The organism is uncultured Kushneria sp. (genome assembly GCF_947497025.1).
Lineage (GTDB): Bacteria > Pseudomonadota > Gammaproteobacteria > Pseudomonadales > Halomonadaceae > Kushneria.
This window is the reverse complement of record NZ_CANMFC010000003.1, coordinates 1-57550: the sequence shown is the minus strand read 5'-3', so window position 1 is coordinate 57550 and position 57550 is coordinate 1. Positions and strand designations below refer to the sequence as shown.

General features: G+C 58.8%; 50 protein-coding genes and 1 pseudogene (1 of these 51 cut by a window edge). 23 read left to right on the top strand and 28 right to left on the bottom strand.

Features of this window, described 5'->3' with window-relative positions:
* Both Q0931_RS06045 and Q0931_RS06040 read right to left on the bottom strand, forming a co-directional pair.
* Positions 1–537 carry the 5' portion of an SDR family oxidoreductase gene (locus Q0931_RS06045; RefSeq protein WP_299258290.1) on the bottom strand. Its footprint begins 267 nt before the window's first position, so the window shows 537 of its 804 coding nt (coding positions 1–537); it begins with the start codon at positions 535–537; the stop codon falls past the left edge of the window.
* Between the two features lie 135 nt (positions 538–672).
* Positions 673–1992, bottom strand: coding sequence for an MFS transporter (locus Q0931_RS06040; RefSeq protein WP_299258288.1), 1320 nt, complete (start codon positions 1990–1992; stop codon positions 673–675).
* 279 nt (positions 1993–2271) lie between these two features.
* On the opposite strand from Q0931_RS06040, the gene argE reads away from it, so the two are divergent.
* From argE to Q0931_RS06025, 3 genes are all read left to right on the top strand, one after another.
* Entirely contained in the window at positions 2272–3447 is a 1176-nt protein-coding gene (gene argE / locus Q0931_RS06035; RefSeq protein WP_299258286.1) for an acetylornithine deacetylase, read from the top strand.
* A gap of 259 nt (positions 3448–3706) precedes the next feature.
* Positions 3707–3961, top strand: coding sequence for a hypothetical protein (locus Q0931_RS06030; protein WP_299258284.1), 255 nt, complete (start codon positions 3707–3709; stop codon positions 3959–3961).
* A 180-nt stretch (positions 3962–4141) separates the two neighbouring features.
* The gene (locus Q0931_RS06025) at positions 4142–4567 is read left to right on the top strand and encodes an RcnB family protein (protein ID WP_299258282.1); all 426 of its coding nucleotides are present in this window, start codon (positions 4142–4144) and stop codon (positions 4565–4567) included.
* Between the two features lie 79 nt (positions 4568–4646).
* Here Q0931_RS06025 and Q0931_RS06020 read toward each other — a convergent pair whose 3' ends face one another.
* From Q0931_RS06020 to Q0931_RS06005, 4 genes are all read right to left on the bottom strand, one after another.
* A complete protein-coding gene (locus Q0931_RS06020; protein ID WP_299258281.1) occupies positions 4647–5078 on the bottom strand; it encodes an OsmC family protein in 432 nt (143 codons plus the stop codon).
* Between the two features lie 111 nt (positions 5079–5189).
* Positions 5190–5690 (bottom strand): thiol peroxidase, encoded by a 501-nt coding sequence (tpx, locus tag Q0931_RS06015; RefSeq protein ID WP_299258280.1) that lies wholly within the window; start codon positions 5688–5690, stop codon positions 5190–5192.
* Between the two features lie 80 nt (positions 5691–5770).
* Positions 5771–6322, bottom strand: a complete 552-nt coding sequence (locus tag Q0931_RS06010; RefSeq protein ID WP_299258279.1) for a histidine phosphatase family protein — start codon at positions 6320–6322, stop codon at positions 5771–5773.
* 139 nt (positions 6323–6461) lie between these two features.
* Positions 6462–8138 (bottom strand): glucan biosynthesis protein, encoded by a 1677-nt coding sequence (locus tag Q0931_RS06005; protein ID WP_299258278.1) that lies wholly within the window; start codon positions 8136–8138, stop codon positions 6462–6464.
* A gap of 453 nt (positions 8139–8591) precedes the next feature.
* On the opposite strand from Q0931_RS06005, the gene Q0931_RS06000 reads away from it, so the two are divergent.
* Positions 8592–9890 carry an exonuclease SbcCD subunit D C-terminal domain-containing protein gene (locus tag Q0931_RS06000; RefSeq protein WP_299258277.1) on the top strand — a complete coding sequence of 433 codons (1299 nt, stop codon included), beginning with the start codon at positions 8592–8594 and terminating at the stop codon, positions 9888–9890.
* A complete protein-coding gene (locus tag Q0931_RS05995) occupies positions 9887–13195 on the top strand; it encodes an AAA family ATPase (RefSeq protein WP_299258276.1) in 3309 nt (1102 codons plus the stop codon). Before Q0931_RS06000 ends, Q0931_RS05995 begins: the two co-directional genes overlap by 4 nt.
* Positions 13196–13253: 58 nt before the next feature.
* On the opposite strand, the gene Q0931_RS05990 is transcribed toward Q0931_RS05995, so the two are convergent.
* Both Q0931_RS05990 and Q0931_RS05985 read right to left on the bottom strand, forming a co-directional pair.
* Positions 13254–13703, bottom strand: a complete 450-nt coding sequence (locus Q0931_RS05990; protein ID WP_299258275.1) for a FlxA-like family protein — start codon at positions 13701–13703, stop codon at positions 13254–13256.
* Between the two features lie 198 nt (positions 13704–13901).
* On the bottom strand, positions 13902–14480 hold the full coding sequence (locus tag Q0931_RS05985) for a hypothetical protein (protein WP_299258274.1): 579 nt from the start codon (positions 14478–14480) through the stop codon (positions 13902–13904).
* Between the two features lie 326 nt (positions 14481–14806).
* Between Q0931_RS05985 and Q0931_RS05980 the strand changes: the two genes are divergently transcribed.
* Positions 14807–15826, top strand: coding sequence for an alpha/beta hydrolase (locus Q0931_RS05980; protein ID WP_299258273.1), 1020 nt, complete (start codon positions 14807–14809; stop codon positions 15824–15826).
* Positions 15827–15853: 27 nt separating this feature from the next.
* Here the strand turns inward: Q0931_RS05980 and nfi are convergent, their stop codons facing one another.
* From nfi to Q0931_RS05960, 4 genes are all read right to left on the bottom strand, one after another.
* Positions 15854–16582, bottom strand: coding sequence for a deoxyribonuclease V (gene nfi / locus Q0931_RS05975; RefSeq protein WP_299258272.1), 729 nt, complete (start codon positions 16580–16582; stop codon positions 15854–15856).
* A gap of 199 nt (positions 16583–16781) precedes the next feature.
* Positions 16782–18506, bottom strand: coding sequence for a DEAD/DEAH box helicase (locus Q0931_RS05970; RefSeq protein WP_299258271.1), 1725 nt, complete (start codon positions 18504–18506; stop codon positions 16782–16784).
* Between the two features lie 481 nt (positions 18507–18987).
* On the bottom strand, positions 18988–19998 hold the full coding sequence (locus Q0931_RS05965) for a glutathione S-transferase family protein (protein ID WP_299258270.1): 1011 nt from the start codon (positions 19996–19998) through the stop codon (positions 18988–18990).
* Between the two features lie 120 nt (positions 19999–20118).
* Entirely contained in the window at positions 20119–21000 is an 882-nt protein-coding gene (locus Q0931_RS05960; protein ID WP_299258269.1) for a LysR family transcriptional regulator, read from the bottom strand.
* A 760-nt stretch (positions 21001–21760) separates the two neighbouring features.
* Between Q0931_RS05960 and Q0931_RS05955 the strand changes: the two genes are divergently transcribed.
* Positions 21761–23377 carry a peptidoglycan DD-metalloendopeptidase family protein gene (locus Q0931_RS05955; protein WP_299258268.1) on the top strand — a complete coding sequence of 539 codons (1617 nt, stop codon included), beginning with the start codon at positions 21761–21763 and terminating at the stop codon, positions 23375–23377.
* A gap of 87 nt (positions 23378–23464) precedes the next feature.
* Here the strand turns inward: Q0931_RS05955 and Q0931_RS05950 are convergent, their stop codons facing one another.
* The gene (locus Q0931_RS05950; RefSeq protein WP_299258266.1) at positions 23465–25003 is read right to left on the bottom strand and encodes an efflux transporter outer membrane subunit; all 1539 of its coding nucleotides are present in this window, start codon (positions 25001–25003) and stop codon (positions 23465–23467) included.
* Positions 25004–25029: 26 nt separating this feature from the next.
* Positions 25030–26829: a DUF748 domain-containing protein gene (locus tag Q0931_RS05945; protein WP_299258264.1), complete on the bottom strand. Its 1800-nt coding sequence runs from the start codon at positions 26827–26829 to the stop codon at positions 25030–25032.
* 455 nt (positions 26830–27284) lie between these two features.
* Between Q0931_RS05945 and Q0931_RS05940 the strand changes: the two genes are divergently transcribed.
* Both Q0931_RS05940 and Q0931_RS05935 read left to right on the top strand, forming a co-directional pair.
* On the top strand, positions 27285–27653 hold the full coding sequence (locus tag Q0931_RS05940) for a hypothetical protein (protein ID WP_299258262.1): 369 nt from the start codon (positions 27285–27287) through the stop codon (positions 27651–27653).
* A gap of 13 nt (positions 27654–27666) precedes the next feature.
* A pseudogene (locus Q0931_RS05935) lies at positions 27667–29514 on the top strand (ABC transporter ATP-binding protein).
* A gap of 67 nt (positions 29515–29581) precedes the next feature.
* On the opposite strand, the gene Q0931_RS05930 reads toward Q0931_RS05935, so the two are convergent.
* Positions 29582–32314: a nitrate reductase gene (locus tag Q0931_RS05930; RefSeq protein WP_299258260.1), complete on the bottom strand. Its 2733-nt coding sequence runs from the start codon at positions 32312–32314 to the stop codon at positions 29582–29584.
* 515 nt (positions 32315–32829) lie between these two features.
* Between Q0931_RS05930 and Q0931_RS05925 the strand changes: the two genes are divergently transcribed.
* From Q0931_RS05925 to Q0931_RS05905, 5 genes are all read left to right on the top strand, one after another.
* Positions 32830–34092 carry an FAD-dependent oxidoreductase gene (locus tag Q0931_RS05925; RefSeq protein ID WP_299258258.1) on the top strand — a complete coding sequence of 421 codons (1263 nt, stop codon included), beginning with the start codon at positions 32830–32832 and terminating at the stop codon, positions 34090–34092.
* A gap of 2 nt (positions 34093–34094) precedes the next feature.
* Positions 34095–36677 (top strand): nitrite reductase large subunit NirB, encoded by a 2583-nt coding sequence (gene nirB / locus Q0931_RS05920; protein WP_299258256.1) that lies wholly within the window; start codon positions 34095–34097, stop codon positions 36675–36677.
* Complete coding sequence (gene nirD / locus Q0931_RS05915; protein ID WP_299258254.1) at positions 36677–37039, top strand: nitrite reductase small subunit NirD; 363 nt, start codon at positions 36677–36679, stop codon at positions 37037–37039. The genes nirB and nirD overlap by 1 nt, the downstream gene beginning before the upstream one ends.
* A gap of 66 nt (positions 37040–37105) precedes the next feature.
* On the top strand, positions 37106–37999 hold the full coding sequence (locus Q0931_RS05910) for a formate/nitrite transporter family protein (protein WP_299258252.1): 894 nt from the start codon (positions 37106–37108) through the stop codon (positions 37997–37999).
* Positions 38000–38175: 176 nt separating this feature from the next.
* Positions 38176–39063 carry an isocitrate lyase/PEP mutase family protein gene (locus Q0931_RS05905; RefSeq protein ID WP_299258250.1) on the top strand — a complete coding sequence of 296 codons (888 nt, stop codon included), beginning with the start codon at positions 38176–38178 and terminating at the stop codon, positions 39061–39063.
* A gap of 9 nt (positions 39064–39072) precedes the next feature.
* On the opposite strand, the gene otnI is transcribed toward Q0931_RS05905, so the two are convergent.
* From otnI to Q0931_RS05880, 5 genes are all read right to left on the bottom strand, one after another.
* The gene (otnI, locus tag Q0931_RS05900; protein WP_299258248.1) at positions 39073–39852 is read right to left on the bottom strand and encodes a 2-oxo-tetronate isomerase; all 780 of its coding nucleotides are present in this window, start codon (positions 39850–39852) and stop codon (positions 39073–39075) included.
* Between the two features lie 71 nt (positions 39853–39923).
* Complete coding sequence (otnC, locus tag Q0931_RS05895; protein ID WP_299258246.1) at positions 39924–40583, bottom strand: 3-oxo-tetronate 4-phosphate decarboxylase; 660 nt, start codon at positions 40581–40583, stop codon at positions 39924–39926.
* Entirely contained in the window at positions 40580–41851 is a 1272-nt protein-coding gene (gene otnK, locus Q0931_RS05890) for a 3-oxo-tetronate kinase (RefSeq protein ID WP_299258245.1), read from the bottom strand. Before otnK ends, otnC begins: the two co-directional genes overlap by 4 nt.
* 30 nt (positions 41852–41881) lie before the next feature.
* Positions 41882–42787 carry an L-threonate dehydrogenase gene (ltnD, locus tag Q0931_RS05885; protein ID WP_299258244.1) on the bottom strand — a complete coding sequence of 302 codons (906 nt, stop codon included), beginning with the start codon at positions 42785–42787 and terminating at the stop codon, positions 41882–41884.
* Positions 42788–42824: 37 nt separating this feature from the next.
* Positions 42825–43604 (bottom strand): FadR/GntR family transcriptional regulator, encoded by a 780-nt coding sequence (locus Q0931_RS05880; protein WP_299258243.1) that lies wholly within the window; start codon positions 43602–43604, stop codon positions 42825–42827.
* Positions 43605–43847: 243 nt separating this feature from the next.
* Between Q0931_RS05880 and denD the strand changes: the two genes are divergently transcribed.
* From denD to Q0931_RS16730, 3 genes are all read left to right on the top strand, one after another.
* The gene (gene denD, locus Q0931_RS05875; RefSeq protein WP_299258242.1) at positions 43848–44810 is read left to right on the top strand and encodes a D-erythronate dehydrogenase; all 963 of its coding nucleotides are present in this window, start codon (positions 43848–43850) and stop codon (positions 44808–44810) included.
* Positions 44811–44873: 63 nt separating this feature from the next.
* On the top strand, positions 44874–46274 hold the full coding sequence (locus Q0931_RS05870) for a gluconate:H+ symporter (RefSeq protein WP_299258241.1): 1401 nt from the start codon (positions 44874–44876) through the stop codon (positions 46272–46274).
* 33 nt (positions 46275–46307) lie between these two features.
* The gene (locus Q0931_RS16730) at positions 46308–46541 is read left to right on the top strand and encodes a hypothetical protein (protein WP_366941583.1); all 234 of its coding nucleotides are present in this window, start codon (positions 46308–46310) and stop codon (positions 46539–46541) included.
* 101 nt (positions 46542–46642) lie between these two features.
* Here the strand turns inward: Q0931_RS16730 and Q0931_RS05865 are convergent, their stop codons facing one another.
* Together Q0931_RS05865 and Q0931_RS05860 are read right to left on the bottom strand one after the other, a co-directional pair.
* A complete protein-coding gene (locus tag Q0931_RS05865; protein WP_299258240.1) occupies positions 46643–46882 on the bottom strand; it encodes a hypothetical protein in 240 nt (79 codons plus the stop codon).
* Between the two features lie 89 nt (positions 46883–46971).
* A complete protein-coding gene (locus Q0931_RS05860) occupies positions 46972–47409 on the bottom strand; it encodes a copper resistance protein NlpE N-terminal domain-containing protein (protein ID WP_299258239.1) in 438 nt (145 codons plus the stop codon).
* A 212-nt stretch (positions 47410–47621) separates the two neighbouring features.
* Here Q0931_RS05860 and Q0931_RS05855 point away from each other — a divergent pair, with 212 nt between their 5' ends.
* From Q0931_RS05855 to Q0931_RS05845, 3 genes are all read left to right on the top strand, one after another.
* The gene (locus Q0931_RS05855) at positions 47622–47981 is read left to right on the top strand and encodes a hypothetical protein (protein ID WP_299258237.1); all 360 of its coding nucleotides are present in this window, start codon (positions 47622–47624) and stop codon (positions 47979–47981) included.
* Between the two features lie 555 nt (positions 47982–48536).
* Positions 48537–48932 (top strand): VOC family protein, encoded by a 396-nt coding sequence (locus tag Q0931_RS05850; RefSeq protein ID WP_299258235.1) that lies wholly within the window; start codon positions 48537–48539, stop codon positions 48930–48932.
* Between the two features lie 220 nt (positions 48933–49152).
* Positions 49153–51684, top strand: coding sequence for a bifunctional diguanylate cyclase/phosphodiesterase (locus Q0931_RS05845; protein WP_299258233.1), 2532 nt, complete (start codon positions 49153–49155; stop codon positions 51682–51684).
* A 7-nt stretch (positions 51685–51691) separates the two neighbouring features.
* On the opposite strand, the gene Q0931_RS05840 is transcribed toward Q0931_RS05845, so the two are convergent.
* Both Q0931_RS05840 and Q0931_RS05835 read right to left on the bottom strand, forming a co-directional pair.
* Complete coding sequence (locus Q0931_RS05840; RefSeq protein ID WP_299258231.1) at positions 51692–52135, bottom strand: VOC family protein; 444 nt, start codon at positions 52133–52135, stop codon at positions 51692–51694.
* 66 nt (positions 52136–52201) lie between these two features.
* On the bottom strand, positions 52202–52942 hold the full coding sequence (locus tag Q0931_RS05835; protein ID WP_299258229.1) for an SDR family oxidoreductase: 741 nt from the start codon (positions 52940–52942) through the stop codon (positions 52202–52204).
* A gap of 176 nt (positions 52943–53118) precedes the next feature.
* On the opposite strand from Q0931_RS05835, the gene Q0931_RS05830 reads away from it, so the two are divergent.
* Positions 53119–53721, top strand: a complete 603-nt coding sequence (locus Q0931_RS05830; RefSeq protein WP_299258227.1) for a TetR/AcrR family transcriptional regulator — start codon at positions 53119–53121, stop codon at positions 53719–53721.
* Positions 53722–53785: 64 nt separating this feature from the next.
* Here the strand turns inward: Q0931_RS05830 and Q0931_RS05825 are convergent, their stop codons facing one another.
* Entirely contained in the window at positions 53786–54787 is a 1002-nt protein-coding gene (locus tag Q0931_RS05825) for a saccharopine dehydrogenase NADP-binding domain-containing protein (protein WP_299258225.1), read from the bottom strand.
* Entirely contained in the window at positions 54784–55185 is a 402-nt protein-coding gene (locus Q0931_RS05820; protein ID WP_299258223.1) for a VOC family protein, read from the bottom strand. The genes Q0931_RS05825 and Q0931_RS05820 overlap by 4 nt, the downstream gene beginning before the upstream one ends.
* A 186-nt stretch (positions 55186–55371) precedes the next feature.
* On the opposite strand from Q0931_RS05820, the gene Q0931_RS05815 reads away from it, so the two are divergent.
* A complete protein-coding gene (locus Q0931_RS05815; RefSeq protein WP_299258221.1) occupies positions 55372–56268 on the top strand; it encodes an AraC family transcriptional regulator in 897 nt (298 codons plus the stop codon).
* Between the two features lie 76 nt (positions 56269–56344).
* Here the strand turns inward: Q0931_RS05815 and Q0931_RS05810 are convergent, their stop codons facing one another.
* Positions 56345–56479: a hypothetical protein gene (locus Q0931_RS05810; protein WP_299258219.1), complete on the bottom strand. Its 135-nt coding sequence runs from the start codon at positions 56477–56479 to the stop codon at positions 56345–56347.
* A 39-nt stretch (positions 56480–56518) separates the two neighbouring features.
* Here Q0931_RS05810 and Q0931_RS05805 point away from each other — a divergent pair, with 39 nt between their 5' ends.
* Positions 56519–57061 (top strand): hypothetical protein, encoded by a 543-nt coding sequence (locus Q0931_RS05805; RefSeq protein ID WP_299258216.1) that lies wholly within the window; start codon positions 56519–56521, stop codon positions 57059–57061.
* Here the strand turns inward: Q0931_RS05805 and Q0931_RS05800 are convergent.
* A partial coding sequence (locus Q0931_RS05800; RefSeq protein ID WP_299258214.1) for a hypothetical protein occupies positions 57004–57550 on the bottom strand: 547 nt, incomplete at its 5' end. The genes Q0931_RS05805 and Q0931_RS05800 overlap by 58 nt on opposite strands.

The window sequence follows — 57550 nt, the reverse complement described above, 5'->3', positions numbered from 1 at the left end:
CTCGCCCCACTCCACGGCGGCAGCACGTGTCAGGGTCTTGAGACCGGCCTTGGCCACGCTGTAGTGCGCCACGCCCTTTCTGACCACTTCATCATGAATGGACTGGACATTGATGATGACACCGCCCTGCCCGGCCGTTTTCATGCGTCGTGCCGCGTGCTGCGAGCAATAGAACGGCGCATTGAGATTGACGTTCATCAGGGCCTGCCAGTCCTCGCGCGGCATGTCTTCCAGCGCGTGGGCGTTTTCAAAGCCGGCGTTGTTGATCAGGATATCGATCCGGTCGAACTGGCCATCAAACTGCTCGAACATGTCATCGATGGCCTGCGGGTCGCCCAGATCGGCGACCACCACGCCGGTTTTGACGCCGCACTCACTGGCCAGACGCTTGGCAGTGTCATTGACCTCGTCACGAGGCTTGCGCGTATGAAAGGCCACGTTGGCACCGGCACGGGCGAGCGCCTCGGCCATATGTGCGCCAATCCCGCGGTTGGCGCCGGTCACCAGTGCCGTTTTGCCCTTGAGGCTGATCTCCATCGGTTTCTCCCTGAAAGAATGGTCCATGACACCCTGTTTATAACACCATGGCCCGGAGCAGATGCCCCTGAACGGCCATAAAAAAGCCAGGCTCCCATGAGCCTGGCTGATAAGCGTCTGACAGGAAAGGCCGTCTCAGTGCGCCGGCTGGGCGCGGTAGTGATAATGACGTCTGGCCAGCATGATCCCCATGACCACGCCCACGCTCATGACACCGGCGACATACCAGGCCGGCGACATCGGCAGGGTTTTAATCGACGTGGTCACGATCATCGGCGTCAGGCCACCGGCAATGGCATAGGCCACGTTGTAGGAAAACGAAAGTCCCGTAAAACGAATGGCCGCCGGAAACGACTTGACCGCAATGGCCGGCACGATCCCGGTCAGCCCGCCGAAAAAGCCCACCAGCGCGTAGAGCGGAAACAGCAGGCTCACGTCGTGGTGCATCAGCCAGAAGAAATAGAAGTACGTGATGCCGAGTCCGGCGCAGGAGATCGCCAGCACGATACCATCGCCAATGCGGTCCGCCAGCGCACCGGCGCTCAGACAACCGATGATCAAACAGACGATTGCCACGCAGTTGGCCTGCAGCGTCAGGCCGCGATCGATGCCGGCAAAGCTTTGCAGAAGCGTTGGCGTCATCAGAATCGTGACCACCACCGCTGCCGTCAGAAGCCAGGTGGCAATCATGGAGATGGCCACACCCGGCAGGTAGTCACGCAGCAGGGTACGCATGGGCAGCTCCTCGGAGAGGGTCTTGTTCTCCTGCATCTCGGTAAACACCGGTGTCTCATGCAGATAGCGACGCAGATAAAGCGTCACGAAGCCCAGCACGCCGCCGACCAGAAAGGGCACTCGCCAGCCCCAGTTGTACAGGGTTTCCTCGCTCATGACGTAGTTCAGCCCGGTGGCCATCAGCGAACCCAGCAAAATGCCGGCGACCAGCCCCGCCGACAGGGTGCTGGTCGCAAAGGCCGTGTGGCGGGCCGGCACATGCTCGGTCACGAACACCCAGGCGCCGGGCGCCTCGCCGCCGATGGCCGCGCCCTGCAGCATGCGCATGGCCAGCAGCAGAATCGGCGCCAGATAGCCGATCGTGGCATAAGTAGGCAAAAGGCCCATGAGCAGGGTCGGCAGGGCCATGAGCATGATGGAAAGCATGAACATCTTCTTGCGGCCCAGCCGGTCACCGAAGTGCGCCATGATGACGCCACCAATGGGACGAGCGATATAGCCGGCGGCGAAGATGCCGAAGGTCTGTACCAGACGCAGCCATTCAGGCATGTCGGGCGGAAAGAAGAGCTGACCGACCACGCTTGCAAAGAAAACAAAGATCACGAAATCGTAGAACTCAAGCGCACCACCCAGTGCGGAAAGCCCCAATGTCTTGATATCGCGGGCGCCCAACGGACGCGTCACGGACGTCGATGGTCCGTTTGAATTGGCATTGTTCATGGGAAAGGTCGCTATCGAAAAAGCAGTTGACGTGGCACATACAGAGTCAATCTGATCGCGGATCACGCGACCTGAACACCGGCATTCGCGGATCACGCAAAATGAGGGCCGGCTGAAGCGGGTTTGATCATATCAGAAAAATCACGCACAAAAGTCGACAGAAGTTCCCCGCACAAGGTGAACTTTCATGTCGCCAGGGCTGCGTTACACTTCCTGTCATGACCTGCCTCCCTGATGTCCGGCAGGTACCCCTTTTTTGTACAAGATGCCGAGAACGCCATGACAACCACACCTGCTTCACTGCCCACCACTGCCCGGGACATTCTGGCCACGCTCGTTGGCTTCAACGTGCTGTCCCGACAGTCCAATCTGGCCCTGATCGAGTGGGTCGAACAGTATCTCGATGCTTATGGCGTCAGTCATGAGCGTATTCCCAGCGATGACGGCGAGCGCTTCAACCTGCTGGCCCGTATCGGTCCTGATGTCGCCGGTGGCGTCGTATTGTCCGGCCATACCGATGTTGTCCCTGTCGAGGGCCAGAACTGGCAGAGCGACCCCTTCACCCTGATCGAGCGGGACGGGCACCTCTATGGCCGGGGCAGCTGTGACATGAAAGGCTTTCTGGCCTGTGCACTGTCAGGCGTGCCGGACTGGTCCCGGCGCGACCTGAAACGCCCCATCTGGCTGGCATTTTCCTACGACGAGGAGATTGGCTGTCTGGGTGCCCCCCGCATGATCGAGCATCTGGTCAGGCACCACCCCTCCCCCTCCGCCGTCATTGTGGGCGAGCCCACCCTGATGGCACCGGTCATTCTACAAAAGGGCATCACGACGCTCAAAACGGTGGTCCATGGCGTCCCGTCTCATTCCAGTCAGGTCAACCAGGGCATCTCGGCCATTCATGTGGCGGCACGTCTTGTCAGCCGCATCGAGGACATCATGAGCGAGCTTGCCGAAGACGAGCATCTCAATGACGCCTTTAATGTGCCCCACTCAAGCCTTCATGTCGGCACCATTCACGGCGGCAACGCCATCAACATCATGGCGCAGCACTGCGAGTTTGACTGGGAAATTCGCCACTTGCCCGAGGAGGGGTTCGAGGCTGTCTACGCTCGCTTTCGCGAATACAGCGACGAACTTGAAAGGACGCTCAAGGCCATCAATGCCGACTTTGCCATCGAGACCACCACGCTGACCCGGACCGTGCCCGGCCTTGAAAACCGTGATAACGATCAGCCCATGGCACTGCTCAAGCGCCTTGGCGTGTGCGAAGAGGGTCAGGCCGTTGCTTATGCCACTGAAGCCGGACAGTTCCAGCAGGCCGGCCTGCAGGCCGTCATCTGTGGCCCCGGCAGCATTGAGCAGGCCCATCGGGCCGATGAATTCATCTCGCTTGAGCAGCTCACCAGAGGTCAACGTTTCATGCAGACCCTGGGAGAAACAATGACAGAGTAGAGTCGTCAAGGCGTTTGAGGCTTGAGACTTCGGGCTCGGCTCAAGGCCGTGATGACAGTAGAATCCAGCAGACAGGCAGGTGAGCATCAGTGCTCATGGAGAGTCCGGTCAGAAGGGTTGATGCAAAAGCGTGAATTTTGCTGATTCAACCATCTATACTGTCACATAACGTAACGGCACAGCCAGGGATCAGGCCGATATCGATACTGTGCAGATGAAAAAAGAAACACTGCTGTTACAGTTCAAGGGAGGGAGCCTCATGAAATTTTTCAAACGTGGTTCGACATCTGCCGATACGTCGCAAAGCAGCCATGCAGAACTTGCCTCGTCTCCGGAGCGGGCTTCCGTCGTGATGATCGATGACAGCGAATATGATCGTCAGGAAGGATTTGTTCAACTCAAACATCGCCTTCAGCGTGCAGAATGGCGGCAGCGACAGGCATACTACGAAAAGTATGGCGCCGCGCCGGCGCCAAGCATTATTCGGCCAGAACAGGATTGGCTGGTGCATTGAATGGCTGTTGCACCCTCGTTACCGTCTCGTTCGTCCGGCGGGGCCGCTTCCAGGAAAGCGGCCCCTTGTGTATGCCACAATAAAAAGCATCCCTTAACAACTCTCATGAGGATTATGCCGACGACACGTTCGTTGTCCCGGGGTAATCCGGCTTCAATATTTTGCTGGAAGGAAACTGGAATGCGTATGTGTCCAGCGTTTGTGAAAGTATCCCTGAGCCTGATGCTTGTACTGCTTCAAAGCCACGTACAGGCAGCGCCCCAGACTCAGCAGGGGTATCAGGTCTCGCCGGGCGCGAGTGCCACTCGTGAATCCCAGAGCGGCCCGAAGGTAGATCGTCGTCTGGTTCTGAGAACCCTTGCCGCCCATCGGGAAGACTTCAAGCGTCAGACCTTTGACGCGGTTGTCCCGCCGCTGGAAATGGGTGACCGGTTACCGGAGAACGCCGAAAGTGAGCGGCTACCTGACACGGTCAAACAGGCCCTGCCACGTTATGAGGGGTATGCCTGGCGTCGAATCGGCAACGATATTGTCCTGATCGGCATTGCCTCCGATACCTTTTACGATATTTTCCCGGGCGTGCTGAAGGATCCCGATACGCCATAAAAGCGTCGACCGGATCAAAAAAAGGCCCCGCCAGAAGCGGGGCCTTTTTTGATCACCACAAAATTACCCGGCCGAGATGTCAGCCTTCAAGAGTTGCCTCAAGCGTGATGTCGGCATTGAACAGGCGTGAAATCGGGCAACCTTCCTTCGCCGCGTTGGCGGCCTTTTCAAAGGCCTGCTGATCGGCACCCGGGATGCGGGCAACCGTTTTTAAAGCTACCTTGCTGATATAGAAGCCGCTATCGTCCTGATCCAGTGTCACCGTCGCTTCTGTCTGAATGCTTTCGGGCTCCAGATCCGATTGCCCCAGAATCATGGACAGTGCCATGGAATAACAGCTGGCATGGGCCGCCCCGATCAGCTCTTCCGGGTTGGTGCCCGGCTGGCCTTCAAAGCGGGTATTGAAACCGTAGGGATTTTCCTTGAGCGCGCCGCTTTCAGTGGAGACGACGCCCTTTCCCCGCTTCAGGCTTCCCTTCCATTCGGCAGAACCTTGCTTCTGAATGGCCATTACATGCCTCCCTGGTGCAGATAGTCTTTGAAAGTTCCTGTATCCGGCTGGACACTTTTCACAGGATAGTCAGTCCTGCCACGCTGACAACTTCCTCAAGGACAGGTATTTCTACAGGACCGATAGTGCCGCCTCATAATCAGGCTCATTCTTGATCTGATCAACCAGTTCGCTGTGCAGCACCTGATTGTGTTCGTCCAGCACGATCACGGCGCGCGCGCAGAGCCCTCGTGGACGGCCACTCTGAATATCCACGCCCCAGGCCTGAGCAAATTCCGCATGATGACGAAACGTTGAGAGCATCAGCACGTTATCCAGCCCTTCCGCGCCGCAAAAGCGACCGGCCGCAAAGGGCAGATCCGCCGAAATCACCAGGACCACCGTATTCTCAAGCGTTGACGCCTGCTCGTTGAACTTGCGCGTGGAGGTGGCACAGGTGCCGGTATCAATGCTGGGCACGATCGAGAGCACCTTGCGCTGCCCGGCAAAATCTTCAAGAGAGATGTCGTTCATCTCCCGGCCCGTCAGAAAAAACGGCGGCGCCTTGTCACCCGGCTCGGGGAAGCGGCCGCCCACCTCAACGTGGTCATCGCCATAGCCTACTGTCGTCATGAAAACACCTCCCTTTCTGATCCGTGTGATGGTCTTCATTACAGAGTTTTACAAAGGATGGGTACGGCTATCCTGTCAGACTAGCCCTGCCAGGGCGTGAGCTGCCAGACTTCTTGACCCGCGCTCGGTGGCTGACACCACACAGGCGCGACATTGCCAATACGGGCGCCGTAGGGATGCCCCTGGGTCACGTTGCAGATCACTCGAAAGATGCCGGAATGCGCCACGACCAGTGGGTACTCAAAGCGTGTCAGCAGCTCATTGAGGCTATCCACCACCCGACCCTGGAAGTCTGCCCAGGCCTCGCCCCCTTCCGGCGTGTCGAAATAGGGCATGGGGTCCTGAATGGGTGTTTTTTCAAGCGCCCCCCAGTGGCGCTCTCGCAGTCCGGCATAGAAGTGCAGCTGACTGTCGGGCAGCGCCAATCGAGCCGTTTTGCGGGCCCGAAACATGGTGCTGACGGCCACATGTGACCATGGCCTCTGATCCAGCAGGATGCCGACCTCTCGCGCCTGTGACTCGCCGCGCGGTGTCAGGGGCACATCCGGGCTGCCGGCAATGAGATAGGCACGGTTATAGAAGGTTTCGCCGTGGCGAAGAAAAACAAAGGGACGCGGTAATAGCTCGGTCATTGAAAATTCCGGCACTTGTCAGTCAGCGGTCAATCCTTTCAGTGTACGCCTCGCAACAGGCAGGCGTTACCCTTCAAAAATAATGCACAATAAAACGGACCCCGCAGGGTCCGTTGCAACACGATTCACGCCTTTGGGCTCAGCCGTGGCGATCCCAGTTGCGCTCACCCGGTGCCGGCGGCACAAACTGATAAAGCCAGGTTTCGCTGAGCGTCTGGTCACCCTGACGCAGATAAACTCGCAGCGTGACCGGGTCGGTCTGCTCGCTTTTGGGATACCAGTCAAACTGCGCACGCCACATCTGCAGCGGGCCGCCCAGTTTTTTGACCGATACAACCTGCGTCTCACCGCTGGAAGCGGACACGACCGCCTCCATCGGCGCATCGGGTGGCATGTCGTTGATGGGCGCCCCACGGAAATCGACCGCAAATCGACGTGCCCACGTTTCGGGTGAATGCTCACCGGGAATCCAGCCATCACGCACCGCACCGATCCCGCTCCAGGTCTTGTCGACCTGGCCGACGGAAGGCTTCACGGGGGGATGCGGGCTCCAGTACAGATTGTAGCTATAGCTCAGCGTCTGCCCTGCCTCGACCGGCTCTGCTGGCTGCCAGAAGGCGGCGATGTTATCGACCGTTTCCCCCATGGTCTGAAGCTCGATCAGCGTGATCGACCCCTTGCCCCAGTCACTGGTCGGCTCACACCAGAGACTCGGACGGGCATGATAGTAGTTGACCACATCGCGGTAGTGCTCAAAGTCATGGTCATCCTGCACCAGTCCAAACCCGCGCGGGTTTTCATCTTCAAAGGTGTTGTACTGAAGGGCATCAGGATTATAAAGCGGTCGGCAAATCCACTCGCCATCCCCGCTCCAGATCGAGAGCCGGTCGGAATCATGCACCTGCGGAATGATGGTATCGCGCCGCATCCGCTGACTTGTGCCATTGAGGAACATGCTGGTCATGGGAGAAATGCCCAGACGCTCGATGCTCTTGCGCGGGTAGACATTGGCCTCTACGCCCATGACCACGCGTTCGGACTGACAGTCGATATCAAATTTATACGCCCCGGTCGCGCTGGGAGAGTCCAGCAGGGCATAGACGGTAAAGCGGGCACGATTGGCCGGTGGCTCGTCAAACCAGAAATGCGTGAATACCGGGAACTCTTCCTGTCCCTCTTCCGGCGGCATGGCAGTATCGATGGCCAGTCCGCGCGCCGACAGACCGAACTGATTGTTCTTGTCGATGGCGCGGAAATAGCTGGCCCCCAGAAAGGAAACCACGTTGGCCAGTGCCGAAAAGTCCGGATTGCGTGATACCCGCCAGCCGGCAAAACCCAGATCATGACCCTTGAGCTGGTCAACATCGATGCCCGTCCCCTCGTAGGTAAAGAGCTCGGGGCGAAAATGAATCTCGTAGGCCTTGTCATCAACCACGCTGTACATGCGCACCGGCTGGTTGAACTGCATGCCAACGTGAAAGAACTGGGCCTGAACCGCTGAATTGCCGCGATCGGACCACAGGGCATGGTTCTGATCGTACTGGATGGCCTGATATTCAAGCGGGTCAAGATTGTCGAGTGTCAGCGTCTCGGGCAGCTTCTCGGTGGTATCCTGATACTCGGATTTTGCCATATCCCGCGCATGTGACTTGAGCCAGTCAAAATCGAAATCGGTGCCCTTGTCATCCAGCGCTACCTCGACCCCCTCACCCGGGCCACGAGCGTTATTGCTACTGGCGCGAGCCAACAGGGATTTGGTCGACATGCCCAGCGCAGAGAGCGCAGCAGATGCCTTGAGTAGAGTTCTTCGATCCATGGACAAGACTTTCCTTTTGAGACGATACGACCCTGCCCGAGCCGCTATCCAGTATTGAGTTGATACAGGGCCGGGCCATCATGAGGCTTTCGAATGGCCCAGGGTTAACCAGAATCGACCATCGCATGCACTGGCAGTTCCTTGCGGCTGCGTAAAACATGGTGACGCCGTGTCACTGTTTATCGCCTGCTCCACCTCGCTGCCTCGGCTTTCTGCAGGAGCATGCCTGTGGTTGCCGACCCTGTGATGGGCCAAAAATATACTCGTATTAAACAGGCGTTCCTATTACGTCGACCTTGAGACACATCAAAACGGGATGCCGCTTTCAAAAAGGCACGAAGGCTGACCCTGCCATTACAACCCGGAACCCCTCATCATTTTTCAAATTGCTCGATCACCCTTGCATGATCCCGATATCCTTGGTCCTTTCTCTCATGATAATAGTAGCGCCTGATGAAACTGATCCATACCGCTGACTGGCATCTCGGCCAGTGTTTTCACGGCCAGTCACGCCATAACGAGCATCATGACTTTCTTGACTGGTTGCTGGAGACCCTCAGCGAGCGACAGCCTGACGCTCTGCTGATCGCCGGCGATATCTTTGATGTCATCAATCCCTCCATGGCAGCCCAGGCACTACTGTATGATTTTCTGATCAAGGCGCATGAGCGTCTGCCGCAACTGACCATTGTCATGATTGCCGGCAACCACGACAGCGGCACGCGCGTCGAACTGCCCGCCCCGCTTCTGCGCCGTTTGAACACCCATGCGCTGGGACGCATCCTCTGGCATGACAGCGGCGAGCCCGATGTGGATCGCCTGATTGTTCCCCTGCCGGACAGACACGGCGTGATACGTGCCTGGTGTCTGGCCCTGCCCTTTCTGCGCCCGGCCGAAGTGACCGGGGCCCCCGACGAGGTGGCCTTGTCCGACACATCGCAAGCCTCAGAGACAGCGCCCCGAACGGCCGGTGACCGCTACGTCCGCGGCATGGTGCGCGTTCATGAAGCGCTGTTTGAAGCCGGCATTCAAAAGCGCGCCCCGGGACAGGCTCTGATCGCCATGAGCCATGCCCATCTCCATGGTGCCAGCGTGTCCGAGCACAGCGAGCGTCCCATCGTGATTGGGGGCGAAGAGTCGCTATCGGCGTCGCTTTTCCCGGCCGAGGTGGCCTATGTCGCCCTGGGGCATCTGCACAAGCCCCAGCGGGTGGGCAGTGACCATATCCGCTATAGCGGCTCGCCACTGGCAATGGATTTCTCCGAGACCCACTATCCGCATCAGGTGCTTGAAGTGACCCTTGAGGGCGAACACGTTAACGAGGTGACATCACTGCCCATCCCTCGCAGCGTTGCCATGCACCGGGTCGGGCCTTCATCGCTTGATGAGGTGCTCGACGCGCTGGCAGGCACCGATTTTTTGGACGACACGCAGACCGATCTGCCGCGCGAGAAGTGGCCCTGGCTTGATGTGCGCGTGATCCTGAAGGCGCCCCGGGTAGATCTGCGTCCTCTCATCGAGAAGGCCCTCAAGGGCAAGGCCGTGCGTCTGGTCAGCATCACGACCCGAATGGCGCAGCCTCCAGCGCCGGAGCAGAGGGGCGAGTCACTGGACACACTGGGCCCGGCGGAGCTGTTCGCCCGCACCTGGGCCAGAGAGTTTGGCGATGCCCCACCCGATGAGGTCATGCAGGATGTTCAGGCCCTGCTGCAGACGCTGCATGACGATGAGTCGTCCGAGGACACCCCATGAGAATTCTGGCCCTTCGCCTTCATAACATCGCCTCGCTGAGCGGCCCGCACACCATCGACTTCACCGCCAGCCCGCTCGACAGCGCAGGGCTGTTTGCCATTACAGGCCCTACCGGCGCCGGCAAGAGTACGCTGCTGGATGCCCTGTGCCTGGCGCTTTATGGCAGCACACCTCGCCTGCGTGGCGCCCCCGGCCGGGACTCCGTCTCCCCCGATGTCGGGGAGGAAACCCTGACCACCGCGGACCCGCGGACCCTGCTGCGCAGAGGTGAAAGCAGCGGCTACGCCGAGGTCGATTTTCGCGGCCGGGATGGTGCGCATTACCGCGCCTGCTGGCGAGTACGGCGCGCCCGCCACAAGGCGGATGGCAAGCTTCAGGGGGTCGAGCAGAGTCTGATGTCACTGCCGGATGAGCGAATTATCACCTCGCAAAAGCGGGAATTCGATCGTCTTCTGCCGCAGCACCTGGGCCTGAGTTTCGAGCAGTTCACCCGGGCGGTACTGCTGGCGCAGAGCGAGTTCAGTACCTTTTTGAAAGCCGATGACAATCAGCGCAGCGAACTGCTGGAGAAGCTGACCGACACCGACATCTACTCGCGCCTCTCGATTGCCGCCTTTCAACGCACCCGCGACAGTGAGCGCGAGGTCGCCGCGCTGGAGGCACAGCTCGGGCATCAAACGCCGGCCGACCCCGAGGCGCGCGAAGCGCTTGAGCAGCAGGCCGCCGAGACACTGACACAGCTCCAGAAACTTCAGACACAACAGCAGGCGCTTGAGCGCGAGCAGGCATGGCTGGCCACCGATGAACGGCTTGAGTCGCACTGGTATCGCGCCTGTCAGGCTCATGAAGACGCACTGAGCGCGCAACAGGCACAGACCGGGCAGCGTCAATGGCTGTCCCGGCTCGAGGCGCTGGCCCCCGCGCGCCATTTATTCGTGCAGCACGAGGCGCTGGCGGCCTCGATCAAGCCCCTTGAAGATCGCCTTTGTACAGCGCGCGAGCATCTTGCGACCGCCAGCCGCCAGCGCGATGACATGGCCAGCCAGCAGGAAACACATCGAGCCCATCTGGAGACCAGTCGTCAGCAGCACCGACAGCAGCAGCCATTGCTGGCCCAGTGCGCCCTGGATGAACAGCGATATCGGGATCTGCATCAGCGTGTCCTGCATACCGAGCAGCAGCTTGGGGAATACCGACAGACCCTGTCGGATCAGGAGAAAGCACTTGCCCACTGCCGACACAGGGAGTACCAGCAGCGAGCGTCCCTGCAGGAACTGGATGCACGACTCGAGCAACTGACCGAAGACGCACCCTCCTTTACGCAGTGGCGCGAAGCCACTCAGAACCAGCTGGATCAGTACCGGCAAAAGCGTCAGGCGCTGCGCGATTTGAAACATGCCCACGACCACTGGCATCAGCTGGACCAACGTTTTCAGGCCCTGGAGACGCATCAGACTACTGATCGCCAGACCCTGAAAATGCTGAAAGAGGAAGGCACTCGAACCCGCGCGGACCTTGACCAGCAAAGCACCACGCTCGAACAGCTCGAGAAAAGCATCGCGAGCCTGCGCGCCGCCCGCAGCGACAGCGTTTTTGCCATGCGTGAAGGACTTGAGACCAACACGGCGTGCCCGGTGTGCGGCAGCCATGACCACCCTTACGCACGTCATCCTCCGCCTCAGCCGGCCCATGACATGCTGGTGGCGACCGAGCGCGAAGAGCAGCGCCAGCTCGATGACGCCCGCCAGGCACGCGACCGTCTTGATCAGCACTGCGCCGAGCTTAGAGGCCGCTACAGCGAACTCCAGAGCCAGATCACGCAGCGGGATGAAGCGCTCGACGCCCTCAACGCACAGCGACACGAGGCTCGCCAGCGCCTTGATGCCTGTGCAGAGAGCGAGACCATGCTGGCAGTCGATCCGGATGATCGTCACGCATGGCTCGAGCGTCGCCTGGCCCACATCACGACCGCCCATGACCAGGCCTCCGAGCATCTGGCGCACTTTGACCGGGACCATCGGACCAGAGCGCCGCTTCAGGAGCAGCTGCATGACCTTGAAGTCGAAGCTGTACGTCTCGAGGCCGGCGTCACGCATACCCGCGAGCAGATTCAGACACTGGACGCCACCCGCGCCCCGCTGATCCGCGAGCGCGAGACGCTGGCCAAAACACTGGAAACACAACTCGGCCATTACCCGGACGTCCATCGCTGGCGTGAGGCGCTCGACCACGAGCTTGAGACCCGTGAGCAACAGCTGGCCGCCACCCAAAAGCAGCGGGAGGCCTGTGATGCGCAGTGCCAGAAGCTCCATCAGGAGGTTGTGCAGCTGCAACAGCAGCATGATGACCAGACGCTTGCCCGCCAGACTCTCTCGGAGGAGATGGCACAGTGGCGCGCGGCACACCCTGACCTCAGTGATCCCACTCTGGCAGCGCTTCTGGCCGTGACGAGCGAGCAGCATCAGCAGTTGGCCCGTGACATGGCAACCGTGGATCAACGCCTCAACGATGCCCACCTGTTGGAGCAGGAGCGCCTGGAGGTGCTGGTGCGTCATCGTCAGCACTACAGTGAACATGCCATATCGGCGCAGGCCGCCATTCCCGAACAGGACGCGTCGCGCACCCTGAAGGCCTGGCGTGATGAGCGACTTGCCGAGCTTGCCCGGCATCAGTCGGATCTTGAAACACATCTCCCCCTGGCCCAGTGCTTGCGCGATGACGCCGACCATGCCCTGCGCCATGATGACCACTGTCGCGCCCAGGCCCGCGAAATCGAACAGGCTCTGGAGCAGCATCGACGTGAAGTGACGCGCTGGGGCCGCATTTCAGGACTGATCGGTGCCGCCGACGGCAAGAAGTTTCGCCGCATTGCCCAGGGCTGGAATCTGGAGCGGCTGATCGAACATGCCAACATCCATCTCCAAAGCCTCGCGCGGCGCTATCGGCTGGCGCGTGGCGGCAGCGAGCTGGGGCTTCTGGTCATCGATACCGATATGGGCGATGAGCGACGCTCGGTGCACTCGCTGTCCGGTGGGGAAACCTTTCTGGTCTCGCTGGCGCTGGCGCTGGCACTGGCTTCGATGGCGTCATCCGAGCTGCAGATCGAAACCCTGTTCATCGATGAAGGCTTTGGCAGCCTCGACCCCCAGTCACTGTCACAGGCCATGGATGCCCTCGACGCGCTGCAATCACTGGGCCGTCGGGTGGGCGTTATCTCGCACGTTCAGGACATGCACGAGCGCATACCGGTTCAAATTCGGGTGTCACCACGTGGCAACGGGCAAAGTGATATTACCCTGATTTGAATATTGTCCTTTTCGGACCTCCTCCTGCTCGACACTATCGAGCAGGAGGAAGATACCCTCAGGCGACAGTATCGACCATCGACCCGCTGGTGCTGCTGCCGCTCTCCTGTAGCGCCTGTGCCAGCTGCGAAGTGATATCTGCCATCTGCGCATTGAGTGAGGCGACCTCACCCTTGAGCGCAGCGGCTGACGCCTTGCTGGCCTCATCGGTGCGAGCCTGTAACTGCTGCATCTGCTGGGTTTTCTCCTGAATCTGCTGCTGCAGCTCTTTTAACTGTTTTTTGAGCTGTGTTATCGCATCAGTACTGCTGTCGTCGCTTTCACTGCTGGCAGCGACGGCACCCCCCGGAGGTGGAGCACCGCGAGAGGCTGGCTGGCCCGCTGGGGCAGCCGAGGCACCCGTTTCTGACACCCCGGCGTCTTCTGTGGCCGTTGACGAACTGCTGGTCGTGTCGGAGGTGACGACACGCGTAAAGGCATTAAGGCTATTGATACCGCTAATCGACATGAGAGATAACTCCTGGTTTTCCCATCACGTATATCGGTAGCCTTAATTTTTTCTGAAACGCTTATCAGAGTTTTCTTGCATATCCCTGATGATTTTAAATGCTTGCGATCACCATAAAGTCATCGAGCCATGAAAGGTGCTGAAAACCATAAAAAAAGGGCCCCGTAGAGGCCCTTTGCATGTTTCGTTTGGCAGAGCTTACAGGGCAAGCCAGGCGGCCAGCACCAGAATGGCCATAAGGCCCACGTACAGCGCCACCCGGATCAGCGGCTTGAACTCGAGTGCCGGAATACTGACCAGCGACAGGCGAGAGAATCGCAGCAGACACCAGATCACCCCCAGCACCACCAGAATAACGATGAAAAACGGCAGGCTGATACCAATGAAAAGTGCCTGCCACTGCGGCACCGTATTGACCGCGCTCGGGCTCAACATCAAAAAGAGCGTCCCACCCAGTGCAAAAAGACCGATATCAAAGGTGGTGCTCAAAAGCCGTGTGCCGATCACTTTCAAAGATCGCGTCACCGGGTTGTCACGCATCAGATCACGCGCCATAAAGGCAATTACGGCAAAAAACAGTGAGACCAGTCCCAGTGCGCTCCAGTAGGAGGAAAAACCGACGCCTTCAGCCGTGCTGCTGCCGGTGGAAATGCCGGTCATCGCTGCATTGCCCTCCCCGCCATTGAGCTGGTGCTGCATCAGCCACTGAGCCAGACCACCGATCAAAATCCAGAGAACGATGGTAAAAAAGAAATCGCCAATACCTTTTTTCTGCATGGCCAGGGGTCCTTTCATTGCGATGGGCGTAGTGGGTTCAGGGGTCATATCATGGCAAACAAACGAACACTTCGACAGTTCTGTATACCCGCCATGCCGCGGCCGGAAGGCCCGGTCTGGCACTGCGACCAGCGATCATGCCAGATCAGATCATTCGGGTTCATGCCTGATCGTGCGCTTGCGGTGCTTTAGACGAGCTTAAAAAGCCGCTTCTGTCACATGATGTCCCGTCATTTTTTGCCAGACTAAACGGCCATCGCCTGATGGATCGCTCGCAATTTCACGATAACGACATCGTATAACGATGCCTGGCAAGGAAATATTTCATGCGCCCCCTTTTGCTGGTCCCACTGCTTGCTTCACTGGCACTGCCTGCCATGGCCGCCGATAGCACTACTGATGAAGCGCCCGTCTACGGCCCCCGACTGGAAGGTTTTGAGTACCCCTGGCCGCTGCATCGTTTTGAACTGACGTCCCAGCAGCAGTCACTTGAAATGATGTACATGGACGTAGCCCCTCAGGGTGAGGCCAACGGGGAAACAGTGGTGCTGATGCATGGCAAAAATTTCTGCGCCGCGACCTGGGAGAGCACCATCAAGGCGCTGACGCAAAAGGGTTATCGCGTGGTTGCTCCAGACCAGATCGGCTTTTGTAAATCCAGCAAGCCGCAGCACTATCAATACAGTCTTCACCAGCTGGCAGCCAACACGAGCGCCCTGCTGTCACATCTTGATATCGACAATGCCACCATCATGGGCCACTCGATGGGCGGTATGCTGGCCACCCGTTACGCCCTGATGTATCCCGAGGCCACGCATCAGCTGGTACTGGTCGACCCTATCGGGCTGGAGGACTGGAAGGCGAAGGGCGTCCCCTGGCAGTCGGTTGATGACTGGTATGAAAGCGGCAAAAAGGCCAGCGCCGAGAAAATGCGCGCCTATCAAAAAGAGACCTACTATGCCGGCCAGTGGCAACCCGAATATGACCGCTGGGTCGAGATGCAGGCCGGCATGTACCGCGGTGAAGGGCGCGATATCAATGCCTGGAGTCAGGCACTGACCTACGACATGGTCTTCACACAGCCAATCGTTTACGAGTTCGGTGACCTTGAGGTGCCTACTCTGCTGATTGTCGGGGACAAGGACAACACCGCGGTTGGCAAGGCCCTGGCACCCGGGGAGGTGCAAAAGACACTGGGCCATTACGACGAGCTGGGGCCGAAAATCGCCGAGCGGATTCCGGAGTCTACCTATGTCCATTTCGAAAATCTGGGGCATTCACCGCAGGTACAGGCTCCCGAGCGTTTTCATGATGCGCTCCTTGAATGGCTTGGTCGGAGCCAGTAAAGGTTGTATTCAGGATAACGGTATATTTTAAAACGATAGATTGTCTTGTCCGGGCGCAATGTCACTTTCAGGGCATCGCGTCTCGGCAGTACGGCGAGAGGCGAGGCGATCAGCCTGTCGGGTAGGTTCGGGCAGCTTGTAGCGGGTCAGACACTGCATCACCCAGTGAATCGAGCTTTCAAGCGATATTCGGTGGCCGGTCGAAATATAGAGCGGCTTGACCCGCTCACGAGTACGCAGCACCGCCCCGATGGTCTCGTTGCGATGGGTCAGTGGAACCCAGCTGCCGCGCGTTTCAGGCACCTCGTCATGCTGGCCACACAAACGGCTTTTGCCTACACCGATGGCCGGCATATCCAGCCAGAGCCCGAGGTGGGCGGCAATGCCCAGCCGACGCGGATGCGCAATACCCATGCCATCCACCATCAGTAGATCAGGCGTGATTGAAAGCTGCTCAAAGGCTTCAATCGCCGCCGGCAATTCTCGAAAACTTAGGAGTCCGGGAATATAGGGCATTGTTGTGGGCGTGCGATGCAATACGCGCTCAACAATTTCCAGCGACGGCCAGCGCATGACCACGATCACCGCACGAGTGGTCTCTCCGCCATCTTCAAAACCGATATCCACGCCGGCAATATGGCTGACCTCGCCCATTTGGTCACGGCATACAATGCGGGGGGCGAGCGATTTCTGTAGCGCAATGGCGCTGTCGGGATCAACGGTCCATTCATGCAACGGCTGAAGTTTTGATGCCATGCTCCCTCCTGATCATCGTATTTTCTGGCTGTTGTGTGAGCGTAGACAACGCCCGTGATGGCGTGCCACCGCCATGAACCTGCCTTTTCCTGACGCACCACGAGACCCGGCATACAAAAAGGCCCCCTGCCGATGGGCAGGGGGCCTTTCGTCATGCCTGTCATGCTGGTGCGCCTGTCAGCGCACCAGCATCACGACCTCAGGAGGCCTGCTGGCGACGATCATCACGACGCGGACGCTCGGTGCGGCCTTCGCTCTGACCGCCTTCAGGGCGACCGCTGTCCTTGCTGATCTCGAGCGGACGGCCACCGACACGCGCACGTGCCATCTTGGCCAGCACGGTCTCGGGCAGGCTGGTGGGCAGCTCGACGAGGCTGTGCGTCTGGCGAATGTCGATGCGACCGATACGGGCACCTTCGATGCCGCCTTCATTGGCCAGTGCACCGACCAGCTGTCCCGGCTTGATGTTGTCGCGATGGCCGACGGCCAGGCGATAACGGGTCATGCCTTCTGTCGAACCACCCTGACGACGCGGCGCCCGGCGCTCACCACCCTTCTCCGGACGATCGCCACGCTCAGGACGTTCGCTACGCGGATTGGACTTCGGCAGCGAGCGAATCGGCGGCTCACCGGCACGGGCCAGGCTTGCAAAGACGCAGGCCAGATCGATCGGATCGATCCCCTCTTCCAGCAGTGATTCGACCATCGCACGCTGATGCTCATGACCACGCTCGAGCATGGCTTCGGCACGTGCCTTGAACTTCTCGTCACGATGCGCACGCATGGTCTTCTCGTCAGGAAGCTCCATGACTTCGATTTTCTGGCCGGTGGCCTGTTCGAGCCAGCGGATCTTGCGCACTTCACGACCACCGGCAAAGGTGATTGCTGTGCCTTCACGCCCGGCACGGCCGGTACGGCCGATACGGTGGATGTAGGCTTCGGTATCGTGGGGCATGTCAAAGTTGATGACGTGCGTAATACGCGGCACATCGAGACCACGGGCGGCAACGTCGGTAGCCACCAGCACGTCGACCTTGCCCTTTTTCAGACGCTGTACGGTACGCTCACGCAGGCTCTGATCGAGATCACCGGACAGCGGTGCCGCGGCGATACCACGGGCGACCAGCTGATCGACCAGCGTGGTACAGGAGGCACGAGTTCGCACGAAGACGATGGCAGCATCAACGGCCTCGACTTCGATAATTCGGGCCAGGGCTTCAATCTTGGCCGGGCCTTCGACGCGACACAGGCGCTGCTGAATGGTGGTGGTGGCCGCACGCGCTTCAATCTGCACGGTAATCGGGTCAACCAGATAGCGGCTGACGATGCGCGAAATTTCCGGCGGCAGCGTGGCGGAGAAGAACACGCGCTGTGCATCGGTCGGGGTGTCCTTGAGAACGCGCTTGACGTCATCAATGAAGCCCATGCGAAGCATTTCATCGGCTTCGTCAAGTACCAGCGCATTCAGGCCGGTCAGGCTGAGCGAACCGCGGTCCAGATGGTCAATGACGCGACCCGGCGTACCCACGACGATCTGGCCGCCACTTTTCAGGCCGCGCATCTGTTCGCGGTAGTCCTGACCACCGCACAGCGTCACGACCTCAAGACCCTTGATGTTCTGACCGTAACGGCTGAAGGCCACGGCAACCTGCTGGGCGAGTTCGCGTGTCGGAGCCAGTACCAGCACCTGCGGTTCGCGGCGCTCAAGATCAAGTTTGGAGAGCAGCGGCAGGGCAAAGGCTGCCGTTTTGCCGGTGCCGGTCTGCGCCTGACCCAAAAGGTCAGCGCCTTCCAGAAGCGATGGAATGGTCTGCGCCTGAATGGGAGACGGTGTTTCGTAGCCCAGAGATACAAGAGATTCGAGAACAGCAGGCAGCAGCGCCATGTCACCGAAAGTCGGCGAGGCAACGGAAGTAGAAGTCATGTCACACCTTATAAGCCGGCATTGGGCCGGCGGGGGAAAATGTCTGGTCGGGAGACACTCATCGGACGATAAACATGTCGGATGGTTCCCGGACCGGTCGCACTCGTATCGTCACGATTTGTCCGCACAACAGGCGAACAAACGACGACATCCGTGGCATGTGGCGACCGTTATTGCATCTGGGCAACACGTCATACGCGGCGACCGACAGGTCGTGGCAGTCACTGCCGTCGTATGGTGCCCAATGCTCCATCGATGCGTGGGCGCTATGGCGCCTTGGAGAATCGTCCCCTACGCAACGGCAGTCTCAATGGGGGCGAATCAGCAGAGATGGCAGGGTCTTCACAAGCGAGGTGGACATAATATATCACAGCCCGGCCGGTAGTGCACGCCGGAAGTCGAAGACATGCCAAATGACAGGGCGCCATCATGTCGATGGCCCCTGATGATGTAGATTATTCGCGGTGCCTCATGGGGCCGTTTATTCGCGACCGTGCTGCCAGATGCCCTTGCCGGGCAAACGCTCGCGATCGTGCGGCCGGGCAAAATCAAGCTCGGGACCCAGCGGCACAATGGCGTTGGGATTGATTCCCGGATGGCTGCCATAGTAATGGCGCTTGATGTGCGCCATGTTGACGGTCTCGGCCATCTCCGGCCATTGATAGAGTTCACGCAGATAGTTCGAGAGTGCCGGGTAATCCTCAATGCGGCGAAGATTGCACTTGAAGTGGCTGTAATAGACGCTGTCAAAGCGGACAAGCGTTGTAAAAAGGCGGATATCGGCTTCGGTCAGATACTCACCGGCCAGATAACGGCGCTCGCCGAGCAGGGCTTCCAGCCGATCAAGCGTTTCGAAAAGCGCTGCGACATGTTTTTCATATACTTTCTGCTCGGTAGCAAACCCGGCCTTGTAGACACCGTTGTTGACCCGGTCGTATACCTCATCATTGAGATGATCGATCTCGTCACGCAGTGGCGCGGGATACAGGTCAAGATGATTGCCGGTCAGCTCATCAAACGCCGTATTGAAGATACGCATCAGATCGGCAGATTCATTGTTGACGATGCGCGAGGTTTTCTTGTCCCACAGAACGGGAACGGTGACACGCCCCGTGTAGTGCGGGTCCGTCAACGTATAAAGCTGATAGTGGCGACGCACACCATTGACCGGATCCCCGCTTGATCCTTCATCGAGTTCGTACGTCCAGCCCTCATCCAGCATGAACGGGCTGGTGATGGAAACACCCATCAAACCGGACAGCCCTTTCAGGCGACGCATGATCAGCGCACGATGCGCCCACGGACAGGCCAGCGAGACATAAAGATGAAAACGATTGCTGCCGGCGCTGACGCTTTTCTGCCCATCCGGGCCCGGGTCACCATCAGGTGTCACCCAGTCACGCAGCTTTGCCGACTCGCGAATAAACTCGCCGTTATTGCCTTTGGTGTCATACCAGCGGTCTACCCACTGCCCTTCGACCAGTAAACCCATGACAGTCTCCTTGCCCGGATCAAGCCCTCTCCGGGAAATGCATGTTCGGGCCGTGAGAATAGTCGCTCCTGACACCGTTGACACCCCAATCGGCAGGCGCCCTGCCCCGCTTTTAAAACATCAGGCACGAAACTCAAGACGCAACGCTTCGGCCATGGCCTGAACGGCGGGCCCCGCGCCCTCTACATCATTGATATACAGGGAGAGCGGCACTTCCCGGATGCCACCGGCCTGCAACGGCAGCGCCTTGAGCTGTCCATTGTCCAGCAGTGGCTGAACACGGGGCTGCGATACCCAGGCAAATCCCAGCCCACGGGCCAGAATATCCAGACAGGTCGCGACATGAGAGACCGTCCAGCGCTGCTCGGCCTTGAGCCAGCCACTATCGTTTTGTTCGCGCAGACCGGAATCTCGCGTCACGATCTGACGGTGCTGTCGAAGATCGCGCAGATCCAGCGGTCGATTCAGCTGATGCAGCGCATGATCGGGGTGCGCCACGGCGATGAAGCGGATAGCACCCAAAAGCTCGCCCAGATAGCCCGGCACCGGTAAACCGCAGATCAAAAGATCCACGCGATTGTCCAGCAACATCTCTATCCCACCGTTGAGCACCGCCTCATGAAGCTGAATCCGCGTATGCGGATACCGGGCAGAAAAACGGCCAAGGGCATAACACAATGTTTCAGGCCCGAGAATCTGGTCGATGGCGATGGAGATCTCGGCCTCAAGCCCTCTCGAAAGGCTGTCTGCAACGGCTTCAAGGGTATCGGCACTTTCCAGCAGTTGACGTGCCCGGCGCAACAGCATCTCTCCCGACTCGGTCAGGCGTAGCTGTCGACCGCTGGTATCAAGCAGCTGCACGCCCAGCTGGGTTTCAAGCTTGTGAACGGCATGATTGATACTGGAGGGGCTTTTATGGATCGCTTCTGCAGCACGCACGAAGCCACCATGATCCACCACTGCTGCCAGCATTTTCCATTGAACCAGCGTGACTCGAGACATGTTACATCCTGTCAACTCAAGAAGGCATCGATAGGTTTTATAGTGTTGATTCGCTCAATTCTGCACTGAAAAATTCTTTCCAATCATGCAGCTAAATGCCTCGATCGGCACAATTCCAGTCACTGGCAGTATATGATATATAAATCATATATGGCATAAAAAAGAATATTAAAGCTCTTTTTAACACAACAAAAGACTACAATTCGGATTAAATAAGCGCTTAATACTTCTTTTAAATTTATTCAAACGGGTGGTCATTTTTAAAAAAATGACGTTATTTTTTCGAACCATATTTCTTGAAAAAAACTCACTATTTAAATGAATGATGCACAAAGAGGGCGTTACCTGCACTTCAGGATCAGCACCAATGCTGTTCATACATCCAGTATTAACCGGCCATAATAGATACGTCTTCTACAGCCATATAAAGGTGCATCACGAGGCGTCAGCACGACAGCCGTGCGGCGGCGGCAGGAAAAGACATGATAGCCAGGTATGTCATACCTCTAATCCAAAGAATTATTCTTGTACAATGATTTCACAATGACCTGCGACCAATCACGAGGGTGTACAGGGCGTATTAACCTGCAATAAAGGTGGCCAATTAATGGTATTCGCACTAGGCATATCATTGACCTTGAGGTAAGGTAATCCGGCCTTTATCCCTTTTATCTATCTGTATACGGCGCTCACAATCATGTTGCGAATTTTTAGTTCGCTACCCCGCACGCACAGGCTCTTATTGTTACCGGTTACCGCCATGGTTGGCGTGTTGGGTGCGCACCAGCTTTACCAGAATACGAACACCTCGGCTGCGACCGATGCCACGGTCGCAGAATTTCAGCAGGCAGCACAGCCCATTAGTGTCGCCCTTGCGGCCAAACAGGAACAGGCGCGCGCTTTCAGCCAGCCAACGCATCTCGAGATTGCCGGTGCACTGGCGCTGGCGACGCCTGCAACAGAACGTGCTATCAACACCGGTCAACTTAACGTCAAACAGGCGCTGGCCGTGGCTTCCAACCTCTCTGCCATGAATGCCGGAGCAGTGCTGGGTAACGATCTCGTCACCGATAATGACGAGATGGCCATTGCCCGCGCAGATCATGTCACGGGCATGGGTAACGGTCTGAGCGGTCATACGTCCTATGTCGATAACTTCAACGACGACACCGGTGATTACACCGATTCAGACGATGAAAGCCTCAACGGTCAGTTTTCCCTGAGCAGCCAGATCGAGACTCGTGAGCCCTATACGCCCGAATGGCAGACCTACAAGGTTCAAAAGGGCGATACCTTTGCAGAGCTTGCAGAGCACAGCCTTGGGCTGGGTTACAGTGAAGTACTCAAACTCATTAATGACTCGCCTGACAAGAAAACGCTGACCAGCCTTCGTGTCGGCAACGAGCTGGATTACAAAGTCGACAAGGACGGCCACCTGCTGGCGCTGCGCGTCATGCAGAATACGCGCCGCGGCTATCTGTTCGAGCGCGACAGCGCCGATGAAAGCTTTGGCGTCAATGCCATTGAACGTACCGGTGAGGCCACACAGCGGCTCTTCGCCGGCACGGTCAGTGGCAGCTTCGGTTCGTCGGCACGTGCCACCGGCCTTTCCGGCGGAGAAGTGGCCGAGTTGATTTCGGTGTTGAGCAAAAAGCTCAACTTCAGCCGCTCGGCCCGCGATGGCGACAGGTTTCAGGTACTGGTCGAGTCGGACGTGATCGATGGCAAGCCCTTTGACTCCCGCATCCTGGCGGCTCATTACGAAGGTCGCGACGATCTCACTATCGTGCGTCATGATGGCAATTACTACACGCCCGATGGCAAGGGTCTCGATCCGGCTTTCAATCGCTATCCCTTCAAGGGGCACTACCGTATCAGTTCGCCGTTCAACCTCAAGCGCCACCATCCGATCACCGGGCGGATATCGCCCCACAAGGGCACCGACTTTGCGATGCCGGTCGGCAGCACGGTGCGCGCGCCGGCCGATGGTCGTGTCACGAAAGTGGTCAGCCATCCGCTGGCGGGCAAATATATCGTGATCACACACGATAACGGCTACCAGACCCGCTATTTGCACCTTTCTCGTCCCGAGGTCAAACCCGGTCAGCGTGTGAAGATGGGGCAGGAAATTGCCAAATCGGGCAATACCGGCCGCAGCACCGGTGCGCATCTACACTATGAGATCATCGCCAATGGCTCTCAGGTCAATGCCATGCGCGTCAAGCTGCCGGGCGGACGGTCGCTGAGTGGCCAGGAACTGGCAAGCTTCAAGACCGAGTCAAAAGAGCTTCTGGCCAAACTTGAAAATGCCGACAACCGTCGTGCTGTCGCTCAGGTTCGTCATGATGACAAGAAGGATAAGGACGACGAGTCCTGATCATCTACCTCGTCCCATGATGTACCACCATAAAAAACGCCCCTTTACGGGGCGTTTTTTTGTTGGCGGCCTTTCTCAAAAACCAGCTCAGGAATCCGATTGATCAGGAGACCTGCCTGTGGTCTGTGGATTGGGCGCATGTGGGTAGCCTCCAGAAGCATGCGGTACATCAAGCCCCGCATGGAAACCGCCGCCCAGCGCCTGCACCAGCTGAATCGAGGTATCCACCAGCTGGCTGTTCAAGCTCACCAGCGACTGCTGGGCATTAAGCAGCTGCTGTTGGGTACTCAATACCTGTAGATAGTTGGTAATGCCTGCCTGAAAACGCTCGAGCGCCAGATCAAAGGCCTGCTGGGCGTTATCGCGCGCCCTTTCAAGCGATCGCTGCTGACGATTCAGTGACTGTACGGACGTAATGGTATCGGCGACGGTACCCAGCGCCGAGATCACGGTCTGATTATACCGGGCCACGGCCAGATCATAATCTGCCTCGGTGCTGTCCAGATTGGCCCGAAGACGCCCACCCTCAAAGATCGGCAATGACAGCGCCGGGGAAACACTCCAGCTTTTGGCCGACTCCGAAAAGAAATAGCTGCCCAGCCGCGAACTGAAACCGGCCATCGCACTCAGATTGAGATTGGGATAAAACTGCGCCTTGTCCGCCTTGATCTGCTGGGTCTGGGACTCCACCCGCCAACGCGCCGCGACCACATCCGGACGCCGCCCGACCAGCTCGGCCGGCACGACCGAAGGCAGCGACAACAGGGCCGGGGACAGCGGCCGGGGCCGCTCGATGTCAAAACCGCGATCGGGCCCCTTGCCCAGCAGCACGCCCAGCGAAATTCGATCGCTTCGAACAGCCTGCTGCGCCGATTCCAGTGACTGTTGTGCCGTGGATACGCTGGAGCGTGACTGCAGCCGCGCCGACTGATCGCTCAGACCGGCCTGCTGAAGCTGCTGATTGGTCTTGTCGATGGTTTGCGCCCGCTCAAGCTGCTGCCGGGCGATGTCCAGCAGAGCGTAATCGCCTGCCAGCTGGACATAGGCCCGGGCCACATTGACCGACAGCGTCAACGCGGCCTCGTGCAGATCGATCTCTGTGGCCCGCGCCTCACCCAGTGCCGCCGACCAGGCCGCACGACGCCCGCCCCAGAGGTCGACATCGTAGCTGAAGTTCGATGACAGCCCCCGGGTCGTACTGTAGATATTGCCCAGCCCCTGGGGGTCATCGACTTCAGAGACCCGCGAGCGCGATATGGTGGCAGAACCATCCACTGTCGGCAGCCGCTCGGCACCCGCCTGACCAACGGCCGCATTGGCCGAACGCAGGCGTGCCAGGGCCACGTCCATATCGGGGGAATCTGCCAACGCTTCCTGAATCAGGGCCTCCAGATGCGGATCGCCCAGCGTGTTCCACCACTGGCGATCCGGCCAGTTGGCCGAGGAGATGGTGACATCCTTCACTGCCTGAAGGGCCGATAGCCGATTGAGCGACACCATTTCGCCCCTGGGCTCGATGCCCTCATAACTGGCGCACCCGCTTATCAGCGCGACAAGCAGAAGCCCTGTAGCACCGGGTCGTACACCATCTCTCCACCGGAGCCACTGTCCGTTATCCGTTTTCATGCCGCCTTCATATCCTTGTCCAGCACTCAATCATCGCCTGGCTCGGTGGCCACCTGCGACAGAGGGCCCTCGTCGTAGCCCCCGGAAGCCTTGCCTGCAGCAGCATCGCGATCGTCGTCGCCGTTGATCATGGCATCAAGCGTGTCGATGGGCGATGTCACCATGTTCTCCAGCGCCTCGCCGACCACCTGCCAGACCACCTCACTGACATTGATACCCGCGCCTTCTACCGACGCATTGATGGGAATATCAAGATCGATCACACCCTCATCACCCTTTAATACGCCAATCAGCTTTTTCAGCGGCAGGGAGGTATCTCCTTCAGGCACCTCCTCCCCCAGATCCAGCTCGCGCAGGACCACATGGTTATCGGCATCAAGATGGCCATTACGAAGCCGGTAGCGTAGATCAAGATCTGCCGTACCCTGCTCGATCCTGTATCCACCAAAGCGCTGGATATAGGGAGCAAAGCGTTCAAGCGGCAGGCGGTCGACCACCAGATGCATTACCCCCGAAGGCGCAGCGGCATTGAACTTCCCTTCGATGATGACTGGCGTTCGCTGGCTCTCAAGCCCCTTGAAGGAGTAGCTGGTCGACGTGTCGCGGCGTGTATCAAAGTCCTCCATGGTGCCCTTGAGGGAATCGATACTCAGGGCCACCTTCGGCGACATGTTACGATCCTCAAAATTGAAGGCGCCATCGGAAACCTCCATATGACCCAGCGCAAACGCCATACCACTGCCCTGCTGCGAACCGTCCTGCTGCGAACCGTCCTGTTGCGAATGGTTTTGTGACGAGTCCTCCTGCTGCGAATCATTTTGCTTCGCGCTGTCTTCCTGTGCAGAAGCATCATCCGACTGCAGGCCCAGCGATGTCGTGAGATTGAAATCGCCCTGCTCATCGATGACGGCCATCATGTTTGACCCCGACATGGACAGACGATCGGCGCGCAGATGATCACCGGTCAGCAGGTCCATGCCCGTAAGCCTTGCCTGATCCACGCTGAACAACGGACGCTGACGACCATCAAGCAGAGACACCGAACGGGTGGTCAAATTCCCCTGCCACTGCACCTGTCCCTGTCTTGCCTCACCAAAGGCGAGCTCACCCTCCCCACTCAGCGTCCCCTTGTCGATCTGTACTGCACTCATCTGCGAAAGCCATGGATTGATCAAATCAAGCCCGATCTGCTGGCCTTCCATCTGAAGATCACCGGTCAGGGGGCTCACACCAAACTGCCCCCTGGCACTGAGCTGGCCGCGATTCAGGGTACCTGTCGCCTGTCCCTGCATGGGGGAAGGGTTTTGACTGTCATAACCTTCAAGCGTGAGCGCCAGATCGGTCACCGACAGCTGCGTTGACGGGGATTGAGCCTGATTGACCCAGTCAATCCGACCCTGATGCGTCGTGATGCGATCAATGCTCAGCGCTGTACTCTCGCCGCCGCCGTCATCACCACCGAGCTGCGCGATATTGAGTTCACCTTCAGGGGTCTGGACCAGATGCAGGCGAGGGCCGTTCAGGTCTATACGCTTGATATGAATGCCTGACTGCCAAAGCGTCCGCCACGCCAGTGTCATCTCGCCCTCATTAACATGAATGATCGGCGTCTCACCATCACCGATGTTCAACTCGGATAGTGACGCCGTTGCCGTAAAGGGATTGAAGCTCAGATGACTCATCGTGACAGGTTGACCGGTCGTCTCTCCAAGCTTGTCGACCGCCCAGCTTTTCAGTGCCCAGGGTCCGGCAAAATAGATGCTGCCGGCCACAACCACGACAATACCAGCAGTAATGCTCCAGCCTCTGCGATGCCCGACAGCCATGACCTATGCTCCTGCGTCGTTGAAAAAGCGGCGTATGGGCGCGAAGAAAATAGCCCGTGCGTTGTGACGGGTCTTTGATACCGCTGTGGTGATGAGGATAGCATGCCAGCGCATAATGCCGGCCCCCGGAGGCCGCTTGCGCACAGGATATTCGCACACGCATGCTTACCCAGCGGCGATCGAAAATAATTGGTGGCCTGCCAATATGGCAATGTCCAGGGAACGTCGTGTTCTCGTTCGTTACTCCAGATGTCACCTCAGACCAGCTTTATGGGGTTGTTGCACTCGCTCTGACACATTACAAACGCCGACTGCATTCCTTCAGATCCGGTAGCATGACGACATATTGATTCATGACTGTCAGTCTTTGACGTGTTTTTGTCACAAAATGCACTAAAATCATTGATGGACATATATGGGGGCATGATGCGCCCGGCAAAAGTGAGCGTGACATTATGATCAGTCTGCTATGGATAGCATTTCTTGCCATTACCCTGGGTGGCTACGGGCTATGGCGAGGGTTTTCACGCGATATCTGCCTGTCCGTGATGTTGATTGCCCTGGGGGTTGCGGCCGGAGCACTGATCATTATCAGCAGCATGGCCAGTCTCTTGATGGCCGGCGTGGCAGTAATCGCAAGTCTCGGCGTATGCATACGAGAAGGCATGCGCGAGATACCGGCCCCCCGCCAGGGGCGCGCCAGGCGCCAGCCGATCAGGCCGTTTGTGCCCTCATTAACCCATCTCTGGCAGGGCAATGTCAGAATGCGCCGTGCCCCGCGTCAGGGTGCTACACCCCGCAAGCGTTCACGTCAGACCTTCTAATGGCCGTTTGATCATGTCCCTTTCTTGCCTTAAACATCGCCTGGCCGCCGCGCCGGGCGATTTTTTCAATGTCTTTCGCTATACCCTGCGTGCGCTGGTGCTGGTCTGGCAGACCTCGCGTCTGATGATGCTAGGGCTTGCGCTGGCAACGCTGGTGGCCGGAGTTTTGCCGGCCGTGGTGGCCTGGGTGGGTCAGCTGATCGTGGACGGCGTGGTGCAGGCAATGGCAATCTACCCTGATCAAATCGGGGATTTACAGACCGCACTATCCCCGGTGCTGTCTCTGGTCATTGTAGAGGGCGCCCTGATTGCATTGATGTCACTGGCGCAGCGAGCGCTGGATGCTCAACAGTCGCTGCTGCGCGCGCAGCTTGGTCAGAAGGTCAACGTCATGCTGCTTGAAAAGGCCGGTGAGCTGTCGCTTTCGCAGTTCGAGGACTCCGAGATTTATGACCGTCTGACCCGCGCCCGCCGGGAAGCCTCGACGCGGCCGCTGTTGCTGGTCACCCGAACCTTTGCGCTATTGCAAAACGTCATTTCGCTGGCGAGCTTCAGCGTGCTGCTGGTGCAGTTCTCCCCCTGGGCGCTGCTGATTATCGTGGCCGGTGCCCTGCCCGTCTTTGTGTCCGAAGCCAGATTCTCCGGCGAGGCCTTTCGCCTTTTTCGCTGGCGTTCACCGCAGATGCGCGAGCAGCGCTATCTGGAAACTCTGCTGGCGCGCGAGGACAGCATCAAGGAGGTCAAGCTCTACGGGCTGGAGCGCCTTTTTCTGTCCCGCTACCGCGCCATCTTCGACAACCTCTACAGTGAAGAGCGCCGCCTGACGCTCAGGCGCACGCTGTGGGGTTTTCTGCTGGGGCTTCTGGGCACGCTGACCTTTTACGCCGCCTACGGCTGGGTGGTGTTCGAGACCATTATCGGCACCCTGACGCTGGGCCAGATGACCATGTATCTACTGGTATTCAAGCAAAGCTAGGGAGCACTATCGGCCAGTCTTACGGCCGTCAGCGGCATGTTCGAGGACAATCTCTATCTCTCCAATCTTTATGAGTTTCTTGAGCAGCCTACCGAGCGGGAAACCGGCACCCTGACCAAAGGCGAGTTACCCGACGACGGCATACGCTTTGAAAACGTGGGGTTTGCCTACCCGGGTGGCGAACAGGTACTCGATGACATTTCGCTGCACCTGCCACCCGGTCAGAGTCTGGCACTGGTCGGCGAGAACGGCTCCGGCAAGACCACCCTGATCAAGCTGCTGACCCGACTCTACCACCCGAGCTGCGGGCGCATTCTGCTCGATGGCAGTGACCTGCGTGATTGGGACACTCAGATACTACGCCAGCGGATCGGCGTTATTTTCCAGGACTTCGTACGCTATCAGCTGTCCGTGGGCGAAAACCTGGGCGTCGGCGATACCCACGCCTTTGAGGATGAGAGACGCTGGCAGGCAGCAGCGCAACGCGGGTTGGCCGATGACTTCATCAGCCGCCTGCCCTCGGGCTATCACACCCAGCTCGGACGCTGGTTCAAGGATGGTCAGGAACTGTCCGGCGGCCAGTGGCAAAAAATCGCCCTCTCCAGAGCCTGGATGCGCGAAAGCGCCGATATTCTGGTCCTTGATGAACCCACCGCCGCCATGGACGCGGCCGCAGAAGCGGCTGTCTTCAACCGCTTTCGCGACCACAGCCGACATCAGACCTCGATTCTGATCTCACATCGTTTCTCGACGGTCAGAAGTGCCGATGTGATCGTGGTCATGGCGCGCGGACGCATTATCGAGCGCGGCAGCCACAACGAACTGATGGCCAACGGCGACCGCTACGCCGAGCTTTTCGAGTTACAGGCCGCAGGCTATCGCTGAGGCAGAAAATGAAGCGTCCTGCTGACAAAGGGCAGCGCATCCGATCGGTTGGCAAGCTCAAGCCTGTTCAGACCGTCTCGCGAGCTGCCCCTTCCTGCACGGTATTCTGCGCCTGCGGTGTCTTTAAAAGCGCGCGCAATTCGGGAATACAGGAGCCGCACTGGGTGCCGCAGGACAGCCGCTCCCCCAGCGCTTCAACGCTTTTACAGCCACCGGCAATGGCGCGGTTGATGGTTTTCTCTCCCACCTGATGGCAGCTGCATACCGTGGCTCCGGCATCTTCACCGCTCGCCGCCCGGCCGGCGAGCAGCCGACGACGCTGCGGGGGGGCAAGGGTTTCAAGCGCAAAGCACCCATCCAGCCAGCCAACATCGCCCAGCATCGGGTTGAGCATGCCGACCGGCGCCACCGCCAGCCACCAGACAAGCCTGCCTTCATGCAGGCACGCCGCGCGAAAGTGGCCGCATCCATCATCTTCACTCCAGAGCGTGGGTGCCTGACCCAGCGTGCGTGCGCACCACAACGCCCAGTCCTCTGTCTCGTTGCCCACCATCTGAAAGCGCTGAGCATGAGCCTGCGGGACGCGCACCCACCAGTCGCTCTCATCCAAAGGCGCCCGCGCGTCACCTCCCAATAGCAGACAGGCCTCCCACTGCGCAGCAATGGGTGACAGCGCCACCCGGCCCTGCTTGGATTCGGGCTGACCAGAGATCGGATCGCAGACAGCCTCGATCAGCGCCGACGCCCGCCCCTGATGGGCAAACTGATCGTTCCAGTGAATGGGAATGAAAAGCGATCCCTGCGGCTGGGCGGTAGTGACGCGCACGCGGCCAAAATACTCGCCCAGCCTATTATGCAGCCGGGCGATCTGACCGTTTTGCGTCCCTGACGCGCGCGCATCCTCGGGATGCACCTCGATAAAGGGCTCGCTTCGGTGATGCATGAGCCGCGAGGCACGTGCCGTCCGGGTCATGGTGTGCCACTGATCACGAATACGGCCGGTATTGAGCACAAGCCCCGTCTCGCTGGTGGGCTGCTGAAGCGTGGCGCGGGAAGAGACCGCGATCAGTCTTGCCCGGCCGTTGGCGGTCATGAAGCGAGCGTTCTCGAACAGCCGCGCCGTACCATGCGGGGCTCTCGCATTGACCGGCCACTGAATCGGTGCGAGCCCGTCATAGCGAGCGCGATCCAGCCCGGCCAACCCGGAAATATCGAACAGCCGATAGCCCGTCTCCGGCGTGGCCTGCGGGTCGTTTTCAAAGCCCGACAGCCGGGCGTGCTCGTCAAAGATTTCGTGCACGCTGGTGTAGTCGAAGGCCTCACCAAAGCCCATGCGACGAGCCACCTCGCAGATGATCCACCAGTCGTGTCGTGCTTCGCCCGGGGGCGGCAGGATCCCGCGCTGGCGTGAGATGCGCCGCTCGGAGTTGGTGACGGTGCCGTCCTTTTCTGCCCAGCCGCTGGCCGGCAGGATGATGTCGGCATGCTCCAGGGTGTCGTTGTGGGCCATGCACTCGGAGACGATCACCAGCGGGCACTTCTGGAGCGCAGCGCGTACCCGGTTGGCATCCGGCAGGCTGACCAGCGGATTGGTAGCCATGATCCACAGCGCCTGAATCTCGCCGCGCTCGATCGCCTCGATCAGCGCCAGCGCCTTGTGACCGGGACCCTCGGGCAGCGCGAGCACAAGTCCCGGGGTGGTCCAGAATCGAGTGACGCGATCCAGTGCGCCGGGCGTGTGGTAATCCATGTGCGCCGCCAGCTGGTGGGCCAGTCCGCCGACTTCACGTCCGCCCATGGCATTGGGCTGTCCGGTAATCGAGAAGGGCCCTGCCCCCGGCAGGCCGATGCTGCCGCCGGCCAGATGACAGTTGATGATCGCATTGACCCGGTCGGTACCGCTGCTCGACTGGTTAATGCCCTGCGAATAAAGCGTGACCACATGCAACTGAGTGGCAAACCAGTAGTAGAAGGTTTCCAGCCGCTCGGCATCGACGCCGCAGAGCTCGGCGGCGGTCTCGATATCCGGCGCCTCCTGCTGCGCGGCGGCCAGCGTCTCATCAAACCCTTCGGTATGCTGCTCGATAAAATCACGATCCAGCTTTTCCCTGCAGGCCATATAGCTCAACAGGCCGTTGAAGAGCGCAATGTCACTGCCCGGGCTGATCTGCAAAAAGAGATCGGCAAGCTCGCAGGTGTCGGTGACCCGCGGATCGATCACCACGATCTGCATCAGGGGGTTTCGGCGTTTGGCCGCGCACAGACGCTGATAGAGCACCGGATGGTTCCAGGCCAGATTGCTGCCGGTCAGCACTACCAACTCTGCTTCTTCCAGATCCTCATAGCAGCAGGGCACGGCGTCCGCCCCGAAGGCGCGCTTGTAGCCCGCCACTGCCGAGGCCATGCACAGCCGGGAATTGGTATCCACGTGCGGGGTGCCGACAAAGCCCTTGAAGAACTTGTTGGCGAGGTAATAGTCCTCGGTCAAAAGCTGCCCCGAGAGATACCCTGCAATGGCGCCACCGCCATGACGCGCCCGAATGTCTTTCAGACGTGCGGCAACCTCGCCGAGCGCCCTCTCCCAGCTGACCTCAAGACCGTCGATACGAGGGTGCGTGAGCCGCCCATCGTGACCCAGCGTTTCCGCCAGCGCCGCCCCCTTGACGCAGAGTCGGCCCTGATTGGCCGGATGTGCCGGATCGCCGGTCACGCCGACAAGGGTGTCACAACGGCCCGTGTCGTGTTCGGCCACAACGCCGCAGCCGACCCCGCAGTACGGGCAGGTGGTGTTCTTTTCCATAACGCTCCTCTACGGCAGGCGGCTGCCCTGATCCAGCCGAACATCCCTGTCCCAGGCTTTTGCCACGCCCCGACTCATCACTGCTTTTGATCAACAGTTTCTATTAATGAGAAAAAACCTGACGTCCGTCAAAAGGGGCGCGGCCACTATTGACAGTCTGAACCACTGATAACCTGAATCAGCAATATTCGGGCCATGAAATGAGTTTTGTCGTGACAGCAGGACGCTGACATTCACCAGCCTCACATTCTGATGACCAATGCACCAAAAGATGGCCACTCCGGCATCGTGCTGCACTGCGATGGCACCCTGATGGCATTCCGACGGCACCCTGCTGGTGAATCCGCAGTCGATTCTTGCCCACTGTCGGCGCATATGATCCTGAAAAGGATTGAAATCAAAGGACTCCCACGCCTTTGGCACGGCGTTCGCTTCATGACAGCAGGGACACATTCCCTTCTCACTTACGGGCGTCACCTGCGCTATCGACAATCCATCACGCCGGGAGGTCGAGCATGACAACGGATCACGACACCATACGGCCCATCGCCACACGTCGCGTGCTCATTGTCGGCAACGGCATGGCCACCCAGCGGCTGCTGGAGGGACTTGTCAGCCGATCCGAGCGGCCGCAGGACATTCATGTGTTCGGCGATGAAGCCAGCCCCGCCTACAACCGCATTCTCCTCTCGCCCCTACTGGCCGGCGAGATTGGTGAGCAGGAGATCACCCTGCGTGACCGCGAGTGGTTCGAGGCACACAACATCACGCTGCACTGCGGCCGACGCATCCGGTTCATCGACCGTTTGAGGCGACAGATCATCGATGACCGGGGCACGCGCCATGACTACGATCGACTGATCATCGCCACCGGCTCGCGGGCCCGTCTTTTCGATTTGCCTGGCGCCGAACTTGGCGGCATTCACGGTTTTCGCACTACCGAGGATGTAGCCTCACTGATGGCAGCAGGCGATCACACCCGTCGCGCCGTGGTGATCGGCGGTGGCCTGCTGGGGCTGGAGGCGGCCGAAGGGCTTCGAAAGCGCGGCCTTGAGGTCACCGTAGTGCACCGCAGTATGCACCTGATGAATCGCCAGCTCGATGCCCGGGCCGCAGAGCTGCTGGCCAATGAACTTCAGGGACGCGGCCTCACGCTGCGCCTTGGGCGCTGTCCTGTTGGCTATGACAGTGCCGATGGCACCCACGTCTCGGGGGTGATGCTGGATGATGGCGAGCATCTGGCCGCCGGGCTGGTAGTGGTCGCGGCCGGCATCGTGCCCAACGCCGAGCTCGGCCTGGACGCAGGGCTTGAGGGGCGCCGGGCCATCCGCGTGGATAACACCCTGACCACCAGTGATAGGCACATCATGGCGCTCGGAGAGTGCTGTGAATTCGAGCACACCACCTTTGGTCTGGTCGACCCCATCTGGGCGCAGGTCGAGGTGCTGGCCGACCGGCTCTGCGGTGGCGATCACCGCTACGCCCTGACGCCCTGCGCCACCCGGCTCAAGGTCAGCGGTGTCGAGCTTTACGCCTTCGGCACCCTCACCCCTGAACCCGGCGACGAGGTACTGCGTTATCTCGACGCCGGCCACGGCGACTACCGCCGCCTGATTCTGCGCAATAACCGACTTGTCGGCGCCGTGCTTTACGGCGACACCCGCGATGGCCCCTGGTACTTCCGCCAGAGCGTGGATCAAAACGATCTCACGTCCTGCCGTGACACGCTGATTTTTGGCGCCACGGACGCCATCCAACAGCTCGAGGAGGCTGCCTGATCATGCAGGACCTGACGATTCATGCAGAGACAATCCATCAAGAGAAAAAGCAGCTCATCATCATTGGCAACGGCATGGTGGGCCATCACTGCGTCGAACAGCTGATCGAGCGCGGCGCCACCCAGCACTACCAGATTCACGTGTTCGGTGATGAGCGCCATCGCGCCTATGATCGGGTGCACCTGTCAGAGTATTTTTCCGGCAAGGACGCTGACGCGCTCGCGCTCGGTGAGGCCAACCTGCACGACACCCACGGCGTGTCGCTGCATCTGGGTGTGCGCATCTCGGGCATCGATCGTGACAGGCGCGAAATCCTCACCTCCGAGGGTCGTCTGCCCTACGACAGCCTGATCATCGCCACCGGCTCATACCCTTTCGTGCCACCGATTCCGGGCCCTGAGGTCAGCGAACACCCCCAGGCACGGCTGGTCTATCGCACCCTGGATGATCTCGATGCCATTCGCGAACACGCCAGTACCGCCCGCCGGGGCGTGGTGATTGGCGGCGGGCTGCTGGGGCTGGAGGCCGCCAACGCACTCAAGTCGCTGGGCCTTGAAGCCCACGTAGTGGAGTTCGCCCCGCGCCTGATGCCGGTCCAGCTGGATGATCAGGGCGGTGCAGCACTGCGCGAGCGCATCGAAGCCCTCGGCGTGGGTGTACACACCGGTTGTGCCACCGAAGAGATCATCGCCACGTCCGATAATGACTACGCCTATCGCATGCACTTCAAGGGTGGCGAGCACCTGGACACCGATCTGGTGCTCTTTTCCGCCGGCATCCGCCCCCAGGATCAGCTGGCCCGCGACTGTGGGCTGGAGATCGGCGAACGCGGCGGCATCGTGATCGATGAGACCTGCCGCACCTCCGATCCGGAAATCTTTGCCATCGGCGAGTGTGCGCTCTGGAACGGCCAAATCTTTGGTCTGGTGGCGCCTGGCTACACCATGGCCCGCACCGTGGCGAGCTGTCTCACCGATGTGTGCGTGCCCTTCAGCGGCGCGGACATGTCGACCAAACTCAAGCTTCTGGGGGTGGATGTCGGCTCGATCGGTGACGCCTTTGGCACCACCGAAGGAGCGAAAAGCTATCGCTGGATCGACGAAGCCGGCAGTGGCTATCGCCGGCTGGTGGTCTCAGGCGACGGCACAAAGGCACTGGGTGCGGTGCTGGTGGGTGACAACAGCTACTACGACACCCTGCTGCAGTACGTCCAGAACGGCATCGACCTGCCGAAGGACCCGGCGGTGCTGATTCTGCCGCAAAGCGAGGGCGGTGCACCGACCCTGGGCGCCGATGCCCTGCCCGATACCGCCATGGTCTGTTCGTGCCACAACGTCACCAAGGGCGCCATCTGCCAGGCCGTTGATGAGGGCTGCGCCGATATCGCGGCACTCAAGATCGAGACGAAGGCCAGCACCGGCTGCGGCGGCTGCGCGGCGCTTTTGAAGCAGGTGTTCGAGCACGAGCTCGAGTCCCGCGGCATCGAGGTGGATAAAAGCCTCTGCGAGCACTTTCATTACACCCGCCAAGAGCTCTACGCCATGGTGCGCGTCGAAGGCATCCACTCCTTTGATGAACTGCTGGAGAAGCACGGCCACGGACTGGGGTGCGATATCTGCAAGCCGACCATCGGGTCGATTCTTGCCACCTGCTGGAACCAGCCGATCATGGACCCGCAGAACGTCGCGCTGCAGGACACCAATGACACCTTCATGGCCAACATGCAGAAAAACGGCACCTACTCGGTCATGCCCCGGGTCGCCGGCGGCGAGATCACCCCCGACAAGCTGGTGGCGCTGGGTCAGGTGGCCAAAAAATATGATCTCTACACCAAGATCACCGGTGGCCAGCGCATTGACCTTTTCGGCGCCGAGCTGCACGAACTGCCGGACATCTGGGAAGAATTGATCAAGGCCGGCTTTGAAACCGGCCACGCCTATGGCAAGTCGCTGCGCACGGTGAAATCCTGTGTGGGCAACACCTGGTGTCGCTACGGCGTACAGGACAGTGTCGCCATGGCGCTGGAACTCGAGCATCGCTACAAGGGCCTGCGCACCCCACACAAGGTCAAGATGGGTGTGTCGGGCTGCACCCGCGAGTGCGCCGAGGCCCAGGGCAAGGACATCGGCGTGATCGCCACCGAGGCCGGCTGGAACCTGTATGTCTGCGGCAACGGCGGCATGCGCCCGCGCCACGCCGAACTCTTTGCCACCGACATCGACAGCGACACGCTGATTCGCTACGTCGATCGTTTCCTGATGTTCTACGTGCGCACCGCCGACAAGCTCCAGCGCACCTCGGTGTGGCGGGAAAGTCTCGAAGGCGGTCTGGATTTCCTGAAAGAAGTGATCATCGACGACAGCCTCGGGCTGGGTGACGAACTCGAGCGCCAGATGCATCACGTGGTCGAGACCTACGAGTGCGAGTGGGCCAACGCCCTGAAGGACCCGGAAAAGCTCAAGCGCTTTCGCACCTTTGTTAACGACAAATGCGGTGACCCGGATATCGTCAATGTCACCGAGCGCGACCAGCCCCGCCCAGCGCGCGCCAATGAAATTGATTCCCTTGCCGTGGAGATTCGCTGATGAGTCCTGCAACTGCCGTTGAAAACACTGCACGGGTGCTGTGCAGTGTCCATGATCTGGTCGACTACTCGGGCGTGGTGGTCCTGCACGACGGCCGCCAGATCGCGCTGTTCTATCTGCCGCACGGGCGCGACCGTCACAGCGCCCCGGAGGTGTTTGGCATCGACAACCATGACCCGTTTTCGAATGCCAACGTGATCGGCCGCGGCATCATCGGCGACAAGGGGGGTGAGCTGGTGGTGGCCTCGCCCCTCTACAAACAGCACTTCCGGCTTGATGATGGCGTCTGTCTTGAAGACAACGATATTCGCCTGGCCACCTATGACGTACGACTCGAGGGCGAATGCGTCGTCATTGCCTGATGGCGACGATGTGATCACCGGCCCCACCGATACATGGCATAACAACAACACACCAGAGGCCATATCATGTCCTATCTCACTCCTGCTGAATTCGTCACCAAAATGGTCGATTCCGGTGCGTCAAAGATTGCGATGTCCACGCGTGACACGCTGATTCGTGCCTTCATGGCCGGGGCCATTCTGGCCCTGGCCGCCGCCTTTGCGATCACCATTACGGTACAGACCGGCGAGCCCCTGATTGGCGCCATACTCTTTCCGGTCGGGTTCGTGATGCTTTATCTGATGGGCTTTGATCTACTCACGGGCGTGTTCATGCTCACGCCCCTGGCCCTGCTGGATCGTCGCCCCGGGGTGACGTTCAAGGGCATCCTGCGCAATTGGGGATGGGTCTTTCTGGGTAACCTGGGCGGCGCGCTGACGGTCGCCTTCATGATCGCCTTCATTCTTACCTACGGTTTCTCCATTGGCCCCGGCGAGATTGGCGGGAAGATTGCCAGCATCGGCAAGGCCCGCACCCTGGGGTACGCCGAGTACGGGCTGGCCGGCTGGGTCACCATCTTCATGCGCGGCATGCTGTGTAACTGGATGGTCTCGATGGGCGTGGTGGGCGCCATGGTGTCCAGCTCGGTCAGTGGCAAGGCCATCGCCATGTGGATGCCGATCATGCTCTTTTTCTACATGGGCTTTGAGCACTCGATCGTCAATATGTTTCTGTTTCCTTCGGCGCTGATCATGGGCGGTGATTTTTCGGTATGGGACTACATGTGGTGGAACGAGATTCCTACCGTGCTGGGGAACCTGGCCGGCGGTCTCGCTTTTACAGGCCTGACGCTCTACACCACCCATGTTCGCACCGGTCCGAAGCGGGAAATGGCCGACGCACCGTCCCAGAACCGGGCTCAAAAAAACGCAGCGACAAAAAACGACACTGCGCCGATGGATATCAAGGCACGCGTCTGATTTCTGATGAAACAAGAAAGCAGTCAACGCCCGACCCTCTGGTCGGGCGTTTTATTATGTAGACTGCAAAAAAGAAGGCCGGAACTGATAAGGCTACCTTTTCATCCGCTGCTGAACCCGTAGCGCACCAGAGACTGTTTCAAGGTGGCAATTTGTCCTGCCGGAGGAGTCATGCCATGTCCACTACAGCTACCCAACGACGCGCGGCCTTTCGCCGTCGGATCATGGCACGCAATGCCATGCTGATGCCCGGGGTGTTCAACGCGCTCAGCGCCCGGGTCGTCGAAGATGCGGGCTTTGAAGCGCTCTATCTCACCGGCGCCGGCGTCAGCAATATGTCGCTGGGGCTCCCTGATCTGGGATTTATTGGCCTGCATGACGTCGCCGAGCATACCGCCCGGGTACGCGATGTCGTTGAACTTCCCATGATAGTGGATGCCGATACCGGTTTTGGTAACGCCCTGAACGTTCGCCAGACGGTACGCACCCTGGAACGTAGCGGCGCCGACGCCATTCAGCTCGAGGATCAGGCGATGCCCAAAAAATGTGGCCATTTCAGCGGCAAACAGGTCGTGGCCACAGAAGAGATGGTGAACAGGATCAAGGCCGCCGTCGACGCCCGCGATGATGACAATGTCCAGATTATTGCCCGTACCGATGCCGCAGCCGTCCATGGCATCGATCATGCCATCGAACGGGCACATCGGTTTGCCGAGGCGGGCGCGGATATCCTGTTTATCGAAGCGACCGAGTCACTGGAGGATATACGACGCCTGCCAGCGCTTTTCAAAACGCCCCAGTTGATCAACATCGTGATCGGCGGCAAAACGCCCACGCTTGATCGCGATGAACTCGAGCAGCTGGGCTATGCCGTGGTGCTCTATGCCAACGCCGCGCTGCAAAGTGCCGTCTGCGGTATGCAAAGGGCGCTGCCTCGACTGCTCAAAAACGGACGACTGGATGAAGACCCACAGCTGGTGGCTTCGTTCAGCGAGCGCCAGCGGCTGGTCAAAAAAGCGCTTTTCGACGATCTCGAAACGCGCTATTCAGACCATGGCAAGTAAGCCGGTCGCTTAACGCCGCCAGGGCGCAAACCACCCAAGCCCCGCTGCCGTCTCACCGCGGGGCTTGTACTCACAACCCAGCCAGCCGTCAAAACCGACGCAGTCAAGCTGGTCGAACAGCCAGGCATAATTCACCTCGCCGGTATCGGGCTCATGACGCTCGGGCACGCCGGCAATCTGGATATGACCCACGCCTTCGCGGTACTCCTGGAAGGTTTCCCAGAGATCGCCGTCCATGATCTGGGTGTGATAGAAGTCCATCTGTACCCGGATATTGGACTCGCCCAGCGTCTCGATCACATCATGCGCCTCATGCTGATGGTTGATGAAATAGCCCGGCATGTCGCGGCTGTTGATGGGCTCGAGCAACAGCGTAATGCCCTCCTCCTGAAGCCGACGCGCGGCAAAACGAATATTGCTCAGGTAGGTATCGTGCATGGCCGAAAGATCCGCCCCCTCGCCGGCTACCCCGGCCATGGCGTGTACCCTCGGACAGTTCAGCGCGCGGGCGTAGCGAATCGCCGTCTCGACGCTGTCACGAAACTCGCTTTCGCGCCCGGGCAGCGCAGCCAGACCGCGCTCGCCGGCTTCCCAGTCTCCGGCAGGTAGATTGAACAGCACCTGCTTGAGGTCATGACGCTTGAGTTCCCGGGCAATCGCCTCCGCCTCAAAGGCGTAGGGGAAGAGATATTCTACCGCTTCAAAGCCCTGATCCGCGGCCTGTTCAAAGCGCTGCATGAAGGAGACTTCGTTGAACATCATGGTGAGGTTGGCAGCAAAACGCGGCATGAGCGCTCCTTCAAAAGTGGATAACAACAGACAGCCGTAACCCGGCGCCCACGGCACCGGGAGCGAAATGACTACCAGCGGGCGCCAAACTGCTGGCGCAGGCCGTCGATCTGCTCATCATTCAGGGTGTTGATCTGCTGACCCTGGAGCAACAGGAACAAACGGGCGGTCTCCTCGAGCTCCTCGATGGCATTGCGCGCGACTTCCAGTGACTTGCCGGCTACCACCGGGCCGTGATTGGCCAGCAGCACGGCGCTGTAATCCGACGCGTATTCGCGCACCGCCTCGCCCATTGCCGGATCGCCGGGCTGAAAATAGGGCAGCAGCGGCAGACGGCCTACCCGCATCACGAAATAGGGCGTAATCGGCGGAATGCAGGAGCGCTCGTCCAGCCCCTGCAGGCAGGAAACCGCCGAGGCGTAGGTCGAATGCAGATGGATGACGCCACCGGCCTCTTCGCGCGACTCATAGAAGGCGCGGTGAAGAAAGGACTCCTTGGTCGGCGGCTTGCCGGAGAGCAGATTGCCCTCCCAGTCGAGCATCGAGATCTCGGCCGGGTCCAGCGCGCCCAGGCTGGCATTGGTCGGCGTCATCAGCCAGCCGCCGTCGCATTTGGCGCTGATGTTGCCGGAAGTGCCGGGCGCCATGCCCAGCTGACGGAAGGCACGGCCGATCTCGCTGATCTCCTCGCGCAGGCGATTTTCTTCACTATGGGTATTGATATGGCTCATGGCATGCTCTCCCAGGCCTTTGTCATGAAGTCTTCAGCACCGAAATTGCCCGATTTGAGCGCCAGCGCAAGCCGCTCGGGACTACCCAGCGTCACGATCCAGGGCACACCGGGATCGATACTCGGTCCGATCTGAAGGCCTTTCACATTAAGCGCACTGACCACGGCGCCGGAGCTTTCGCCTCCGGCGACCAGCAGACGGCGCACCCCCAGCTCACTGACCAGTGTCGCGGCGACCTCTCCCAGCGCGCGCTCGACGATCTCGCCGGCTTCCTGTACGCCCAGCGTCTGCTGCGCCTTTTTAACGTTGTCAGGAGAGGCACTGGCATAGATCAGCACGGGAGACGCGTCGAGATGCTCCCTGGCCAGTGTCAGCGCCTCGTCGATCCGGCCTTGATAATCTTCGGCCAGTGCCAGCGCATCCAGGCGGTAATGGGGATAGTGCGCCTGGGCATGTTCAATCTGGGCCAGCGTTGCCCTTGAGCAGCTGCCACTCAGGATGGCTTCACGCCCTGGAGTGGCCGGTAGCTCGGCAGCGCTGTCACCGGTCAGCTCATTAGCCCAGCGCGCGTGAAGGCCCAGCGCCAGACCGGAACCGGCAGTGACAAGCGTCATGTCGCGGCAGGCCTCGCCCAGCGTCTCCAGATCGCGCTGCTCGATGGCATCGAGAATTGCCACGCCAACGCCCTCCGCCTGCAGCGCGTCAAAGCGCTGCCGAACGGCTTCGCTGCCCTGGCGCACGCCATCAAGGTCGACCAGCCCGACCCGGTGGCGGGTCTGACTGCCCATGACGCGCACCAGATTGGCATCCGTCATGGGCGTGAGCGGGTGGTCCTGCATGCCGCTTTCATTGAGCAGCACCCCACCCGCGAACAGGTAGCCGTTGTAGACCGTGCGACGATTGGCGGGCAACGCCGGACAGGCCACGGTAAAGGGCACGTCAAGTGCGTCCATCAGCGCATCGGTCACCGGGCCGATGTTGCCCTCGGAGGTGGAATCAAAGGTGGAGCAATACTTGAAGTAGAACTGCTCGCAGCCGCGCGCCTGAAGACATTCAAGCGCTGCCAGCGACTGTTCGATCGCCTCTTCTGCAGGAATGGTGCGGCTCTTGAGTGCCACCACCACCGCGTCGACATCCTTGAGCTCGTCGGCCAGCCCCTCGTCGGGGACACCGATGGTCTGAACGGTGCGCATGCCGATACTGACCAGCTGGCTGGCCAGGTCGGTGGCACCGGTAAAGTCATCTGCAATACAGCCCAGCAATGGCATGGGGAGCTCCCTTGTCTGAAGGATGGAGAATCAGTCGTTGGCGGCACGCGTGGGCAGATCGATGCCCGGGAAGATACGTACCACCCCGGCATCATCCTCGCGACCAAACCCCATGGCAGAGGCCTGACTGAACATGGTCAACGCCTGGGCGGTCATCGGCAGCGGAAAGCGCTCGGCGCGGGCAGTGTCATGCACCAGCCCCAGGTCCTTGACGAAGATGTCCACCGCCGAGCGTGGGGTGTAATCACCATCGAGCATGTGCGGCACGCGGTTTTCAAACATCCAGGAGTTGCCGGCGCTTTTGGTGATCACCTCATACAGCGTTTGCGGGTCACAGCCACTCTTGATGCCGTAGGCCATCGCCTCGGCGGCGGCGGCAATATGCACGCCCGCCAGCAGCTGGTTGACCAGCTTGACCTGGGAACCCTGCCCGGGCGCCTCGCCCAGACGAAAGATGGTGGCGGCGATGGCATCCAGCGCCGGCTGGGCGCGTTCGAATACCGCTGACGGACCAGAGGCCATCAGTGTCAGCTCGCCGGCGGCGGACTTGACCGCCCCGCCCGAGATGGGAATATCGAGATAGTCGACCCCTATTTCGGCAAGCTCGGCGGCCAGCGCCACAACGGCTTCCGGTGCGGCGGTAGCACACCCCACCACGATGCTGCCGGGCGTCAGGGTCGAGGCCAGGCCGTCGTCTCCCAGCAGGACCTGACGCATCTGAGCAGCATTGACGACCACCAGAAAGACGATATCGACCTGATGGCCCATCTCGGCGGGGTTGGCGACCGGTCGGCCACCCTCGGCCGTCAATCTTTCAAGGGCGCTGGCGTTGATATCGCAGCCCAGGGTGTCGAACCCGCCATGGATCAACGATGTCGCCATGCCCATTCCCATGGACCCCAATCCGATCACGCCAGCTCTGAGCCTGTCTGCCATGCTGTTACTCCCTTGATAAAATCAGTCCTTGATGAAATTAGTCCTGAGCGCTGTTGCGAGTGTGCTCGAACGCCTCGATCAGCGACGGTGGTATATCGCTCAGGCGCCTGCGGGCCTGATCCATGTGCCACCACGCCGCCTGACGCGCCGCGTTGCCATCCCCGCGGGCGATGGCTTCAAGAATGGCGTCATGCTCGCTGATGACTTCAGCGACAAAGGTGTCACGCCGCGCCTCATTGCGTCGGGTCAGACTGATGGCCTGATGCAAAAAGCGGTTATAGAAATCCAGCACCGTAATGAAGTACTCATTGTTTGAGGCCTCGGCAATGGCGCGATGAAAGGCCATATCCTGCTCGACACCGGACTCGCCGGCGTCCACCGCCTCATCGATGTCGACCATGGCATTACGCAACCTTCGCAGCTGCGCCCGCGAGCAGCGAGTAGCGGCATGAAAGGCCGCCTCGCCTTCCAGCGCACGACGCAGCTCCAGCAGATGCAGCGCCGAGGCCAGTGACTCGCCGGGCAGCGCCTGTACCAGCGATACTCTGGGCTCGTCGGCCACAAAACTGCCGCTGCCACGCCTTGAGACGACAAGACCCGCATTGCGCAGCATGGAAATGGCCTCGCGTACCACCGAGCGGCTGACCTCATGGCGCTCCCCCAGCGCCGCCTCGGTTGGCAGACGCTGTCCGGCGTGCAGCTCACCGGTATGGATGGCCCGTGTCAGCGCATTGGCAATCCGTTCGGCAAGCCCGGGGCCTCTTTTTTCAGAGACTCTCCTGTCCGACACGCCCCTGTCCGACGACGAATCAACCATGCTGCGCATTCCCTCGTTTCAGACGCTGCAGTGAAAAAAGCGACGCACCGGCGCCGAATGTTCGACCAATGATCATATTGCTCCGCTCAATAGTTGTCAGACAACATTACAAAAAAAAGAGAAACACTCAATACCTCCTTTGAATGATATCGCTCGACACACTGGATCATTCAAAAAAGCGTTTATCGATACCGACAGGGCTTACAGAAAAGCTGTCCGACAACTGACACGAGGAAGCAGGCTATGCACATCATCATTACGGGCGCCGCCGGATTTCTGGGCGCAAGACTGGCCATGAAACTGCTCGAGCAGGGGGAGCTTGCCGGTCAGCCCATCAGCCATATCACCAGCCTTGATCTGGCCCCCTGTCCGATGGAAGACGCCCGCATCGAATCGATCGTGGGCGATATCAGTGACCCGGCCGTCATTGAGCGCGCCTTTCGTGACGACACCATCGCCGTATGCCATCTGGCAGCCATTGTCAGCTCGCATGCCGAGGCGGAATTCGATCAGGGCATGCAGGTCAATTTCGATGCCACGCGCTCACTGCTCGAAGCCTGTCGCCGGCGGGGTGGGCACATCCGCTTTCTGTTCAGCAGTTCACTGGCGGTATTCGGCCCCGGCATGCCCTCGCCGCTGACCGAACAGACCGCGCCGCAGCCGCTGTCTTCCTACGGCACTCAGAAAGCGATGAGCGAACTGCTGGTCAACGACTATAGCCGGCGCGGTTTCATTGATGGCCGGGTGTGTCGGCTGCCCACCATCGTCGTGCGCCCCGGGCGCCCCAACCGGGCGGCCTCCTCGTTTGCCAGCTCGATCATTCGCGAGCCGCTTAATGGTGAAGAGGCGATCTGCCCGATCGACCCGGACTTTGCCATCTGGATCTGTTCACCGGAGACCATCATCCACAACCTCGCCCATGCCCTGTCGCTTGAAGGCGAGCGCATGGGCACCTGTCGTACGGTCAATCTGCCGGGCATGTCGATCAAGGTCACAGAGATGATCGAGAGTCTTGAGCGTGTGGCCGGCGCCGAGGCGGGAGCACTGATCCGCTACGAGCGTGATCCGCAGATCGAGGCGATCGTCTACAGCTGGGCACCGCTTTTTGATAACCAATATGCCCTGTCGCTGGGCTTTGGGGTCGATAACAGCTTTGATGACATCGTGCGTGCCCACCAGCACTACATGGCCCGCCAGCAGAACTGATCGCTGTTCATTGCACTGCCTCCAGGGCACTGCCACTTACCTCTTTTCGGGGAATCAACCGTCATGACAGATGCCACCATTGCAGGACCCCAGGTCATCATCGGCCTGGGCATTGCCATCTTTGTGATGATCTTTCTGGTACTGAAAACCCGCGTGCACGCGCTACTGGCGCTGGTCACCGCAGCCTCGCTTGCCGGTTTGATCGGCGGCATGCCGGCCAACGAGGTCATTGGCGCCATTACGACCGGATTCGGGGCAACGCTTGCCACCATCGGCCTGGTCATCGGGTTTGGCGTCATGATGGGGCGTATTCTGGAGGTCTCCGGTGCGGGCCAGCGACTGGCCCGCACCATCCTGCGTCTGCTGGGCAAGGAGCGCGAAGACTGGGCAATGGCGCTGACCGGCTATATCGTCTCGATTCCGATCTTTTGTGATTCCGCCTACGTCATCCTCAACCCGCTGGTACGGGCGCTGTCACGCAGCAGCGGGCGCTCGCTTTTGACGCTGGGGATTGCACTGGGTTCCGGCCTGATCGTGACCCACAGCGCCGTCCCGCCGACGCCGGGCCCGCTGGGCGTGGCCGGCATCTTCGGGATCGATATCGGGTTAATGATCGCTTGGGGGATCGTGTTCACCGCGCCGGCACTGATCGTCATGGTGCTGTATGCCCGCTTCATGGGCCCACGCATCGAGGCCATGATCGAGCGCGATACGGGCCAGAGCCTGAACGCCGCCACGGGCACGACCACGGAGCCGGTGCAGCTCAGTGAACAGGAACTGCCCTCTCTGGTACGCTCCATCATGCCCATTGCGCTGCCGATCGGTCTGATCTTTCTCAATACACTGTTTAGTGCGCTGGCAAGCCTTGACGACAGCGTGGCGCTTGAAATCTCCATTGTCGGTCAATTGATCACCTTCTTTGGCAATCCGGTCATTGCCGTGGGCATCGGGGTGCTGGTCGCCGTTTATGGGCTGGTGCCCAAAATGCCGCGCGAAGAGGTGCTCAATCATCTGGAAAAGGGCGTGGAAAGTGCCGGCATCATTTTGCTGGTCACCGGCGCCGGGGGCGCACTGGGGGCGGTACTGCGCGCCAGCGGCGCCGGCGATTATATTGGCGCACAGGTGGCCTCGCTGGCCCTGCCGGCATTTTTAATTCCCTTCATCATTGCCACCCTGGTGCGCTTTGCTCAGGGCAGCGGCACGGTGTCGATGATTACGGGAGCCTCCATTTCAGCGCCCATTCTGGCCGCCATGCCGGACGTCAATATGGTACTTGCCGCTCAGGCTGCCTGTCTGGGTGCACTGTTTTTCAGCTACTTCAATGACAGTTATTTCTGGGTGGTCAACCGGATGCTGGGGGTCAAAAATGCCAAACACCAGATGCTGGTCGTATCAGTGCCGACCACCCTGGGCTGGGCAACCGCACTTGTGGGGCTTTTCATCGCCAATGCCTTCATGGGTTAGGGTGACCGGGGCACGTTTTGCCCACAATGACCTATGCTTGAGACAGCTCATACCGCCATGCGATTTCATTTGATAAAGGAGAGCCTCATGCCACAGCACATCTGTGACTGCCCTTACTGTGAATGCGTTGTCCCCGATACAGCGAACGAGGTGAACGGCAAGTTTTATTGCTGTGAAGCCTGTGCGACATCACATCCGGACAATCAGCCCTGCCAGGACAGTCAATGTGACTGCCATCGCCGCAACTGGGGCGGTATCAAGAGCTGATACCGGGGAGGCCTGCCACCCTGTAACGCAAAGGCCCGCCTCCATGGAAGCGGGCCTTTTTAATACGGTATGAGCATGAGCGGTCAGGACATCGAATATCGTTATGACTGATCCGGGGCATTGCTCTTTTTGTTGACGACTTCTTCAAGCAACCTTTCGGTTTCGCTTTTTGGCTTGTTCTCAAGCTCTTTTTGAAGATCGGCATATTGCCCACGCAGCGTATTGCACGAGGAGCAGAACACCTTGTCATCAGGATTGCGTGCTTCTGACAGGCGAACACTATGACTGCCGCATTCAGGACACGCCGTTGGCATCCTCATCTCTTCGGACAGGTCACCCATGTCAATCTCCTGTATCAGATCATTGTCATTGATACCTGCAATAAACCCGGCCACAGGGGCCGGGTTATTTGAACTCAGGCATCCTTTAATCAGTTGATGCGCTTGAGCGTCAGGTTGTCGCTGGAATCAATGCGTGAATAGTTGCGGTCCAGCAGACGCATGTCACCATTACCTACCGGCAGCAGGTTATAGATGGTATTGCCCTGACCGTTTTTCAATTCATACACCAGCGGGTAGCTGTTGGGCCCGACATTTTGCTTGATCAGCACCTGACCCTGGGTTGTCAGCGGCTTTTCGCTCTGGCCGACACGAGTGCTGTTCAGCGTAAAGCTGGCACCGGTGTTGTCCTGATTGCGGATCTCAAGATTGGTCTTGATACCGGCACAGTCAGCACACGGCAGCGTGCCCTGATAACGACCATCAGCCTGCGCATAGGGTGATTGATTTTGCACATCGTTGCCGGAACAACCCGCCAGTCCGATAACAGATGCAAGTACTGCGGTAGTAGCGATACCCTTGAACGTCATTTCGAATTCTCCTTTTCGAAAACAGGCACTTTGCAGACTAGGCAAGAATTTAACCATACGCCAATTTAACCTGTGCCATCTTTTTTTCAGCACAGCGGCCTGGTTCCAAAGCAGCCAGAATATTAGTACATCATTACGGTGAGGGTGACATGAACCGAAAATTTTTATCGCTGCTTGTTCTGATTGGCCCTTGTTTATTCAGCGGGCTTTCGATGGCCCGGGCCGAAGCGCTGCCGACTGTCCCGTTTACCGACACGCTCGACAGCATGCTCAAGGATGAACGGCTGGTGAGCTACGATATTCGCTCATTGACTGCCGACGATATCAATATCGAACTGACGTATTCGGGGGACCACCACTATAGTGATGCAGAAGTTGAGCCCTTCAATAATGGTGTATGCTACGCCGTACTGAAAACCGCCGTCAGCACCGGTCTGATGCCTTTTACCGGCCATACCGACATCAGCTGTGAAGCCATGCAGCGAAGTGGCGAACGCGCCGAGGCCGGCGCGCTGGGAACAAGTCTTTACCAGCGCGAAAGCGATGACTTTGTCTATCATTCTGCTCGCTGATGCCCTGCTGTTTCGACCGTTAACGGAGATCATCCTCATGGCAGAAGCCATCAGCAATACCCTTCAGCTCCTGCGCGATCTCATGTCGCTTTTCACCTGAGCGCGCTGATTGAGCAACACCTTGAGAAGCGCGGCTAATAAACTGGATCAATCACCGGAATCATTTTATACCGGGTGCCAGATTGACCTCTTTTTTATGCAGTCGCTATGGCATGTCGCCGTCAGGGTGAATAGTCTGAGCAGGTGGAAGGAACCACCTCGCGCATGGAATGCCTGAAGCATGGATTGCTTCATGAAGCATGGAAGCTGACCGCGGCTACTGTCCCCGGGCAGTAGTCGCGATTTTCATGATCGTCTGCCCCTTTCTGTTAACGCCTCCTTCAATGATCCTTCGATCATGCCGGCCCTTTCCAGGGGATTCAGTCTGCCCGGCACTGTTATTGTCTGCTCGTTTAATCATAATGTTATGTCAAAATAACCGTATGTTCAGTTATGCCAATGAACACCTGCCAGAACAGCAGATACCGGAGCCACAAGATCATGCTGAGTCATGTCATGGTAGGAAGTAACGATCTGGCGCAAGCCAGAGAATTTTATGATCCATTGCTGGGCTGCATCGGTCTTTATCGACATGATGACGATGACAGCGACCATCAGTGGTTATGCTATGCCGCCCCGCAGGAAAAAATCCTGTTCCTTGTCTGCAGTCCCTTCGATCAGAACGCCGCAGCTCCCGGTAACGGGACGATGGTCGCCTTCAAGGCGCACAGTCATGAGATCGTCGATCAGTTTTACGCCATCGGGATCGCCCTGGGCGCCACCGACGAAGGCGCTCCTGCCCTTCGTTCGCAGTATCATGACTATTTTTACGGCGCCTATCTGCGTGACCCTGATGGCAACAAGCTGTGCTGTGTCTGCCATGACATTTCCGAAAGGGAAAATACATGCTGAGATCATCTCTCGCCCGGACACCATCGTGGACTGGCGCCAGAAGGATGTTCGCCACCTTTCCACCCACTACCCGACTGCTCACCTGGTGCAAAACTCAACATGCTGATCATGAATGGCCCAAGCACGCTGTAATTTAATTATTATTAAACCGCGCCGATATACAGAAAAATATACGCTGCCTCTCTGTCTAATGCCGGAGAAGCCTTCAGGAAATACGTGAATGCTCATGAGCTGGAACGTGCCGCTGGTGACTCTTTCCTATGTCATCGCAACACTGGCCTCCTTCACTGCGCTGGAACTGACGCGCCAGGTGCGACACGCTACACATGCCGGCATGAAACGAATGTGGTTTTGCAGCGGCAGTTGCGCGCTTGGGCTTGGCATCTGGTCGATGCATTTTGTCGGCATGCTGGCGTGGAAACCCTCGATTTCCATGACTTACCAGCCCGGCTTGACGCTTGTCTCACTAGTCATGGCGATAGCCATTTCGGTGCTTGCCCTGGGCCTGGGCGGCATCAGGCATGTGCGCGTCTGGCCACTGATGGCAGGCGGCAGCGTACTCGGTGCCGCTATTGCCACAATGCACTATACCGGCATGGCAGCCATGACAATGGATGGCATGCAATGGCATTACGATACCTCCCGGGTTGTTCTTTCCGTGGCCATTGCCATCATTGCCGCCACAGCGGCCCTGATGCTTTTTCGAATCCACGGCGAAGACCCCAAAAAAAGAAGTGCCTGGTATTATCGTCTGCTTTCAGCCGGGGTCATGGGCTTGGCGATCAGTGGCATGCATTACACGGGCATGTCCGCCATGGTGATGGACTCATATTCTGTCATCGTGGTCCGGGCCGCAGCGGAAGCCGATACATTCTGGCTTGCCAGTTCAGTGTCACTGGCCACCCTCATGATTCTCGGATTCACATTGATGCAGCTGCTGGCGGATGACAGGTTAAGCGCCCAGATCAGGATGGGACGAGAGCTTCAAAGGCTACTCGACAGCACCCATCAAACGCTCAATCTTGAGCGTATGCAGGGACGCACCATGCTCAATGCCATTGATGATGGCGTATTGACCATTGATCAGTATGGTAGCGTCAAGCACGCCAATCCGACTGCACTCAGGCTTTTGGGTACCGATGAGCATAGCGTTTTCGATCAACCCTTTGACAGGATATGTCTGATCAGGGAAGAAGGCAGTATTGATACGCTACAGGACCCGCTTGAACCGGTACTCAAGCGCGGGGAGGTCGTCCATCTTCACTCTCGGCTTCTGTTGCATACCCAAAGTGGCCAGGCACATTTCATTGAACTCAAGGCGTCGCCGCTGCGTGTTTACGAACAGAGTATTGTTGGTGCTGTCGTGATCATCAGTGATGTCTCTTTCCGACGAGAGATGATGAACCGGCTTGAACATCAGGCACTGCACGACAGCCTCACCGGCCTGAACAACCGGCGCGCCTTTGATCAGGAGATCCTGAGATACAGTGATAGCCTGACCGGTCATCGTAACCACCTCATCTTTTTTGACCTTGATCACTTCAAGATCATCAATGACAGCTGTGGTCACGGCGCCGGCGATCAGGTTCTCTGCGACTTTTCCCGTTTTCTCAGAATCAGCTTCAGGGATAATGATTTTATCGCCCGACTGGGCGGTGACGAATTCGCCGTTATCGTCAATAACAACGCCCTTGAAAGCACTCTCAACAATATCGAACGACTGAAGCGTTGCACCGAATCCTACAGCTTCGAGTTTGAAGGCAGATGCTACACCATCGGTACAAGCATAGGCCTTGCCATCATGGATGAGCGTTTTGAGAGCACTGATGAGATCAAGATTGCCGCTGACCGGGCCTGCTACAGCGCCAAGTGCAGCGGCCGTAACCGGCTCAGGATCTATGAGGAAGATGATACCCGTACCCTGCAGCGCCATCAGGAAGTCCTCTGGCTCCCCAGATTACGTGAAGCCCTGCACAAGGACCGCTTTGTGCTCTATGCGCAGCGCATCGACTCCGTCTTGCCCATCGATAATGATGGCTATCGTCATCATGAGATTCTGCTGCGCTATGTAGATGATGAGGGCCAACACATTGCGCCGGGCGCCTTTTTATCCGTTGCCGAGCGCAGCAACCTGATGCCGGAAATTGACCGCTGGGTGGTCTATCACACCTTCCAGATGCTCTCAAGGCAAAAGACCGCGCTCAAGGCGCATGATCACTTCTCGATCAATCTTTCGGGACAGACACTAACGGATGAAACCTTTGCAGCCTACGTGCTTGAACAATTTGAGCACTGGCAACTACCCGCCAGCATGATCTGTTTTGAAATCACTGAAACCGCTGCCATTTCGGGATTTGATCGAGCAAGACATTTCATGGAAACCCTGCGGAATCACGGCTGTGAATTCTCGCTGGATGACTTTGGCAGCGGCATGTCCTCCTTTGCCTATCTTGCCGCTTTGCCCATTAATCACATCAAGATTGATGGCGCCTTTGTAAAGGATCTGGTCAATAACGAGGTCAACCAGGCGATTGTATCCTCCATCAGCGGCATTGGAAGAAGTCTGGGCTTGAAAACGGTAGCCGAGTTTGTCGAAAACGAAGAGATTCTCGCCAGTCTACGGGAGCTGGGCGTTGACTATGCTCAGGGCTACGGCATTGCCAGACCCGACTGCATGCTGCGCCTTTTCGAGCTCGTCGGTGCAGCACCACAATTGACCTCATCTGCCGAACAGGCTGTCGCAAAACGCTGAAGGCTGCTCAAGCGCCTTTTACACCCGCCAGCAACCCGTTAAATCTCTCGGATCGATCGCCCGGATTCTGGCACACCACTTCCACATTGATACCGTCGGGATCCAGCACATACGCCGCATAGTAGTGCTCGTGATAGTGCGTTCGGATACCGGGCGGGCCGTTGTCGATACCACCGGCCTTCAGTGCGGCCTGGTGAAAGGCATCGACGATGGCCCGATCCTGCGCTGCAAAGGCAATGTGCGTGCCGGCGCCCGGAGGCTCGTTGTCATGAATCCAGAGCCTGGGGTAGCCGTCCTTGCCGAAACCGTGGCGTGCGCCCCCGGTACGGGTGCGCTCGGGTCCGACCGTGAGAACCCGATGGATACCCAGCGGCGCCAGAGCCTGTTCGTAAAAATGACGCGATACCTCGGCATCGCGCACGGCAAATTCGATATGGTCCAGAATGGTCATGATCGTTTCCTGAATAGGCCGTAGAGCGGGCCAGGGGATCAAGGCGTTCGTTCGAACAGGCCCGGTTCACACCTGAGACGCCCCACCGTCGGCGAACAGCTCGACACCGTTGATATAGCTCGAGGCATCACTCGCCAAAAACGCCACCGCCCTGCCGATCTCGTGCGCTTCGCCTATTCGTCCAAGCGTGCTTTTTTCACTGAACGCCTGGATGATCTGCTCTGCGTCATCGGCCAGCATGCTTCGCAGGGATTGCGTATCGACAGGGCCGGGACTGAGAAGATTGATTCGAATGCCGGAGCCCTTGATGTCCAGGACCCAGCTTCTGACCATGGCACGAATGGCCGCTTTCGTCGCGCCATAGACGCTCAGGCCAGGGCCGGGATTCATCGAGGCGGTCGAGCCGATGATGACGATGCTGAACCCTTTGGGCATCAGGGGCAGTGCGCCTTGGACGGTAAACGTCACGCCTTTCACGTTGGTATCGAAAATTCGATCGAAGGCCGCCTCGGTAATTTTGCCAAGAGGCGTTATTTCGCCCATCCCGGCGTTGGCGACCAATACGTCGATACGGCCATGAAGCGACTCGATACGGCTGAAGAGTGCGGCGAGATCGGTTGCGTTGGACACATCGGCTGCAATGGCGACGGCGTCATCACCCAGAATGGCCAGGGCCTCATCCAGTTGCGCTTGCCGGCGCCCGGTAATGACCACGCGAGCACCCTGATCGGCGAACTCCTGCGCAATCGCGAACCCCAGACCGGATGACCCACCGGTGACCAGTACGACTTTATCCTGAAATGACATGGAGCTTTACCTGAGCAAGGGAATGGAGAACGAACAACCTATGTAGCGAACACTATATAGATCGCATGTGGCGCGCAACCTATTTAGCGATTACTATATAAAATAATCGCCCGACGCCACGTTTGATCGAGAATATAGCGACCGCTACACTCCTTTTCTCATCCAGCGAGGCCATCATGAACACAAAGACCCGCCAACGCCGCCCGGCCTTCGATCGCGAAGCGGGCGTCGCGATAGCCCAGGCGCTTTTTCACAAGCACGGCTATGACGCCGTCAGTCTCGCGGATCTGACTGACGCCATGGACATCAAACCGCCCAGCTTTTATGCCGCCTACGGCAGCAAAGCCGCCCTGTTCGAGCGAGCCATGCGGCGCTATGCACAGGAAAACGCGCTGCCGCTGAACGAACTTCTGGCGCCTGACCGCCATCCCGCCGAAGCGCTTCCTGCCCTGCTGCTCGCCGCCGCCGAACAGTACGGGCGAGACAGCGTATTGCGCGGCTGCATGATCACGGAGGGGATGCGGGCGGATGACCCGGCCGCACGCGGGATGGCCGAACATCTTGGCAATCGCGGAATTCAGGCGATTCGCGATTACCTCGAACGAGTTCATCCGCAGGGTGCTCAAGCCTTGGTCGATTATGTGGTGGTCACTTTACGGGGATTGTCGGCCTCGGCCTGCAACGGCATGTCCTACGAGCGCCTGACGGAAGCCGCGCGGACCGCCGGCCGGTTCATCGCGCATGAACTGAAAACCGGCGGCCCCACAACGGCTTCCTGAGTCGTGAAGTCGTTGTGGGGTTAGTCGCTTCTATCTTTGCAGGTCCGTTTCTATAGACCGGCCTCTATAAATCCGTAATCGTCGTCCCTTCGATCGTTTCGGCGAATCCGCCACCGAATAGCCGCGCCGGCGTTTCAAAGCCTGGCCGGCGCTCACCGTCCAGTACCCGACGCGCGGCCTCCACGGCCGCCAGCGGCGTATAGGAATAGCCATTGACGGTTTCGATCATCGATCGGGCCACCATGCCGTCGGCTCCCGTCACCTCGGCCACGGCGCGAGCGCGATGGGCATCGCGTTGCTCAGCCGTCGGACCATCCGGCAGTAGCGATAGATCGCCCTCGGGAAACGCCTCGCCACTGACATGCACGAACATGGCGATGTTGGGGACGCCGACAGAGTGCCAGGCGGTCACCAGATCGCCGAACGACAGCGGCGCGCACGACACCAAACCCTCGCCGAAATCGAAGTCTCGCGGCTGCGCATCGGGGGTCAGGACGAGATGGCCGTCGACCCTCGCCATCAAACCCGCGCCGATGATCTCGCTGACACTCATGGCGGAGCCCCGTGACATGGAGCCGGGCACCTGAAGCGCCACGCTCAGCGACTGTGGCACTTGCACACGCTGCGCGACGTGCACTGCCAGGCAATCGGTCGGCACCACGTCCCAACCGACGCCGGGCAGCAGCATGACGCCGGCCTCGGCCGCCTCATCGCCTAACCGTTCCGCCAGCCGGTAGACGTTGATCTCGGCGGTGATATCCAGGTAATCGACCCCGGCCTCGAGGCACGCCCGCATCAACGGCGCCGCGGTTTTCGCGAAGGGGCCGGCGAAGTTCAACAGCACATCGATACCGGCCAGGGCTTTTACTGTTCCGGCGTCGGCGGCAGCATCGACAGCGCCATCGACAGAAAATATACGGAACGGAACCGCCAGCGTCTCGGCCAGAGAGGCCAGCATCTGCCGATTGCGCCCGGCTATCTCGAAATCGAGCCCCAACGTTTTGGCACGCTCTGCCGCCATGCGGCCGGTATAACCGGCCGCTCCGTAAATCAGGAGTTTTTTCATTGGGCGTGCTGCCAGTTCTTGTAGACGAATTCGAGACTGTACCCATCAGGGTCCAGAACATTGGCGGCGTAATAGTTGGGGTCGTAATACAGCCGTGCCCCGGGCGTACCATCGTCACTGGCGCCATTCTCGATGGCCGCAGCGTAGGCCGTCTCGACTTCTACCTTGCTGTTTGCCACAAAACCGACGTGAACGGCTTTTCCTTCGACTGCACCCTCACGTAGCCAGAAGAACATCCGGCCGTTGGCGCCGAACCCCTTGAGATCCGGGTGGCCTGATGGGCCGTCTTTCCCGTCGAAATCGAGCCGCGCCATGATCCCCAGCGGGGCGAGCACTGCCTCGTAGAAACGAATCGAGCGTTCGATATCGCTGACGGATAGAAAGAGATGATCAAGCATGCAGTAGCCTCGCAGTTCAGACGATATCGCCAGCCACTACCGTAACCCTTGCCGTCATCGCGGACTCAGCCGTTCCTGCCCGAAACCTGCCCGTTTCTGCTTTTTGCTTGCGCTGACGTGCGCCCGGGATCAGCATACTTCTCTACAAGCGCTCAACCGTTCGCCATGAATGACCAACTGCCCGCCATGAACGATCAGCTGCTCGAACTTCGCTCCCTCGCGTCCAAAGCCGAGAATCGCCGTACCGAAACGGGCATCCCGCGCGTGGCCATGGTTCAGGGCGAGATCCCGGAATATATGCTGGCCGCCGTCTACGATCCGATGATCAACCTGATCCTGCAGGGCAGCAAGACAATGACCGTCGGCGACCGCACGCTGCGCTACGACCCGGCCACGTATTTCGTCATGTCCATCGAATTGCCGGCGGTAGGCACGATCCATCCGGCGACTTCGGGTGCGCCCTATCTTGCACTGAGTCTGACGCTTGATCCCACGGTACTCGCGACACTGCTGACCGACCTGCCCTCACCCACCCCACATAACGAGAGTGAAAAAGACGACAGTGCAGGATTTTCAGTAGCGGCCACCACACCGGCATTGATGGACGCGTGGCTACGCATGCTGCGATTGATGGGCAGGCCCGATGACATCGCGGCCCTCGCGCCCGTGTACGAGCGAGAGATTCTCTACCGCGTCCTGCAAGGCCCCCACGGCTGGATGCTGCGTGACATTGCGGCGCCGGATACAGCCATGGCACGTATTAGTCAGGCCATCCAATGGATTCGTCGGCACTTCGCCGAGCCGATCAGAGTGGAGATGCTGGCCCAGAAAGCGGCGATGAGCGTGTCGGCGTTCCATCGCCACTTCAAGGCAGTGACGACGTTGAGCCCATTGCAGTATCAAAAACGCGTTCGCTTGCTTCAGGCTCGGATGCTCATGATCGCCGGTGCCAAGAGCGTCACCAATGCGGCCTTCGAGGTCGGCTATGAAAGTGCTACGCAGTTCAGCCGTGATTACGCCCGAATATTTGGACTTCCACCTTCACGAGATACCGCGAGAATTCTAAGTGAAACGCAACGGTAAAAGACGTACCAGCCCGACCTCAAGGGTGCCATCATCAAAGGCCCGGAGCGGCGCCTAATAGCCGGCTTCCACGCTTTTAATCAACGGTAGCAATTTCCAACCCTTCCCGAATGACCTGCGTCACCCATTCCAGCTCATCAGAAGTGATCACGTAGGGCAGCATCCAGTAAATCACGTTACCCAGCAGGCGAAGCATCACTGCGCGTGACAAGGCATGTCGGAACATCCGCAGTGAGCCCAGCATTTCGCCATGATAGACGTTGAAATGGTGAAAAAGCGCCGCTTCTCGAGGGACGGCATTGCGCCATTAGTGATAGATCATCTTAAGCGCGATTCTCGACGACCGAGGAGCCGTTATTCGCTGGCGATGCTTACTGGCATGAGGGGAGGTAAACTTCTGGCTTTAGAGTCCGGAAATGTTAACAGCGGTTTTATTGTGCTCAAGCTCGGCCAGACCAAAAGTGGAAAACCAGAAGTCATTCCATTATTTGATGAGGTTCAGCTGCTGACAGCAGCCCTGCCCTTCGCCACAACACTTGATAAAGTGAGAAACGCTCTCGAGAAAGCCAGAGGCCATGAAGCAGTAGCCTACTTCAGGCATTGCTTTAGTTCATACCTTGAAAGACATGAGCAGGCTGCCCAATCAAACAGCCTGCTTGAAGCACTTGTCACTTTGCGCCGAGAAGTGATCAATCGACATCTTCACTCGAAAGGCAGCGTCAGAAAAAAGACATATCACCCTATGCTATTATGGAGGCCTGATTGTGATGATCCCGACAGTACGGAACGATGAGCATGCGGAGTATTTTCTGATACTGGCGGCATTACCTTCCACCCTTTATTTTCCAGACGGGCCAGACAGCTTTTCGATATCGTGCCAGCATCACCTGAATAATATGAGGCATAGGCCCCGTTTTCCTGCATGCCAATTTTCTCGCACAAATGGAACATGGGCCCTTCATGAATAACATTATCGACAACCACCTTTTTAGTATCGAGCTGTGCCGATGCATTTGCGATAGCATATAACAATAATGTGCCCACGCCCTTGCCCTGCAAAACCTCTCCTAAATTAAAATCCCCGCTTCCCAGCGTCGAAACACCATCATAATCCTCATCCTTTTGAGAGACAGATACGGTTTGAAGAGAGGTGGAAACTTTCTCATCCAGGGATTGAAAGCGTATTTTGAACGCCACAATTTTACGGCTCTTCGTCGCTGGGTGTGGAATTCGCCCCCTGAGCTGGGCCAGGATATGACCTCCACATGGACAGGAGGTACGA

Excerpts from the sequence above, each read along its gene's own strand:
- Q0931_RS05880 (WP_299258243.1), bottom strand. The coding sequence starts at position 43,604 with ATGGTTGATTCGTCGTCGGACAGGGGCGTGTCGGACAGGAGAGTCTCT.
- Q0931_RS05995 (WP_299258276.1), top strand. The coding sequence starts at position 9,887 with ATGAGAATTCTGGCCCTTCGCCTTCATAACATCGCCTCGCTGAGCGGC.
- Q0931_RS05860 (WP_299258239.1), bottom strand. The coding sequence starts at position 47,409 with ATGACGTTCAAGGGTATCGCTACTACCGCAGTACTTGCATCTGTTATC.
- Q0931_RS05845 (WP_299258233.1), top strand. The coding sequence starts at position 49,153 with ATGCTCATGAGCTGGAACGTGCCGCTGGTGACTCTTTCCTATGTCATC.
- Q0931_RS05990 (WP_299258275.1), bottom strand. The coding sequence starts at position 13,703 with ATGTCGATTAGCGGTATCAATAGCCTTAATGCCTTTACGCGTGTCGTC.
- Q0931_RS06025 (WP_299258282.1), top strand. The coding sequence starts at position 4,142 with ATGCGTATGTGTCCAGCGTTTGTGAAAGTATCCCTGAGCCTGATGCTT.
- Q0931_RS05905 (WP_299258250.1), top strand. The coding sequence starts at position 38,176 with ATGTCCACTACAGCTACCCAACGACGCGCGGCCTTTCGCCGTCGGATC.
- Q0931_RS05940 (WP_299258262.1), top strand. The coding sequence starts at position 27,285 with ATGATCAGTCTGCTATGGATAGCATTTCTTGCCATTACCCTGGGTGGC.
- Q0931_RS05980 (WP_299258273.1), top strand. The coding sequence starts at position 14,807 with ATGCGCCCCCTTTTGCTGGTCCCACTGCTTGCTTCACTGGCACTGCCT.
- Q0931_RS05955 (WP_299258268.1), top strand. The coding sequence starts at position 21,761 with ATGGTTGGCGTGTTGGGTGCGCACCAGCTTTACCAGAATACGAACACC.
- Q0931_RS05850 (WP_299258235.1), top strand. The coding sequence starts at position 48,537 with ATGGTAGGAAGTAACGATCTGGCGCAAGCCAGAGAATTTTATGATCCA.
- Q0931_RS05930 (WP_299258260.1), bottom strand. The coding sequence starts at position 32,314 with ATGGAAAAGAACACCACCTGCCCGTACTGCGGGGTCGGCTGCGGCGTT.
- Q0931_RS06000 (WP_299258277.1), top strand. The coding sequence starts at position 8,592 with ATGAAACTGATCCATACCGCTGACTGGCATCTCGGCCAGTGTTTTCAC.
- Q0931_RS05910 (WP_299258252.1), top strand. The coding sequence starts at position 37,106 with ATGTCCTATCTCACTCCTGCTGAATTCGTCACCAAAATGGTCGATTCC.
- Q0931_RS05925 (WP_299258258.1), top strand. The coding sequence starts at position 32,830 with ATGACAACGGATCACGACACCATACGGCCCATCGCCACACGTCGCGTG.
- Q0931_RS05965 (WP_299258270.1), bottom strand. The coding sequence starts at position 19,998 with ATGGGTTTACTGGTCGAAGGGCAGTGGGTAGACCGCTGGTATGACACC.
- Q0931_RS06040 (WP_299258288.1), bottom strand. The coding sequence starts at position 1,992 with ATGAACAATGCCAATTCAAACGGACCATCGACGTCCGTGACGCGTCCG.
- nirB (WP_299258256.1), top strand. The coding sequence starts at position 34,095 with ATGCAGGACCTGACGATTCATGCAGAGACAATCCATCAAGAGAAAAAG.
- Q0931_RS05950 (WP_299258266.1), bottom strand. The coding sequence starts at position 25,003 with ATGAAAACGGATAACGGACAGTGGCTCCGGTGGAGAGATGGTGTACGA.
- Q0931_RS05840 (WP_299258231.1), bottom strand. The coding sequence starts at position 52,135 with ATGACCATTCTGGACCATATCGAATTTGCCGTGCGCGATGCCGAGGTA.
- Q0931_RS05970 (WP_299258271.1), bottom strand. The coding sequence starts at position 18,506 with ATGACTTCTACTTCCGTTGCCTCGCCGACTTTCGGTGACATGGCGCTG.
- Q0931_RS06030 (WP_299258284.1), top strand. The coding sequence starts at position 3,707 with ATGAAATTTTTCAAACGTGGTTCGACATCTGCCGATACGTCGCAAAGC.
- Q0931_RS06005 (WP_299258278.1), bottom strand. The coding sequence starts at position 8,138 with ATGGATCGAAGAACTCTACTCAAGGCATCTGCTGCGCTCTCTGCGCTG.
- otnI (WP_299258248.1), bottom strand. The coding sequence starts at position 39,852 with ATGCCGCGTTTTGCTGCCAACCTCACCATGATGTTCAACGAAGTCTCC.
- Q0931_RS05830 (WP_299258227.1), top strand. The coding sequence starts at position 53,119 with ATGAACACAAAGACCCGCCAACGCCGCCCGGCCTTCGATCGCGAAGCG.
- Q0931_RS05865 (WP_299258240.1), bottom strand. The coding sequence starts at position 46,882 with ATGGGTGACCTGTCCGAAGAGATGAGGATGCCAACGGCGTGTCCTGAA.
- tpx (WP_299258280.1), bottom strand. The coding sequence starts at position 5,690 with ATGACGACAGTAGGCTATGGCGATGACCACGTTGAGGTGGGCGGCCGC.
- nirD (WP_299258254.1), top strand. The coding sequence starts at position 36,677 with ATGAGTCCTGCAACTGCCGTTGAAAACACTGCACGGGTGCTGTGCAGT.
- Q0931_RS05870 (WP_299258241.1), top strand. The coding sequence starts at position 44,874 with ATGACAGATGCCACCATTGCAGGACCCCAGGTCATCATCGGCCTGGGC.
- Q0931_RS06020 (WP_299258281.1), bottom strand. The coding sequence starts at position 5,078 with ATGGCCATTCAGAAGCAAGGTTCTGCCGAATGGAAGGGAAGCCTGAAG.
- denD (WP_299258242.1), top strand. The coding sequence starts at position 43,848 with ATGCACATCATCATTACGGGCGCCGCCGGATTTCTGGGCGCAAGACTG.
- otnK (WP_299258245.1), bottom strand. The coding sequence starts at position 41,851 with ATGCCATTGCTGGGCTGTATTGCAGATGACTTTACCGGTGCCACCGAC.
- otnC (WP_299258246.1), bottom strand. The coding sequence starts at position 40,583 with ATGAGCCATATCAATACCCATAGTGAAGAAAATCGCCTGCGCGAGGAG.
- Q0931_RS05835 (WP_299258229.1), bottom strand. The coding sequence starts at position 52,942 with ATGTCATTTCAGGATAAAGTCGTACTGGTCACCGGTGGGTCATCCGGT.
- Q0931_RS05960 (WP_299258269.1), bottom strand. The coding sequence starts at position 21,000 with ATGTCTCGAGTCACGCTGGTTCAATGGAAAATGCTGGCAGCAGTGGTG.
- Q0931_RS16730 (WP_366941583.1), top strand. The coding sequence starts at position 46,308 with ATGCTTGAGACAGCTCATACCGCCATGCGATTTCATTTGATAAAGGAG.
- Q0931_RS05825 (WP_299258225.1), bottom strand. The coding sequence starts at position 54,787 with ATGAAAAAACTCCTGATTTACGGAGCGGCCGGTTATACCGGCCGCATG.
- nfi (WP_299258272.1), bottom strand. The coding sequence starts at position 16,582 with ATGGCATCAAAACTTCAGCCGTTGCATGAATGGACCGTTGATCCCGAC.
- Q0931_RS05815 (WP_299258221.1), top strand. The coding sequence starts at position 55,372 with ATGAACGATCAGCTGCTCGAACTTCGCTCCCTCGCGTCCAAAGCCGAG.
- Q0931_RS05855 (WP_299258237.1), top strand. The coding sequence starts at position 47,622 with ATGGCCCGGGCCGAAGCGCTGCCGACTGTCCCGTTTACCGACACGCTC.
- argE (WP_299258286.1), top strand. The coding sequence starts at position 2,272 with ATGACAACCACACCTGCTTCACTGCCCACCACTGCCCGGGACATTCTG.
- Q0931_RS05945 (WP_299258264.1), bottom strand. The coding sequence starts at position 26,829 with ATGGCTGTCGGGCATCGCAGAGGCTGGAGCATTACTGCTGGTATTGTC.
- ltnD (WP_299258244.1), bottom strand. The coding sequence starts at position 42,787 with ATGGCAGACAGGCTCAGAGCTGGCGTGATCGGATTGGGGTCCATGGGA.
- Q0931_RS06010 (WP_299258279.1), bottom strand. The coding sequence starts at position 6,322 with ATGACCGAGCTATTACCGCGTCCCTTTGTTTTTCTTCGCCACGGCGAA.
- Q0931_RS05805 (WP_299258216.1), top strand. The coding sequence starts at position 56,519 with ATGATAGACGTTGAAATGGTGAAAAAGCGCCGCTTCTCGAGGGACGGC.
- Q0931_RS05985 (WP_299258274.1), bottom strand. The coding sequence starts at position 14,480 with ATGCAGAAAAAAGGTATTGGCGATTTCTTTTTTACCATCGTTCTCTGG.
- Q0931_RS05820 (WP_299258223.1), bottom strand. The coding sequence starts at position 55,185 with ATGCTTGATCATCTCTTTCTATCCGTCAGCGATATCGAACGCTCGATT.